The 57671-nt window shown below is 69.2% G+C and carries 54 protein-coding genes and 1 pseudogene (1 of these 55 running past the window's edge); 37 read left to right on the top strand and 18 right to left on the bottom strand.

Going from position 1 to position 57671, the window contains the following annotated elements; translation table 11 throughout:
* The 6 genes from AU194_RS08155 to AU194_RS08130 form a co-directional block, all read left to right on the top strand.
* A protein-coding gene (locus AU194_RS08155; RefSeq protein WP_059088728.1) for an aldehyde dehydrogenase family protein crosses the window boundary here: on the top strand, positions 1-1383 show its 3' portion. Its footprint begins 18 nt before the window's first position; only the last 1383 of its 1401 coding nucleotides appear in the window; its start codon lies beyond the left edge, outside the window; it ends in the stop codon at positions 1381-1383.
* A 72-nt stretch (positions 1384-1455) separates the two neighbouring features.
* A complete protein-coding gene (locus AU194_RS08150) occupies positions 1456-2322 on the top strand; it encodes an SDR family oxidoreductase (protein ID WP_059088727.1) in 867 nt (288 codons plus the stop codon).
* A gap of 6 nt (positions 2323-2328) precedes the next feature.
* A complete protein-coding gene (locus tag AU194_RS08145; RefSeq protein WP_059088726.1) occupies positions 2329-3294 on the top strand; it encodes an NADPH:quinone oxidoreductase family protein in 966 nt (321 codons plus the stop codon).
* Positions 3291-3989: a haloacid dehalogenase type II gene (locus AU194_RS08140; RefSeq protein ID WP_059088725.1), complete on the top strand. Its 699-nt coding sequence runs from the start codon at positions 3291-3293 to the stop codon at positions 3987-3989. The genes AU194_RS08145 and AU194_RS08140 overlap by 4 nt, the downstream gene beginning before the upstream one ends.
* Positions 3990-4023: 34 nt before the next feature.
* Positions 4024-4707: a methyltransferase domain-containing protein gene (locus AU194_RS08135; RefSeq protein ID WP_231743229.1), complete on the top strand. Its 684-nt coding sequence runs from the start codon at positions 4024-4026 to the stop codon at positions 4705-4707.
* Complete coding sequence (locus AU194_RS08130) at positions 4704-5189, top strand: DUF456 domain-containing protein (protein ID WP_059088723.1); 486 nt, start codon at positions 4704-4706, stop codon at positions 5187-5189. The genes AU194_RS08135 and AU194_RS08130 overlap by 4 nt, the downstream gene beginning before the upstream one ends.
* A gap of 54 nt (positions 5190-5243) precedes the next feature.
* Here AU194_RS08130 and AU194_RS08125 read toward each other — a convergent pair.
* The 10 genes and pseudogenes from AU194_RS08125 to AU194_RS08080 form a co-directional block, all read right to left on the bottom strand.
* A pseudogene (locus tag AU194_RS08125) lies at positions 5244-6078 on the bottom strand (hypothetical protein).
* A gap of 99 nt (positions 6079-6177) precedes the next feature.
* Positions 6178-6978, bottom strand: a complete 801-nt coding sequence (locus AU194_RS08120) for a tyrosine-protein phosphatase (RefSeq protein WP_059088722.1) — start codon at positions 6976-6978, stop codon at positions 6178-6180.
* Positions 6978-8192 carry an acyl-CoA dehydrogenase family protein gene (locus AU194_RS08115; RefSeq protein ID WP_197417553.1) on the bottom strand — a complete coding sequence of 405 codons (1215 nt, stop codon included), beginning with the start codon at positions 8190-8192 and terminating at the stop codon, positions 6978-6980. Before AU194_RS08115 ends, AU194_RS08120 begins: the two co-directional genes overlap by 1 nt.
* A 272-nt stretch (positions 8193-8464) precedes the next feature.
* Positions 8465-9610: an acyl-CoA dehydrogenase family protein gene (locus AU194_RS08110; RefSeq protein ID WP_059088720.1), complete on the bottom strand. Its 1146-nt coding sequence runs from the start codon at positions 9608-9610 to the stop codon at positions 8465-8467.
* 89 nt (positions 9611-9699) lie between these two features.
* Complete coding sequence (locus tag AU194_RS08105) at positions 9700-10566, bottom strand: DMT family transporter (protein WP_059088719.1); 867 nt, start codon at positions 10564-10566, stop codon at positions 9700-9702.
* Between the two features lie 3 nt (positions 10567-10569).
* Positions 10570-11991, bottom strand: a complete 1422-nt coding sequence (pntB, locus tag AU194_RS08100) for a Re/Si-specific NAD(P)(+) transhydrogenase subunit beta (RefSeq protein WP_059088718.1) — start codon at positions 11989-11991, stop codon at positions 10570-10572.
* Position 11992: 1 nt separating this feature from the next.
* Positions 11993-13522 carry a Re/Si-specific NAD(P)(+) transhydrogenase subunit alpha gene (locus AU194_RS08095; protein WP_059088717.1) on the bottom strand — a complete coding sequence of 510 codons (1530 nt, stop codon included), beginning with the start codon at positions 13520-13522 and terminating at the stop codon, positions 11993-11995.
* Positions 13523-13564: 42 nt separating this feature from the next.
* A complete protein-coding gene (locus AU194_RS08090; protein WP_059088716.1) occupies positions 13565-14890 on the bottom strand; it encodes a glycosyltransferase family 2 protein in 1326 nt (441 codons plus the stop codon).
* Positions 14887-15867 (bottom strand): glycosyltransferase family 4 protein, encoded by a 981-nt coding sequence (locus AU194_RS08085; RefSeq protein ID WP_059088715.1) that lies wholly within the window; start codon positions 15865-15867, stop codon positions 14887-14889. Before AU194_RS08085 ends, AU194_RS08090 begins: the two co-directional genes overlap by 4 nt.
* Entirely contained in the window at positions 15864-16805 is a 942-nt protein-coding gene (locus AU194_RS08080; protein WP_059088714.1) for a WcbI family polysaccharide biosynthesis putative acetyltransferase, read from the bottom strand. Before AU194_RS08080 ends, AU194_RS08085 begins: the two co-directional genes overlap by 4 nt.
* 103 nt (positions 16806-16908) lie before the next feature.
* Here AU194_RS08080 and AU194_RS08075 point away from each other — a divergent pair, with 103 nt between their 5' ends.
* The 4 genes from AU194_RS08075 to AU194_RS08060 are packed head-to-tail and all read left to right on the top strand — an operon-like array spanning position 16909 to position 20817.
* Complete coding sequence (locus tag AU194_RS08075; RefSeq protein WP_197417547.1) at positions 16909-17949, top strand: glycosyltransferase; 1041 nt, start codon at positions 16909-16911, stop codon at positions 17947-17949.
* A complete protein-coding gene (locus tag AU194_RS08070) occupies positions 17946-19028 on the top strand; it encodes a glycosyltransferase (RefSeq protein ID WP_059088712.1) in 1083 nt (360 codons plus the stop codon). Before AU194_RS08075 ends, AU194_RS08070 begins: the two co-directional genes overlap by 4 nt.
* Entirely contained in the window at positions 19025-20002 is a 978-nt protein-coding gene (locus tag AU194_RS08065; protein ID WP_059088711.1) for a glycosyltransferase, read from the top strand. The genes AU194_RS08070 and AU194_RS08065 overlap by 4 nt, the downstream gene beginning before the upstream one ends.
* Entirely contained in the window at positions 19999-20817 is an 819-nt protein-coding gene (locus AU194_RS08060; protein ID WP_059088710.1) for a glycosyltransferase family 2 protein, read from the top strand. Before AU194_RS08065 ends, AU194_RS08060 begins: the two co-directional genes overlap by 4 nt.
* Here AU194_RS08060 and AU194_RS08055 read toward each other — a convergent pair.
* A complete protein-coding gene (locus AU194_RS08055) occupies positions 20804-21481 on the bottom strand; it encodes an SDR family oxidoreductase (RefSeq protein ID WP_059088709.1) in 678 nt (225 codons plus the stop codon). The two genes, AU194_RS08060 and AU194_RS08055, sit on opposite strands and share 14 nt — an antisense overlap.
* A gap of 160 nt (positions 21482-21641) precedes the next feature.
* On the opposite strand from AU194_RS08055, the gene AU194_RS08050 reads away from it, so the two are divergent.
* The 4 genes from AU194_RS08050 to AU194_RS08035 all read left to right on the top strand — a co-directional run bounded on the left by AU194_RS08050 (position 21642) and on the right by AU194_RS08035 (position 25967).
* Positions 21642-23186, top strand: a complete 1545-nt coding sequence (locus AU194_RS08050) for a Na+/H+ antiporter (protein ID WP_197417546.1) — start codon at positions 21642-21644, stop codon at positions 23184-23186.
* A gap of 135 nt (positions 23187-23321) precedes the next feature.
* The gene (locus AU194_RS08045) at positions 23322-24182 is read left to right on the top strand and encodes an ABC transporter permease (protein WP_059088708.1); all 861 of its coding nucleotides are present in this window, start codon (positions 23322-23324) and stop codon (positions 24180-24182) included.
* Positions 24179-25204, top strand: coding sequence for a glycine betaine ABC transporter substrate-binding protein (locus AU194_RS08040; protein ID WP_059088707.1), 1026 nt, complete (start codon positions 24179-24181; stop codon positions 25202-25204). Before AU194_RS08045 ends, AU194_RS08040 begins: the two co-directional genes overlap by 4 nt.
* Positions 25188-25967 (top strand): ABC transporter ATP-binding protein, encoded by a 780-nt coding sequence (locus AU194_RS08035; RefSeq protein WP_059088706.1) that lies wholly within the window; start codon positions 25188-25190, stop codon positions 25965-25967. The genes AU194_RS08040 and AU194_RS08035 overlap by 17 nt, the downstream gene beginning before the upstream one ends.
* Positions 25968-25988: 21 nt before the next feature.
* On the opposite strand, the gene AU194_RS31690 is transcribed toward AU194_RS08035, so the two are convergent.
* Positions 25989-26117, bottom strand: a complete 129-nt coding sequence (locus tag AU194_RS31690; RefSeq protein WP_157575948.1) for a hypothetical protein — start codon at positions 26115-26117, stop codon at positions 25989-25991.
* Positions 26118-26272: 155 nt separating this feature from the next.
* Between AU194_RS31690 and AU194_RS08030 the strand changes: the two genes are divergently transcribed.
* The 3 genes from AU194_RS08030 to AU194_RS08020 are packed head-to-tail and all read left to right on the top strand — an operon-like array spanning position 26273 to position 29461.
* Positions 26273-26932 (top strand): TetR/AcrR family transcriptional regulator, encoded by a 660-nt coding sequence (locus AU194_RS08030; RefSeq protein WP_059088705.1) that lies wholly within the window; start codon positions 26273-26275, stop codon positions 26930-26932.
* Positions 26925-27698 carry an SDR family oxidoreductase gene (locus AU194_RS08025; protein ID WP_011854198.1) on the top strand — a complete coding sequence of 258 codons (774 nt, stop codon included), beginning with the start codon at positions 26925-26927 and terminating at the stop codon, positions 27696-27698. The genes AU194_RS08030 and AU194_RS08025 overlap by 8 nt, the downstream gene beginning before the upstream one ends.
* Complete coding sequence (locus tag AU194_RS08020; RefSeq protein WP_011854199.1) at positions 27695-29461, top strand: acyl-CoA dehydrogenase; 1767 nt, start codon at positions 27695-27697, stop codon at positions 29459-29461. Before AU194_RS08025 ends, AU194_RS08020 begins: the two co-directional genes overlap by 4 nt.
* Before the next feature lie 8 nt (positions 29462-29469).
* Here the strand turns inward: AU194_RS08020 and AU194_RS08015 are convergent, their stop codons facing one another.
* Positions 29470-30576 carry an alcohol dehydrogenase catalytic domain-containing protein gene (locus tag AU194_RS08015; RefSeq protein WP_085975440.1) on the bottom strand — a complete coding sequence of 369 codons (1107 nt, stop codon included), beginning with the start codon at positions 30574-30576 and terminating at the stop codon, positions 29470-29472.
* Positions 30577-30616: 40 nt separating this feature from the next.
* On the opposite strand from AU194_RS08015, the gene AU194_RS08010 reads away from it, so the two are divergent.
* A complete protein-coding gene (locus tag AU194_RS08010; RefSeq protein WP_011557539.1) occupies positions 30617-31060 on the top strand; it encodes a thioesterase family protein in 444 nt (147 codons plus the stop codon).
* Positions 31061-31076: 16 nt separating this feature from the next.
* Entirely contained in the window at positions 31077-31523 is a 447-nt protein-coding gene (locus AU194_RS08005; RefSeq protein ID WP_011557540.1) for an SRPBCC family protein, read from the top strand.
* Between the two features lie 21 nt (positions 31524-31544).
* Here AU194_RS08005 and AU194_RS08000 read toward each other — a convergent pair whose 3' ends face one another.
* On the bottom strand, positions 31545-32240 hold the full coding sequence (locus AU194_RS08000; RefSeq protein ID WP_011557541.1) for a GntR family transcriptional regulator: 696 nt from the start codon (positions 32238-32240) through the stop codon (positions 31545-31547).
* Positions 32241-32375: 135 nt separating this feature from the next.
* Here AU194_RS08000 and fadD5 point away from each other — a divergent pair, with 135 nt between their 5' ends.
* From fadD5 to AU194_RS07920, 16 genes are all read left to right on the top strand, one after another.
* Positions 32376-34046 (top strand): fatty-acid--CoA ligase FadD5, encoded by a 1671-nt coding sequence (gene fadD5, locus AU194_RS07995; RefSeq protein ID WP_011854200.1) that lies wholly within the window; start codon positions 32376-32378, stop codon positions 34044-34046.
* Positions 34047-34342: 296 nt separating this feature from the next.
* Positions 34343-35056, top strand: coding sequence for an ABC transporter permease (locus tag AU194_RS07990; protein WP_369804057.1), 714 nt, complete (start codon positions 34343-34345; stop codon positions 35054-35056).
* 1 nt (position 35057) lies between these two features.
* Positions 35058-35951: an ABC transporter permease gene (locus tag AU194_RS07985; RefSeq protein WP_011854201.1), complete on the top strand. Its 894-nt coding sequence runs from the start codon at positions 35058-35060 to the stop codon at positions 35949-35951.
* Between the two features lie 2 nt (positions 35952-35953).
* A complete protein-coding gene (locus AU194_RS07980; protein ID WP_011854202.1) occupies positions 35954-37174 on the top strand; it encodes an MCE family protein in 1221 nt (406 codons plus the stop codon).
* Positions 37171-38202, top strand: a complete 1032-nt coding sequence (locus AU194_RS07975) for a virulence factor Mce family protein (RefSeq protein ID WP_011557546.1) — start codon at positions 37171-37173, stop codon at positions 38200-38202. The genes AU194_RS07980 and AU194_RS07975 overlap by 4 nt, the downstream gene beginning before the upstream one ends.
* Positions 38199-39785, top strand: a complete 1587-nt coding sequence (locus AU194_RS07970; RefSeq protein WP_059088704.1) for a virulence factor Mce family protein — start codon at positions 38199-38201, stop codon at positions 39783-39785. The genes AU194_RS07975 and AU194_RS07970 overlap by 4 nt, the downstream gene beginning before the upstream one ends.
* A 14-nt stretch (positions 39786-39799) precedes the next feature.
* Positions 39800-41446, top strand: a complete 1647-nt coding sequence (locus AU194_RS07965; RefSeq protein ID WP_011557548.1) for a virulence factor Mce family protein — start codon at positions 39800-39802, stop codon at positions 41444-41446.
* Positions 41446-42594 (top strand): virulence factor Mce family protein, encoded by a 1149-nt coding sequence (locus AU194_RS07960; protein ID WP_011854204.1) that lies wholly within the window; start codon positions 41446-41448, stop codon positions 42592-42594. The genes AU194_RS07965 and AU194_RS07960 overlap by 1 nt, the downstream gene beginning before the upstream one ends.
* A gap of 3 nt (positions 42595-42597) precedes the next feature.
* On the top strand, positions 42598-44157 hold the full coding sequence (locus AU194_RS07955) for a virulence factor Mce family protein (protein WP_059088703.1): 1560 nt from the start codon (positions 42598-42600) through the stop codon (positions 44155-44157).
* Positions 44127-44792, top strand: a complete 666-nt coding sequence (locus AU194_RS07950) for a hypothetical protein (protein ID WP_059088702.1) — start codon at positions 44127-44129, stop codon at positions 44790-44792. Before AU194_RS07955 ends, AU194_RS07950 begins: the two co-directional genes overlap by 31 nt.
* Positions 44789-45760, top strand: a complete 972-nt coding sequence (locus tag AU194_RS07945) for an RDD family protein (protein WP_059088701.1) — start codon at positions 44789-44791, stop codon at positions 45758-45760. Before AU194_RS07950 ends, AU194_RS07945 begins: the two co-directional genes overlap by 4 nt.
* Positions 45757-46308 (top strand): mammalian cell entry protein, encoded by a 552-nt coding sequence (locus tag AU194_RS07940; RefSeq protein ID WP_059088700.1) that lies wholly within the window; start codon positions 45757-45759, stop codon positions 46306-46308. The genes AU194_RS07945 and AU194_RS07940 overlap by 4 nt, the downstream gene beginning before the upstream one ends.
* Entirely contained in the window at positions 46275-47126 is an 852-nt protein-coding gene (locus tag AU194_RS07935; protein ID WP_059088699.1) for a hypothetical protein, read from the top strand. The genes AU194_RS07940 and AU194_RS07935 overlap by 34 nt, the downstream gene beginning before the upstream one ends.
* 14 nt (positions 47127-47140) lie before the next feature.
* Positions 47141-47815 (top strand): YoaK family protein, encoded by a 675-nt coding sequence (locus tag AU194_RS07930; RefSeq protein ID WP_059088698.1) that lies wholly within the window; start codon positions 47141-47143, stop codon positions 47813-47815.
* Entirely contained in the window at positions 47812-48579 is a 768-nt protein-coding gene (locus AU194_RS07925; protein WP_059088697.1) for a fructosamine kinase family protein, read from the top strand. The genes AU194_RS07930 and AU194_RS07925 overlap by 4 nt, the downstream gene beginning before the upstream one ends.
* Positions 48580-48920: 341 nt before the next feature.
* The gene (locus AU194_RS07920; RefSeq protein WP_231743227.1) at positions 48921-51173 is read left to right on the top strand and encodes a PE-PPE domain-containing protein; all 2253 of its coding nucleotides are present in this window, start codon (positions 48921-48923) and stop codon (positions 51171-51173) included.
* A gap of 4 nt (positions 51174-51177) precedes the next feature.
* Here AU194_RS07920 and AU194_RS07915 read toward each other — a convergent pair whose 3' ends face one another.
* Both AU194_RS07915 and AU194_RS07910 read right to left on the bottom strand, forming a co-directional pair.
* Complete coding sequence (locus AU194_RS07915; RefSeq protein WP_231743226.1) at positions 51178-53316, bottom strand: acyltransferase family protein; 2139 nt, start codon at positions 53314-53316, stop codon at positions 51178-51180.
* Between the two features lie 59 nt (positions 53317-53375).
* Positions 53376-54455, bottom strand: a complete 1080-nt coding sequence (locus tag AU194_RS07910) for a phosphodiester glycosidase family protein (RefSeq protein WP_197417545.1) — start codon at positions 54453-54455, stop codon at positions 53376-53378.
* 200 nt (positions 54456-54655) lie between these two features.
* On the opposite strand from AU194_RS07910, the gene AU194_RS07905 reads away from it, so the two are divergent.
* Positions 54656-54946 carry a GlsB/YeaQ/YmgE family stress response membrane protein gene (locus AU194_RS07905; RefSeq protein ID WP_059088695.1) on the top strand — a complete coding sequence of 97 codons (291 nt, stop codon included), beginning with the start codon at positions 54656-54658 and terminating at the stop codon, positions 54944-54946.
* A 58-nt stretch (positions 54947-55004) separates the two neighbouring features.
* Here the strand turns inward: AU194_RS07905 and AU194_RS07900 are convergent, their stop codons facing one another.
* Together AU194_RS07900 and AU194_RS07895 are read right to left on the bottom strand one after the other, a co-directional pair.
* Positions 55005-56288 (bottom strand): sorbosone dehydrogenase family protein, encoded by a 1284-nt coding sequence (locus AU194_RS07900; protein WP_059088694.1) that lies wholly within the window; start codon positions 56286-56288, stop codon positions 55005-55007.
* On the bottom strand, positions 56266-57030 hold the full coding sequence (locus tag AU194_RS07895) for a pirin-like bicupin family protein (protein WP_059088693.1): 765 nt from the start codon (positions 57028-57030) through the stop codon (positions 56266-56268). The genes AU194_RS07900 and AU194_RS07895 overlap by 23 nt, the downstream gene beginning before the upstream one ends.
* A 70-nt stretch (positions 57031-57100) precedes the next feature.
* Between AU194_RS07895 and AU194_RS07890 the strand changes: the two genes are divergently transcribed.
* The gene (locus tag AU194_RS07890; RefSeq protein ID WP_059088692.1) at positions 57101-57559 is read left to right on the top strand and encodes a MarR family winged helix-turn-helix transcriptional regulator; all 459 of its coding nucleotides are present in this window, start codon (positions 57101-57103) and stop codon (positions 57557-57559) included.
* The last annotated feature ends 112 nt before the right edge of the window (positions 57560-57671 follow it).

Raw genomic sequence — 57671 nt, 5'->3', positions numbered from 1 at the left:
CCGTCCGCCCAGCTCACCAGCGACATCCCCGCGACCGTCGAGCGGCTGCGCCGCACCTTCGCCACGGGCCGCACCCGCGACATCGAATGGCGTCGCCGCCAACTCCGCGCCCTGGAGCGGTTGATGGTGGAGAACGAGGATGCGATCGCCGCCGCCCTCGAGCAGGATCTCGGCCGCAAACCGTTCGAGGCATGGCTGGCCGACATCGCCAGCGTCGCCGGTGAGGCCAAGGACGCCGCCAAGAACGTGCGCAAGTGGACGCGGCGGCGCTACCGGATGCTCGAGATGTCGCAGCTGCCCGGCCTCGGCTGGGTCGAGTACGAACCGTTCGGCACGGTGCTGATCATCGGCGCGTGGAACTTCCCGTTCGCGTTGACGCTCGGGCCCGCCGTCGGCGCGATCGCCGCGGGCAACACCGTCCTGCTCAAACCGTCGGAAGTGGCTCCCGCGTCGTCGGCGCTGATGGCCGAGCTGGTGCCGCGCTACCTCGACAACGAGGCCGTCGCCGTGATCGAGGGCGACGGCGCGGTCAGTCAGGAGCTGATCGCCCAGGGCTTCGACTACCTGCTCTACACCGGCGGCACGGAGATCGGCCGCAAGGTCTACGAGGGTGCGGCCCCGCACCTGACGCCGGTCACCCTCGAGCTCGGCGGCAAGAGTCCGGTGATCGTCACCGCCGACGCCGACATCGACGTCGCGGCCAAGCGCATCGCCTGGACCAAGCTGATCAACTCCGGTCAGATCTGCATCGCCCCGGATTACGTGCTGGCCGACGCGAAGATCAAGGACGCACTGGTCGACAAGATCAAGGCCGCGGTCACCACGTTCGAATCACAGAACCCCGACGGCAAGCGGATCGTCAACGAGCGGCACTTCGACCGCCTGACCACCGCGCTGGCCGCCACCAAGGGCGACGTGGTGATCGGCGGCGGGTCCGACGCGTCCAAGATCAGCATCCAGCCGACCGTCGTCGTGGACCCGGACCCGGCCGAACCGCTGATGACCGACGAGATCTTCGGCCCCATCCTGCCGATCGTCACCGTCAAATCCCTCGACGAGGCAATCACTTTCGTCAACTCCCGGCCGAAACCGTTGGCGGCCTACCTGTTCACGAAGACCAAGGCGATCCGCGAGCGGGTGGTCAAGGACGTGTCGGCCGGCGGCATGGTGGTCAACCACCTGCTGTTCCACTTCGCCACGCACAAGCTGCCGTTCGGCGGGGTCGGCCCGTCCGGGATGGGCGCCTACCACGGCCGCTTCGGTTTCGAGACGTTCAGCCACAAGAAGACCGTGATGACCAAGCCCACCCGACCCGACGTCGGCGCGTTCATCTACCCCCCGTATACAGAGAAGGCTTGGAAGCTCGCCCGTCGTCTCTTTTAGCGATTTCGGTGTAGTTCGTTGCGCTGGCCGCAACCAACTACACCGAAATCACAGGAACTAGAAAGGAATCCCATGCCAGGAGTGCAGGATCGCGTCATCGTCGTCACCGGCGCCGGTGGAGGTCTCGGCCGCGAGTACGCGCTGACGTTGGCCCGTGAGGGCGCGAGCGTGGTGGTCAACGACCTCGGTGGTGCGCGCGACGGCACCGGTGCGGGTTCGGCGATGGCCGATCAGGTGGTCGCCGAGATCAAGGAGGCCGGCGGCCGTGCCGTGGCCAACTACGACTCCGTCGCCGAACCCGAAGGCGCCGAGAACATCATCAAGACCGCGGTCGACGAGTTCGGCAAGGTCGACGGTGTGGTGAGCAACGCCGGCATCCTGCGCGACGGCACCTTCCACAAGATGACGTTCGAGAACTGGGACGCCGTGCTCAAGGTGCACCTGTACGGCGGCTACAACGTCATCCGCGCCGCATGGCCGCACTTCCGTGAGCAGAGCTTCGGCCGTGTCGTGGTCGCCACCTCGACCAGTGGGCTGTTCGGCAACTTCGGTCAGGCCAACTACGGCGCCGCGAAGCTCGGCCTCGTCGGGCTGATCAACACGCTGGCCCAGGAAGGCGCGAAGTACAACATCAAGACCAACGCGATCGCGCCGATCGCCGCGACCCGGATGACCCAGGACATCCTGCCGCCCGAGGTCTTCGAGAAGCTGACGCCCGAGTACGTCGCGCCGATCGTCGCGCACCTGATGACGGAGGAACTCACCGACACCGACTCGATCTTCATCGTCGGCGGCGGTAAGGTGCAGCGCACCGCGCTGTTCCAGAACGACGGCGTCACGTTCAGCGACGGTGTGCCGACGCTCGACGACGTCGCCGCGAAGTGGGGCGAGATCACCGACCTGTCGGCGGCGCAGCAGGCCAGCTTCAAGCTCGGCTGACGCCGGATGAAAGCGCTTCTGGCGCAGGAACTGTCCGGTCCGTCTGGCCTGGTCTACACCGACGTCGACGATCCCGCCCCCGGTGCGGCGGTGATCATCGACGTCGGTGCGGCCGGTGTCAACTTCCCGGACCTGCTGTTGCTGCGCGGCGAGTACCAGTTGCGGCTCGAGCCGCCGTTCATCCCGGGGATGGAGGTGGCCGGTGTCGTGCGATCGGCGCCCGACAGCTCCGGTTTCACTGCGGGGCAACGTGTTTCGGCGTTCACGCTGATGGGCGGGTTCGCCGAACGCGTCGCGGCGCTGCCCGACAGCGTGATCCCCACCCCCGACGGGGTCGATGACGCCTCGGCGGCGGCGCTGCTGGGCAACTACTACACGATGCAGTTCGCGCTGGCCCGCCGCGGCGGCCTGGTGGCGGGCGAGACCGTGCTGGTGCTCGGCGCGGCGGGTGGCATCGGCACGGCCTCGATCCAGCTCGCGAAGGCACAGGGCGCGAAAGTGATCGCGATGGTGCACCGCAGTGGTGCCGAGGATTTCGTCTCCGGTCTCGGCGCCGACGTGGTGCTGCCGCTGGCCGATGGCTGGAAACAGGCGGTGCTGGACGCCACCGAGGGCTGCGGCGTGGACATCGTCGTCGACCCGATCGGCGGCCCGGCCTTCGACGACGCCGTCCGTGTGCTGGCACCCGAGGGCCGACTGCTGGTGATCGGATTCGCTTCCGGCGGAGGCATTCCCACCGTGAAGGTGAACCGACTGCTGCTGCGCAACGTCAGCGTCGTCGGGGTGGGCTGGGGTGAGTTCGTCCGGCGGAACCCGCGCGCACAGACCGCCGTCGGTGCGGAACTGGCCGGTCTGGTCGAGGCGGGGCTTCGTCCGCCGCCGCCGGTGCGGTATCCGCTCGCCGACGGGCAGGCGGCGCTGCAGGCGTTGGCGGATCGGGAGATCAAGGGGAAGCTGGTCCTGGAACCGTGATTCGCGCGTTGGCGTTCGACGTCTTCGGGACCGTGGTGGACTGGCGCTCGAGTGTCATAGCGCAACTCGAGGACTTCGGGCGCACGCACGGGCTGTCCGCCGACTGGGCCGCGTTCGCCGACAACTGGCGCGCAGGTTACGTCCCGTCGATGGACCGGGTCCGCAACGGTGAGCTGCCGTGGACGAAACTCGACGACCTGCACCGGATGACACTGGTGAAATTGCTTGACGCCGAGGGTATCTCGGTACCCGACGACGCGGTCGACGAGCTCAACAGGGCGTGGCACCGGCTGGATCCGTGGCCGGACAGCGTCGCGGGGCTGACCCGCCTCAAACGCCGGTACGTCCTCACCCCGCTGTCGAACGGCAACGTCTCGCTGCTGACCAATATGGCGAAGCGGGCGGGGCTGCCGTGGGACGCGGTCATCTCGGCGGAGCTCTTCCGCCGCTACAAGCCCGACGCCGAGGTGTACCGCGGCTGCGCCGATCTGCTCGGTGTGGCGCCCGGCGATCTGATGCTGGTGGCGGCCCACCCGTCGGATCTGCGGGCCGCGCGCGATGCCGGGCTGCGGACCGGGTACGTGCCGCGGCCGCTGGAGCGCGGGCCCGGCCGTCCGCTGCCGGAGATCCGCGATGGGGAGTTCGACGTGGTCGCCGAGGACTTCGGCGACCTCGCCGACCGACTCGGTGCGTAGCGTTGACGGTGTGAACGATGCGTTGCAGCGGGCGATGCGCCTGCTCACCGACCCACCCGCGGACCCCGTCGTCAGCAAGGGCTACCTCGACCTGCTGACCGAGACGGGTGACCGCAACACCGGCACCATCCAGGCGATGTGGGCCTCGCGGCTCGGGTCGCTGGTCTACGACAACTCGCAGAACGTCATCCGGCGGGTGGCTGCGGCGTGGCAGTTGCCCCTGGAGTGGCTCAGCGTGCCGGTCGGCGGGGTGGCGCTCGACGTCGGCTGCGGGCCGGGCAACGTGACCGCGGCACTGGGCCGGGCCGCCGGGCCGGGTGGGCTGGCCCTCGGTGTGGACATCTCCGAGCCGATGCTGACCCGCGCCGTGCGGGCGGAGGCGGGCCCGAACGTCGGGTTCATCCGGGCCGACGCGCAACGGCTGCCACTGCAGGACGAATCCGTCGACGCCGTCGTCTCGGTGGCGATGCTGCAGCTGATCCCCGACCCGACGGTCGCGCTGGCCGAGATGGTGCGGGTGTTGCGGCCCGGTCGGCGGATGGCGGTCATGGTGCCGACCGCGGGGCCGCTCGCGCGGCTGATCAACGTGCTGCCCAACGCCGGTGCGCACGTGTTCGACGACGACGAGCTGGGCGACACGCTCGAGAAATTCGGCCTGGCGGGCGTGCGGACGAAGACCATGGGCACCGTCCAGTGGGTGCGTGGTCGGAAAGGATGAGCACCGGGGGTGTCCTGCTCGTCGCACTGGCGATCGCGGTCGGGATCGTCGGCATCCTGGTGCCGCTGCTGCCCGGCACGCTGCTGGTGTTCGGGGCGATCGCGGTGTGGGCGTTCGTCGAGCAGACCGTGACCGCCTGGGTGACGCTCGGTGTGGTCACCGCGATCCTCGGGGCGGCGCTGCTGGTCAAGTATCTGTGGCCGATGCGGCGAATGCGCGCGGCCGACGTCCGTACCGCCAGCCTGGTGGCCGGCGCGGTGCTGGGCGTGGTCGGGTTCTTCGTCATCCCGGTGCTGGGGTTGGTGATCGGGTTCGTCGGCGGGGTGTACGTGGCCGAACTCGGGGTGCGCCGCGATCAGCGGGTGGCGTGGGCGTCGACGGTGCACGCGGTCAAGGGGGTCGCGTTGTCGGTGGGGGTGGAGTTGGCCGGTGCGCTGCTCGCGACGGTGGCGTGGGGGATCGGGGTGTACCTGACGGCGTGACGGTCCGCGTTCGTGACGCTGTGGCGGGAATCCGGCCTGAAAATCGCCCTGGCGTCACGAACGCGCCGCGAACGCCGTCTGGAGTCGACGGATGATGCCGCCTTCGGTATCGGCGGACGTCACCCGCACGACGATCCAGCCCTCCGCGAGCAGGGCCTCGATACGCCGGATGTCCTTACGGAACACCACCGGGTTGGTGCGGTGGTGGCCGCCGTCGTACTCGGCGGCGATCTTGCGGTCCCGCCACCCGTGGTCGACCTCGCCGATGAGCACCCCGTACTGGTCGTAGACCGGTACCTGCGACTCAGGCCGTGGAAATCCTGCGCGGACGATCAGCAGCCGTAGCCACGTCTCCTTGGGGGACTCCGCTCCGGGATCCACCAGGTCGATGGCGCTGCGGGCTCGCTTGATCCCCTTCCATCCCGCGTAGCGGTGCAGTGCCGCGCAGGTCTTCCACCCTGAGCCGGGTCGCCCGGGCGAGGGCGTCGATCGCCGGAACGGATTCGTCGACGGGATGGTGGCGGGCCAGGTCGATCGCCGTACGGAGCGGTGTTGTGACCCGCATGCCGTCGATCAGGCAGATCTCGTCGGCCTCGACGACGTCTGCCCATACCGTCAGGCCCGGCTCCCGGCGGCGGTTGCCGTCGATCACCGTTGCCGGCCGCGAGCCGTCGACCCAGCGCGCGCCGTGTCGGGCCGATGCACTGAAGCCGGCGAGGACGCCATGACCCCGCGACCGGAGCCAACAGGCACGCGCGCGGAGCGCGGCCGTCATCTCGAGGTCTTTGGCGACGTAGACGTCCCGGTGTACCGCGACGAATCGCGTACGCAACGCGTGCCGGGTCATGCCTGCGGCGAGTGCGGTGCTGCCGCGGAACGGGCCGTTCATGCGGTGGAGTGTCTCGAAGGGCACCGACACCGCCGCGTTCGTGACGCTGTGGCGGAAAAGCGGCTCGAAAACCACCGTACGGTTAAGAACGCGAAAAGCTCAGCCGCGCAGGGTCGTCCGCAGCCGCGCCAGCTCGTCGGCGCTCACACCGGCCGCGGTCAGGTACCCGTCGACCGAGCCGTACCCGTCGGCGATCATCCGGAAGGCCGCGTCGAGGTAGTCCTCCCGCACTCCCAGCACCGACTCCGTCAACCGGGCTTCCGCCAACTCCATGATCTCCGGGTTATCGGCTGCCCGCGCCCGCATCGTCGCCAGGATGCTCTCCCGCAACTGCGGTACGGCGTGGTTGCTGCGCAGATAGTCCGCCATGACCGCGTCGCGCTCCACGCCCGCGGCCGTGAGCACCACCGCGACCGTGAACCCTGTCCGGTCCTTGCCCGCGAAGCAGTGCGCCAGCACCCGTCGGCCGGACCCCAGCAGGGTCACCACCTCGCGCACCGCGCGCTGCGCCAACGGAGCGGTCGCGATGCGGCCGTACTCCTCGGTCATGTACCGGGCGGCCGCCGCGCCGACGGACTCGTCGTCGGGCTTGTCGGTCATCATCCGCTGGAAGGCGTGCTCGTGCGGCGCCTCCCCGTCGGAGGCCGCGGTCTCGATGAACGGCAGGTGGTGGACGTCGACGCCGGCGGGTACCAGCCCGGGCCCGTGCCGCTCCAGTTCGCGCAGCGTCCGCAGGTCGGCGACGTCGGTGACCCCGTAACCGGTCAGCGCCGCCCGGCCGTCGTCGTCGAGCCGGGACAGCTCACTGGCTCGGAAGAACACCCCGGGGGCGACGCCGGTCTGTTCGGCGACGTCGCGGAAGTTCCAGGCCCCGGACAGCTCGCTGCCGGCAGACGGCACTAGCGGGTCACCGCCGCGGCGAAGGGCGACTTCTCCCGGCCCAGCTCCGCCCGCGCGATCGTGCGCATGTGCACCTCGTCCGGCCCGTCGAACAACCGCATCGCCCGGTGCCAGGCGTAGAGCCGCGCCAGCGGGAAGTCGTCGGACACCCCGGCGCCACCGTGCACCTGGATGGCCCGGTCGATGACGTCGCACGCCACCTGCGGTGCGACGGACTTGATCTGCGAGACCAGCACGTGGGCGGCCTTGTTGCCCTGCTGGTCGATGGTCCACGCCGCCTTGTGGCACAGCAGCCGCGCCTGGTCGATCTCGTTGCGGGACTTGGCAATCGATTCACGCACCACGCCCTGCTCGGCGAGCGGCTTGCCGAACGCGACGCGCTTCTGCACGCGGTCGACCATCAGCGCCAGCGCCCGCTCGGCCGCACCGAGCGCCCGCATGCAGTGGTGGATGCGCCCCGGCCCGAGGCGGGCTTGGGCGATCGCGAACCCGGAGCCCTCTTCGTGGAGCAGGTTCTCGACGGGCACCCGCACGTTGTCGAACACGATTTCGCAGTGGCCGTGCTGGTCCTGCCAGCCGAACACCGGCAGCGAGCGCTGGATGTCGACGCCCGGGGTGTCGGCGGGCACCAGGATCATCGACTGCTGCTGATGGCTCGCGGCGTCGGGATTGGTGCGGCCCATGACGATCAGGATCTTGCAGCGCGGATCGGCGGCGCCGGTGATCCACCACTTGCGGCCGTTGATCACGTAGTCGGATCCGTCGCGCAGCATCGTCGTCTCGATGTTGCGGGCATCGGAGGAGGCGACGGCCGGTTCGGTCATCGCGAACGCGCTGCGGATCTCACCGTTGAGCAGCGGGTCGAGCCACTGCTCGCGCTGCTCCTCGTTCGCGAAGAGATGCAGGGTCTCCATGTTGCCGGTGTCGGGGGCAGCGCAGTTGATCACCTCGGGGGCGATCTCCATGCTCCAGCCGGACAGCTCGGCGAGTTCGGCGTATTCGAGGTTCGACAGCCCCGACACCGACGGCAGGAACAGGTTCCACAACCCGCGTTCCTTGGCCAGCTTCTTGAGGTCCTCGACGACCGGCGGGACGGTGTGGTCCTTCGGCCCGGCCTCCTCGCGGTAGCGGTGGTAGTCCGCTTCGGCGGGGAAGACGTACTCGGTCATGAAATCGGTGAGCCGCTGGTGGTAGTCCTGCGCCTTTGCCGACATCGCGAAGTCCATGACCGTCACGATATGACACGTGTCGAGGCCCCCGGCGGGCATACCCTCATCGGCGATGACCCACCAAGACCTGCGCCGCGCGACCGACGCCGACGTCCCCGCGATCGAGCGCATCGTCGACGCCCCAACGCGCGCCGATGTCGCATGACTACCGGGCGCTCCCGGACAGCGCGCGGGTGTGCAGGGCGGCTACGACCGCGAAGTCCGGCCCGCGAACGTGAAGCTGTACGCGAGAAATCGCCGAGAACTCGCGAACGAGCTCACGTTCGGCCGCTGAGCGACCGCGAGATGACCAGGCGCTGAATCTGATTCGTGCCCTCGAAGATCTGGGTGATCTTCGCCTCGCGCATGTACCTCTCGACGCGGAAGTCGCGCGTGTAGCCGACGCCGCCGAGCACCTGCACCGCGTCGGTGGTCACCTTCATCGCCGCATCGGTCGCGACGAGTTTCGCGACGCTGGCCTGCGTCGAGTACGGCAGGCCCAGATCGCGGCGGCGTGCGGCGTCCAGGTAGGTGGCGCGGGCGCTGACGACGGCGGCCGCCATATCGGCGAGCAGGAACCCCAACCCCTGGTGGTCGACGATCTTGCGACCGAACGTCGTCCGCTCGTTGGCGTAGCGCGTGGCCTCGTCGAGCGCGGCCTGCGCCAGTCCGACGGCCACCGCCGCGATGCCCAGCCGTCCGGAATCCAAAGCGGAGAACGCGATCTGCAGACCCTGCCCCTCGGCGCCGATCCGCCGGTCGGCGGCCACCGGCGCGCTGTCGTAGTGCGCCGTCGTCGTCGGCACGGCGTGCAGGCCCATCTTCTCCTCCGGCTTCCCGAAGGAGAGCCCCTGCTGGTCACCGGGAATGAGGAAACACGAGATGCCGCGCGACCCTTCGCCGGTGCGCGCGAACAGCGTGTAGAAGTCGGCCCGCCCGCCGTGGGTGATCCACGACTTCTCGCCGGTGATCACGTAGCCGTCGTCGGAAGGCTTTGCCGCACAACGTAATGCGGCGGCATCCGAGCCGGCCTGCGGTTCGGACAGGCTGTACGCGCCGATCTGCGAACCGGACAGCATGCCGGGCAGCCAGCGCTGTTTCTGCTCGTCGGTGCCGAACACCAGCAGCGGATGCGACGACAGACTGTGCACGCTGACCGCCACCGCGACCGCCGCCCACCGGGCCGCGATCTCCTCGAGCACCTGCAGGTACACCTCGTACGGCTGACCGCCGCCGCCCCACTCCTCGGGCTGCGGCAGGCTCAGCAGACCGGCCGCGCCGAGCTGCGCGAAGACACCCTCGGGATAGGTCTCGGCCTTCTCGTGCGCGTCGACGATCGGGTCGAGCACATGAGCGGCGATGTCACGGGTCAGCGCGATGAGCTCGCGCGCTTCATCGGAGGGCAGCAGACGATCGACCGGCATACTTGGACATCCTAGTTTTTCCGCGACCAGACACAAAAGCGTGTACTCCAGCCCGAAATCGCACGCATCTGTGTCTGCTCGCGCACAAGCTAGGGTGGGGGCTCCCCGGTCGGCGCGCTGATCAGCAGCGCGGCCATCACCAGCGCGATCCCGACGACCTCGGCCACGGTGGGCGACTGGTGCAGCACGACCGCGCCGACGACGGCGGCCGTCGCAGGCAGCAGCGCCAGCAGCAGCGCGAAGCGGGCCCGGCTGATCGCGGTGAGCACGATCTGATCGAGCCCGTACGGCACTGCGGTGGACAGCACGCCCACCCCGAGCCCGAGCAGCCACGTTCGGGGTTCGCCGAATACCGATGCGTCGTCGAGCAGCTGACCGGTCAACAGGGGCAGCGCCAGCACCACTGCGGCCACCGCCATCCCGACGGCGAGCGAGTCCAGACCCGTGCCGGCGTCGGCGACGCGCTTGCTGAGCAGGATGTAGCCGGCCCACCATGCGGCGGCCACCAGCGCGAACACGATGCCCAGCGGGTCCACCCCTAGCTGGATCCCGGCCAACAGTGCGACGCCGCCGCCGACCATCACGACCGCGAGAATGTCCCGCGGCCGCCGGGACCCGAGCGTCGCGACCGCGATCGGCCCGAGGAATTCGATCGCGACGGCGGTGCCGAGTGGGATGCGGGCGATCGCCTCGAAGAACGAGACGTTCATCGCGACCGTCACGATGCCGAACCCGCCCGCGATCGCTGCACCCCGTCGCGTCCACGTCAGCCGCCACGGCCGTCGCCACGCGATGAGCACCAGCGCCGCCGCGGCCGCCCGCAGCCAGGCGACCGCGGCCGGGGTGGTCGTCTCGAACAGGAACACCCCGACCGCGGCCCCGAGGTACTGCGAGATCGCGCCGACGACGAAGAACATCGGCACCGACCACGCAGGCACCCGGGACCGGGTCGCCATGGACTACAGGGCGGCGAGGATGTCGTTGACGCGGTCGCGGGCGTCGCCGAAGAGCATCTGGGTGTTGTCGCGGAAGAACAGCGGGTTCTGCACGCCGGCGTATCCGGAGGCCATGGAGCGTTTGAACACCACGACGTTGTCGGCGTTCCACACCGTGAGCACGGGCATGCCGGCGATCGGGCTGCCGGGGTCTTCGGATGCGGCGGGGTTGACGGTGTCGTTGGCGCCGATGACCAGGACGACGGCGGTGTCGTCGAAGTCGTCGTTGATCTCGTCCATCTCCAGCACGATGTCGTAGGGGACCTTGGCCTCGGCCAGCAGCACGTTCATGTGCCCGGGCAACCGGCCGGCCACGGGGTGGATCCCGAAGCGCACGTTCACCCCGCGCTCGCGCAGTTTGCGGGTCAGATCGGCCACCCCGTACTGAGCCTGGGCCACGGCCATGCCGTATCCGGGGGTGATGACCACCGAATCGGCCCCGGCCAGCAGTTCGGCGACCCCTTCGGCGGTGATCTCGCGGTGTTCGCCGTAATCCTTGTCCTCGGCCGGGCCGGCCTCGATCCCGAACCCGCCGGCGATCACCGAGATGAACGACCGGTTCATCGCCTTGCACATGATGTAGGACAGGTAGGCACCCGAGGACCCGACCAGCGCGCCGGTGATGATCAGCAGGTCGTTGGACAGCAGGAAGCCGGATGCGGCGGCGGCCCAGCCGGAGTAGCTGTTGAGCATCGACACCACCACGGGCATGTCGCCGCCGCCGATGGAGGCCACCAGATGCCAGCCCAGCAGCAGCGCCAGCACCGTGACGACCACGAGCAGCCACAGTTGCGGGTCGATGACGAACCACACGGTGAACACCACGAACAGCACCAGCGCGCCGACGTTGAGGATGTTCTTGCCGGGCAGCATCAACGGCGCGGATTTGATCCGCGCGGACAGTTTCAGGTTGGCCACGATCGACCCGGTGAAGGTGACCGCGCCGATGAACACTCCGACGAACACCTCGGCCGAGTGGATCCCGAGCATCCCCTCAGAAGCGAGGTGGGCGGCCTCGGCACCGTCGGGTTGGGCCTCGACGTGCAGGTAGCCGTTCCAGCCGACCAGCACCGCGGCCAAGCCGACAAAGGAATGCAGCAGTGCGATCAGCTCGGGCATGCCGGTCATCTCGACCACCCGCGCGCGCCACAGCCCGATCGCCGCGCCGACGGCCATCGCCGCGACCAGCAGGCCCAGGCCCAGGGTTTCGATGTCGCGGTCCAAGGCCAGCGCGACGGTGGCGATCAGCGCGACCGCCATCCCGGCGATGCCGAAGGTGTTGCCCGCCCTGGAGGTTTCGTGTTTGGACAGCCCGGCCAACGCCAGGATGAACAACAGCGCGGCGACGACGTAGGCCGACGTGGCGACCGTTTCGATAGACAGCACGTCAGCTCCTCGAGAACATCGCGAGCATGCGGCGGGTGACCGCGAACCCGCCGAAGACATTGATGGAGGCCAGCAGGATCGCCACCGTGGCCAGGGCGGTGATCGCGGTGTCGTGGTGGCCGATCTGCAACAGCGCGCCGACGACGATGATCCCCGAGATCGCGTTCGTCACCGACATCAGCGGGGTGTGCAACGCGTGGTGCACATGCCCGATCACGTAGTAGCCGATCACGATCGCCAACGCGAACACCGTCAGATGCACCTGCAACGCCGCCGGCGAGATCGCGATCAACACGAACAACACCGCCGCCGCACCGAACGCCAACCCCAACCGGCGCCCGGCCGTCATCGGCTGTTTGGCCGGTTTGGCCTCGACCGGGGCGGCGGGCGTGGCAGCCGAGGCGGGCGCTGCGGAGACCTGTACCGGGGGTGGGGGCCAGGTGATCTCGCCGTCGCGGACCACGGTCACCGACCGCTGGACCACGTCGTCCCAGTCCAGGGTGAGCTGGCCGTCCTTCTCCGGGGTGAGCAGTTTGAGCAGGTTGACCAGGTTGGTGCCGTACAGCTGGGAGGCCTGCGCCGGCAGCCGCCCCGCCAGATCGGTGTAGCCGATGATCGTCACCCCGTTGTCGGTGACGACCGCCTGATCCTTGACCGTGCCCTCGACGTTGCCGCCGTTGGCCGCGGCCATGTCGACGATCACGCTGCCCGGCTTCATCGATGCCACCATGTCGGCGGTGATGATGCGCGGCGCGGGCCGCCCGGGGATCAGCGCCGTGGTGATGATGATGTCGACGTCCTTGCACTGCTCGGCGTACAGCGCCGCCTCACGGACCTTGTAGTCCTCGCCCATCTCCTTGGCGTAACCGGTCGCCGACACTTCGGCCGCCGCCGGATCCACCGCCAGGTACTCCCCGCCCAGCGATGCGACCTGATCGGCCACCTCCGGACGCGGATCGGTGGCCCGCACGATCGCGCCGAGGCTGCCCGCCGCCCCGATCGCCGCCAACCCCGCGACACCGGCGCCCACCACCAGCACCTTGGCCGGCGGCACCTTGCCCGCAGCGGTCACCTGACCGGTGAAGAACCGGCCGAACGTGTGTGCGGCCTCGACGACCGCGCGGTACCCGGCGATGTTGGCCATCGACGACAGCACGTCGAGGGACTGGGCGCGGGAGATGCGGGGGACCGCGTCCATCGCCAGGACGGTGATCCGGCGGGACGACAGCTTCTCGAGCAGTTCGGGGTTCAGCCCCGGGGAGATGAGGCTGATCAGGGTCGCCCCGTCGCGCAGCGAGGCGATCTCGAGGTCGGTCGGGGCGTTGACCTTGAGCACCACATCGGCCGACCAGGGGTTGCCGATCTCGGCGCCCGCCTCGACGTAGGCGGCGTCGGCGAAACTCGACGCGGCGCCCGCGCCGGATTCGACGACGACCGAGTAGCCGAGCTTGATGATCTGCCCGACCGTCTGCGGAGTGGCGGCGACGCGCGTCTCACCGGGCTGGGATTCGCGGGGGATCGCGATTTGCATCGCGATAGTTTGCCATCTGTCCGGAGCGGGGTCGTGGCCCCCCTACCAGGACAGGTCCGGCTCCTCCGGACCGCAGCGCAGTCCGATCGCGTCGGCGTCGAGGGTGACGGTTCGGCTCACCCGCTCCGCGTCGGCGGGATCGGAGAAGCGGACTGTGCCGGTGGTCCACCGGCGTACCCGGTTGACTGCCCAGGTCGCCCGGCACGTGACTGCGACACCCGGCGCGCTGGATGTAACGGCGCCGACCCCATCGCCGGAGCAGATGCGCAGCAGTGATGCGACGCCGGCCCGGGCCATGTCGACCCGTCCGCGAGTGGTGACGAGGAACCGGCTGCGCCGCAGGACGTCGGGCGGCACCGGTCCGGTGCGGAGGCGGCCGTCGTCGGCGCCGATGGTCCGCAACAGGGTGTCGGCGTCGTCGCCGTGCACCCAGATCCCGGCGTCCTCGCCGAGGAAGGCGCCGATCGTGGTGGCGAGGGAACTCGCGGTGTGATCGGCGCTGTCGACGGCGACCGCGACGTCGGGCAGTGCGTAGCGCAGCCCGAGACGGCGGGCGTCGGGGTCGGTGATGCGCCGCGACAGGGCCAGCGCCTCGGCGTTCTTGACCGTGGCCCGGTCGGCGACGTCGCGGCTTCCCCAGTCGGGTCCGTGGTGCCAGGCGACGGCGTCGCGGGCGTGGTGCAGCACGGCACCGCCTGCGACGGCGCGGTGGGCGAACTCCCAGTCCTCCCCGCCGTAGCCGACGAATGACTCGTCGAACCCGCCGAGGTCGGTGAACAGGTCCGCGCTGCAGCACATCACCGAGCTGATGACGTAACGGTAGGAGCGGTGGTCGAGGTGGAGCAGATCGGCGGTGGCGGCATAGGCGTCGGTGAGCCAGCGCGGGTCGGGCAGTGGTCGCGGCGGGTCGGCGTCCAGGTCGGCGTAGCGGCGCCGGCCCACCACGAGCGCGTCGGGCAGTTGGGCAGGGAGCCGGGTGACGGCGCGCAGGTATCCGGGTTCGGGGACGGTGTCGGCGTCGAGGAAACACAGCACCGCGGCGTCGGTGGCCGCGGCGCCGAGGTTGCGGACCGCCGCGGCGCGGAACCCGAGGTCGTCCTGGCGGACGGTGGTGACGTCGAGACCGGACCGGGGCAGCACCGGCGGGTGGGCGGACCCGTCGTCGGCGACGACCACCTGCACCAGGCCGGCGGGGTAGGTCTGGCCGGCGAGCGCGGCGAGCGTGCGGTCCAGTTCGCGCTGCTGGTTGTAGTACGGGATGACGACGCCGACGGTGACGTCGGGAGCGGTACGGCCCGCCAGCAGGTCCCACCGGTTGGCGGGTACGGTGACGCGGCCGTCGCTCAGCGGTATCGCCGATTCCGTCATGCGTGCCACCGGGCCAGCACCTCGGCGTACTCGCGCGCCGCGGCGGCGCGCGACGGGTGGCACACCGTGCCGGGCGGCAGCCAGGTGGAGGCCGGGTCCGCGAGCGCGCGCAGCAGCGCCTCGCGCAGACCGTCGGGGGTGTCCGGGTACAGCAGGACGGCGTCGGGGTTCCGGTGCTGCATCTCGCGGCTGTACCGGTTCGCCGGTGCGAGGGGACGGCGTCCGGCGGCGAGCCATGAGTTGAGCGAGCCCGACGCCGACACGTGGCGGTGCGGCGCCACCGGCACGGTGACGGCGCGCAGTGCGCCGCGGACCTCGGCGTCGGGGAGGTGCCCGGTGACGCGGAACCGCCTGCCCGTGCGGGCGCCCTCGCGGGTCAGGTCGTCGACGAGGTCGGCGTGCCCGGCCGCCGGCGCCCCGAGCGCGAGGACCTCGACATCCGGGGCGGCACCGGCCAGCGCCGCGATCACCTCGGCGTGCCCCTTGCCGGGATAGAGGAAGCCGAAGATACCCACGGTCGGCGGTCCCTGCGGGCGCGGTCGCGCACCGCAGGCGTCGACGTCGACCGGCAGCGGGATCACCGCGACGCGGCGAGCCCGCACCCCGGCCTCGTCGAGCAGCGCGAGCTCGTGCTCGCTGCTGACGACGACACCGTCGACGAGGGCCGCCACCTCGGCGTACGCGGCGCGGCGCCGGTCGTGGTTGCCGCCGTCGGACGGTTGCGGCAGATCGTGCAGGGTCACGGTGGCGCGTCCGCCGCGGGCCCGGACGTCGTGCACCAGGGTGCGCACCGCCGCGGTCGCCTGTTCGGGGCTGCTGCCGAAGAGACGGTCGGTGAACTGCACGTGTACACCGCCGTCGTGGGGCGGACCCTCACGAGAGACGTTGCCCTGCAGGGAATCTGCGAGTTCCAGCCCGAACCGGGTGACGCCGTGTTCACGGGGGCCGACGACCAGATGCGTGACGGGCCTGCTCATGCCGCCAGCCCCAGCAGGTCCAGCGTGGCGGCATGCCGCTCGACGGCGAGCCCGATGTAGTCGGGGTGGGCGTCGTACCAGCGACGCTGGATGGCGTGCACATCGTCCGGCGCCCAGGTTCTTTGTGGCTCTTCCCAATTCGTGCGCGGTTCGGCAGCGATGCCCAGCGCCGCGAGCACCCGGCCCTCGAGCGGTGCGCGGATGGAGCCGAGCAGTGTGCGCGCCGGTGGGTCGACGGAAAGTGTGACGTTTTCATGACGCAGGATCCGGTCTGCCAGCTCTGCCAGCACCCCGTTGCCGGGGTGGTTGATGGTGTGCGCGGCGTCCGCGCCGTACCGGGCGAACACGTCGGACACCCCGACGTCGGTGTGCGCGCGCTCCCGCCGGGCGAGCTCGGCACTGCTGGCCTCGGCGACCGCACGCAGCTGCGCCGCCGGCACCTCGACGTCCCACGCGGCGTCGATGGGCAGACCGTCGCGGGCGGCCACGATGGTGCGCAGATCGTGGTAGGGCACCGGGGGAGGGGTGACCGACCGATCGGCAGGGTGGCGGACGATGACCTGGAACGGGTACAGGCCCGCGTAGCGAATCACCGGCCACCGCAACACTTTTGCGCTCTTGGGGAGTCGTTCGGCCAACTGTGCGGTGCCCAGCGGCAGTCCGCGGTAGTCGTCGCGGATCGGTTGGCAGAGCAGTACCGCGGTCTCGCCGAGCAGCGCGTCGAGGTGGCGGAGATCCGCGCGCTCCAGCTCGTGCACCGGTGGAATGCGGGCGGTCCGGTACGGCCGCTGCGGTACCGCGTCGAGCAGCACGCGCAGCGCTTCGGCCTGACAGTTGCCGACCACCAGCCACAGCGGTTGCGCCGTCGCCGGCTCGCACCCGGGCGGGCGGTAGAAGGCGCGGTAGTGCCACACCCGTCCGGCGTCGTGCTCGCTCACCAGGTCGAGGGTAGGCCAGTGATCGTGATACAACTTCGGTGGCGCAATCGTCTAGCAAGCGGCGAGGGTGTGCCGCCCCCTGCTGCTCGACAGGTTTGGATGGTTGATCGCTGTTGCCTCGGTTCCGGCCGCGCACCCGTACGTGCGCGCCATCACCGACCCCGAACACATTGTCCTTCTGGATGATCCGCGACCACCCGGCGCGACATCGCCCGAACAGTGGTGGCCCCCACAGTTCCTCGATTCGTCATATCTTGCCGACGAATCGGGGTACTTCGATGTCATGCATGTCCATTTCGGGTTCGACGCGACACCGCCAGCGGAGTTGCGCGGCGTCATCGACGTCCTCACCACGCGCCGGAAACCGTTGGTGCTGACCGTCCACGATCTGCATAATCCGCACTTCGTCGACCCCCGTGACCATCTCGCGCGGTTGGACGTGCTGGTCCCGGCCGCCGACGCCGTCGTCACCCTCACCGACGGCGCCGCCCGCGCCATCCACGAGCGGTGGGGCCGCCGCGCGACGGTGCTCCCGCACCCCCGTGTGCTGCCGTTGACGGCGATCCGAGGAGCGCGCACCGCTACCGAGACGCCGGTGGTCGCGGTGCACGCAAAGTCGTTGCGCGCGAACATCGATCCGCTCCCCGTCGTCGACGCGTTGCTCGCGGTGGCCGAACCCGGCTGGCGCCTGCGCCTCGACCTCGACGCGAACTACCGGGACTCGCCCCGCGCGAATCTGCTGACCGCCGAACGCATCGACGCGCTGGCCGCGCGCGGTGTCGACGTGCGCGTGCACCCCCGCTTCACCGACGGCGAACTGGCGCAGTACCTCAGCGAGATCGATGCGCTCGTCCTGCCTTACCGCTTCGGCACCCACTCGGGTTGGGTGGAGGCGTGTTATGACGCGGGCGTCGCCGCGATCGTGCCCGACTGCGGGTTCTTCCACGAACAGCACGGCGATCCGACCTACCGCCACTCCGCCGATGCGGCGATGGCCGACAGCCTGCGCCGCGCGGTGGCCGAAGGGTTGGCACGTCGTTCGACAGAGGACCGCCGCGGTGAGCGGGCACGGCAGCGCGACGACGTACGCCGGCAGATGACGAGCATCTACCGGGCGGCGCTGGCGAAGGTGGACGCCGCGTGAGGGTGGCGCTGATCGCCTCGGCCCGCTACCCCGTGTGCCAACCCTTCGCCGGCGGACTCGAGGCCTTCGTCTACCAGTTCGCGAACGCGCTCGCCGCCGCAGGTCATTCGGTGACGATGTTCGCCGCACCGGGTTCCGCGGTCGACCTGCCGTGGGATGTGCTGCCGGTGCACACCCTGCAGATGACCGAGGCCTCCCGCGAGGACCCCTCGGTGGCCGACTGGGTGGTGCACGAGACCCACGCCTACCTGTCGGTGATGATGGATCTGGCTGGCCCGCTTGCCGATTCATTCGACGTCGTGCACAACAACAGCCTGCACTACCTGCCGCTGGCGATGGCACGCACACTGCCCATGCCGATGCTCACCACACTGCACACCCCACCGCTGAAGTGGCTGGAACAGGCCGTCGCCCTACCCGGTGGCGTGGCCGGCGCCTTCACCGCCGTCAGCGCCTTCACCGCACGGCAGTGGGAACCGGTCAACGGGCCGGTGCCCGTGATCGCCAACGGCATCGACCTCGACGACTGGAAGCCGGGACCCGGCGGCGACTACGCCGTGTGGAGCGGACGCCTGGTGCCGGAGAAGGGACTGCCCGACGCCATCGCCGCCGCGCGCCTGGCCGGTTACCCGCTGCGGATCGCGGGACCGGTCGGCGAGCAGACGTACTTCGACGAGGCGATCCGCCCGGAACTCGGCGACGGGGTGACCTACGAGGGCCACCTGCGCCGCCACGAGCTCAACGAACTGGTGGGCGGGGCGGCCGTCGCGCTCGTGACCCCGCGCTGGGAGGAGCCCTACGGGCTGGTCACCGCCGAGGCGCTGGCCAGCGGCACGCCGGTGGCGGCCGTCGCCCGCGGCGGGATCCCCGAGACCATCGACACCGCCAGCGGCCGGCTCGCCCCGCCCGGGGACATCCCCGCGCTGGCCCGGGCGCTGGAAGAGGCGGCGCACCTGCCGCGCGGACCGGTGCGGGCGCGCGCCGAATCGCACTGTTCGCAGACCGTGATGGTCGCGCGGTACCTCGCCCGTTACGCCGAACTCATCGGAGTCGACGAGGAAGAACGCGTGTCGGCGTGATCGGGTACTACGTGCACCACCACGGCCGCGGGCACACGTCGCGGTCGCTCGCGGTCAGCAGGCACCTCACCGAGGAGGTCGTGTTCTTCTCCTCGGCGCCGCGGCCCTGCGAACTCGACGCCGCCGTCGAGTGGGTGAGGCTGCCCCTCGACGTCCCGGAGGCCGGCGCCGAGGCCGCCGATCCCACCGCCAACGGCCGGCTGCACTGGGCCCCGTTGCACGTCGACGGTCTGGCCGACCGGGCGGCGGCGCTGGTCGATGCGATGAGCAGGCTGCGCCCGCGGCGCATGGTCGTCGACGTCTCGGTGGAGGTGGCGCTGCTGTGCCGGCTCACCGGTGTCCCGGTGACCGTGATGGCGATGCCGGGCGAGCGCGACGACCCCGTCCACGCGCTGGGCTACGACATCGCCGACACGATCGTCGCGCCGTGGGCCGACGAGGTGTACCGACCGCAGTGGCTGGCCCGCCACGCCCCCCGCACCCACTACGTCGGGGTGATCAGCCGTTTCGGGGGTACCGCCCCCGCCGCCGCGAAGGAGGCACCGACCGGACTGCTGCTCGCGGGGGCGGGCGGATCGGCGATACCCGACGATGCCCTGCACCAACTACGTTGCGCCGCACCGGAGTACCGCTGGATCGCCGCCGGCGGCGCCGCCGGCTGGGTGGACGAGCTGTGGCCGTTGCTCAGTGGCGCCGACGTCGTGGTGACCCACGCGGGCCAGAACGCGATCGCCGACGTGGCGGCCGCGGGAGTCGCGGCCGTCGTGATCCCCCAGTGCCGCCCCTTCGCCGAACAGCATGCGACCGCGACCGCCCTCGCCGACGCCGGCGTCGCGGTGACCGCACCGCGGTGGCCGCGCCCCGACGAGTGGCCGCACCTGATCGCCGCGGCCCGCGCGCTGGACACCGCACGGTGGCGACAGTTGCGCGGACAGGGCGCCGCAGCGCGCGCCGCAGCGGTGATCGCGGCGTGAGGACCGCGCTGGTGACGGTGGCGCACGGGCGCCACGACCACCTGCGTCGGCAGAGCGCCGGGATCGCGCGGTCCCGCACGCAGGCGGACCTGCGCATCGTGGTGGCGATGGCCGACCCCGGCATCGCGCAGATCATCGACGACGATGTCGAGGTCCTCGACTGTGCGTCGACCGACCGCGGGCTACCGCTGGCGCGGGCGCGCAACCTCGGCGCGGAGCACGCACTGCGGCGCGGCGCCGACGCGGTGATCTTCCTCGACGTCGACTGCATTCCCGGCGATACGCTCGTCGACCGGTATGTGCGGGCGTGCACCGAGCACACCGCACCCGCACTGTTCAGCGGTCCGGTCACCTATCTCCCGCCGCCGCCGCCTCCGGACGGCTACCCGATCGACGCCCTGGACACGATGACCGCACCGCATCCGGGCAGGCCCGATCCGGCCCCGGGCGACCTGGTGGGGGCCGACGGACACGACCTGTTCTGGTCGCTGTCGTTCGCGGTGACCGCCCAGACCTGGCGGCTGCTCGGCGGGTTCTGCGAGGAGTACGCCGGATACGGCGGCGAGGACACCGATTTCGGCGCGGTCGCCGCACTTCGCGGTGTCCCACTCGTCTGGGTGGGCGGGGCGCACGCCTACCACCAGCACCACCCGGTCTCGCGTCCGCCGGTCGAACACGTCGAGGCGATCGTGGCCAACGCCCGCATCTTTCATCAGCGGTGGGGCCGCTGGCCGATGCCGACGTGGCTGGACGCGTTCGAACGCGACGGGCTGATCACCCGGCAGGGCGGGGAGATCGCCGTCAGGCGGTCATGAGGTAGTCGGCCTTGCCGACGAACACGATGTTCGACGGATGCTCGGCGGTGGTTACCCCGACGACCGCCTCGGCGAGCCCGTCGACCCGCGGGCTGACGGACGGACCGTCGATCCGGTCGCCGGAGACCACGGTCAGATGGATACCGGCGTGGGCGAGATCGGTGCGCATCCCGTACAGCGCGGTCTCACCGGCGCGCTTGCTGGCCGCGATGCCCGCGTAACCCTTCGGCACCGCCTTGAGCGGGAAGAAGTGCGCCTGGTGGCTGGTGACGTACACGATGTGGCCGCCGGCAGGCAGCAGCGGCACGGCCAGTTCGGCCAGGCGTCGCTGCGCGTCGCGGTTCAGCCGCATCGCGGAGCCGGGATCGGCATCGGAGTCCATCCCGCTGGTGTTGAGGACCAGTACGTCGAGCCGGCCGAAGCGGGTGGCGACGATGTCCATCATCGCGGCGGCGTCACCGGCGTCGCAGATGTCGGCGGCCAGCGTCGACGCACTGCCCCCGGCGTCGCGAATGGCCGCCGCCACGGTGTCCGCGTTCGCAGCGTCGTAGCGGTGGCTGACGATGACGTGGGTGCCCGGTGCGGCGAGACGCAGCGCGACGTTGGCGCCGATCCCCCGGGAAGCGCCCGTGACCATGACGATCCGATCCGGTCCGTGGTGCATGTTGACTCCTTCCCTCGACGGCGATGCATGCCACCGTACACCCGAATTAAGGTTCTTAAGGAAAAGATAAGGTAACGGTAAGGCAGCTTATGGTCGCGTGCTTCCGGCGGCGGGATTGCGGGTACAAGGACGTGCCTGTCCGCCCGAAAGGATCGCCGCCGTGGCCGCTCTGACCCTGTGCTTGGCGCTGCTGACGGCGACGGTCGTCCTCGCGCCCGCGGCGCAGCGGCTGTCGATTCCCTATCCGGCGGTCATGCTCGCGTTCGGCCTGGCGTTGGCTTTCATCCCCGCCGTGCCGGTGCTGACCCCCAACCCGGAACTGATCCTGCCGTTGGTGCTGCCGCCGCTGCTGTTCGCCGCCGCACGCCGCACGTCGTGGCGCGAATTCCTCGACAACCGCAGGCCCATCGCCCTGCTGGCCGTCGCGCTGGTCGGCGTCACCGCCGTCGCGGTCGGCGCGGCGCTGCACGCGCTCGTGCCGACGGTGCCGCTGATCGCGGCGATCGCGCTGGGGGCGGCGGTCGCCCCGCCGGACGCCGTCGCGGCCACCGCCGTCGCGCAGAGACTCGGCATCCCGCGGCGGCTGCGCACCATCCTCGAAGGTGAGGGACTGTCCAACGACGCCACCTCGCTGGTGCTCTACGAGGTCGCGGTCGCGGGCACGATGACCGGCGCCTTCTCCGCGTGGGGCGCCGGGGAGGCGCTCGGGCTCGCCGTCGTCCTCGGCGTCGCGGTCGGTCTGGCCATCGCGGCCGCCACGCGCTGGCTGGTCACCAAGCTGCCGCCGCACCCGGCCGGCAGCGGACTGGTCCTGGTCGTCCCGTTCGCGGCGTACGCGGCCGCCGACGCCGTCCACGGCAGCGGCGTGCTCGCCGTCGTGACCGTCGCGCTGGCGATGAGCCGCTACGGCGACGTCGAATCCTCCCAGACCCGGCTGGCCACGAACACGACGTGGGAGATCGTCGAACTGCTGTTGACCGGTGCGGCGTTCGCGTTCGTCGGGCTGCAGATCCGCGCCGTGGCCGCCAGCGCGGACGTGCCGATCAAGGAACTGGTGATCCAGGGCCTCGTGCTGACGGCGGTGGTGATCGTCGTGCGCTTCGCGTGGATCTTCCCGGTCGCGGGTATCGATGAACGGCTGCACCGGCGTAAAGCGCATGTGGCCGAACCGATCGGGTGGCGGGAGATGACGATCTCGTCGTGGGCGGGGATGCGCGGCGTGGTCACGCTGGCCGCCGTGCTGGCGCTGCCGCCGGACTTCCCCGAGCGCGAACGGCTGGTGTTCTTCGCGTTCGTGGTCATCGTCGTCACGCTGCTGCTGCAGGGGCTGACCCTGCCGACCCTGGTGCGCCGGCTCGGCGTGCGCGCCTCCCCGCGCGAGGAGGACGACGCGGTCCAGGACCTCATCCGCCGCGCCCGTGAGGCCGGGATGCGACGGCTCGAGGAACTGCGCGACGAGGACGGCGCCGATGCCGAAGCCATCGACCATGCGCGCGACAACGCCGAACGGATGTGGCACTCGCTGGGGCTGACGCGCGACGAGGACGGTGCCAAGGACCCGATGACCGTGAACGCCCTCAAGGACGAGATGCTCTCGGCCGCCCGGGACGCCGTCGTCGAGGCGCGGTCCGAATCGGGCACCGACCCGACGGTCGTCGACCGAGTGCTGCGCCGGCTCGATGCCCGCGGCAGCCAACCCGAATAAATTCACGCGGATCGCAATTCTTTGTCGCATCTCGCCGTGGCGGTACCAATATGCCGGTGAACCGCGCGCTGTCTGACGCCTGCTGTTGTCGCTGACGCCCACCGTCCTCGCTTCAGCCACAGAAAGTCGTCACCCGTGTCGGTATTCGTCGATATCACCCCGGACGAGTCGCAACGCGACGTGCCCGCCCCCGCCCCGCGCGGTAACTGGCGCGGCCGGTTGACCCGAGCCGCGCTGCCCCTGCTGTCCCTGGCGGTGTTCTTCGGGCTGTGGCAGCTCGCCGCGGCCAGCGGTGTCTGGAACCAGACCTTCGTGCCGTATCCGGCCACGGTGTGGCGAGCGTTCATCGACGTGTCCACCACCCACGACGGGGTGCGCGGGTACGGCGGCTACCTGTTGGTCGAGCACCTGTACATGACGCTGCGTCGCGTGCTGGCCGGCGTCGTCATCGGCGTGGTGCTCGGCGTGCTGCTCGGCCTGGTCATGGGGTCGATCAGCTGGGTGCGCAGCGTGCTCGAACCGTGGCTGACGTTCCTGCGGGCACTGCCGCCGCTGGCGTACTTCTTCCTGCTGGTCATCTGGCTCGGCATCGACGAGGCACCCAAGATCACGCTGCTCGCGCTGGCGGCGCTGCCCCCGGCGGCCGTCGCGACGACGGCGGCGGTGATGGCCGCACCCGTCGGGCTGATCGAGGCGGCCCGCGCGCTGGGCGCCTCGCGCGCGGAGGTGATCCGAGACGTGGTGGTGCCCTCGGCGCTGCCGGAGACGTTCACCGGCATCCGGTTGGCGGTCGGCATGGCGTACTCGTCGGTGGTCGCCGCCGAACTGTTCAACGGGCTGCCCGGGGTCGGCGGCCTGGTCAAGGACGCCAGCAACTACAACAACACCCCGGTCGTGCTGGTCGGCATCTTCGCCATCGGCATCTCGGGTCTGGTCATCGACGGCTTGTTGCGCACGATCGAACGTCGCGCCGTCCCCTGGAGAGGAAGAATATGAGATTCAAAGCCCTTGCCGCAGCGGTCGTTGCGATGCTGGCGTTGGCCGGCTGCTCGGTGGACCGGTCCGAGCAGTCGGCGGACAAGCAGACCATTCGCATTGCCTACCAGACGTTTCCGAGTGGCGATCTGATCGTCAAGAACAACGGCTGGCTCGAAGAGGCGTTGCCGGACTACAACATCAAGTGGACGAAGTTCGACTCCGGGGCCGACGTGAACACCGCGTTCGTCGCCAAGGAAATCGACTTCGGCGCGCTGGGTTCCAGCCCGGTCGCCCGCGGGCTGTCGGCGCCGCTGAACATCCCCTACAAGGTGGCGTTCGTGCTCGACGTCGCCGGGGACAACGAGGCGCTGGTGGCGCGCAACGTCAGTGGCGTGAACACGATCGCCGATCTGCGCGGTAAGCGGGTCGGCACCCCGTTCGCGTCGACCGCGCATTACAGCCTGCTGGCCGCGCTGGACCAGAACGGGTTGTCGCCCAACGACGTTCAGCTGGTCGACCTGCAGCCGCAGGCCATCCTGGCGGCGTTCGAGCGCGGTGACATCGACGCTGGCTACTCGTGGCTGCCGACGCTGGACCAGCTGCGCCGCAACGGCAAGGACCTGATCACCAGCCGTCAGCTGGCCCGCGACGGGAAGCCCACGCTGGACCTGGCCGTGGTGGCCGACGAATTCGCCGAGGCCCACCCCGAGGTGGTCGACATCTGGCGTCAGCAGCAGGCCCGCGCGCTCACCGTCATCAAGGACGATCCCCAGGCGGCGGCCAAGGCGATCGCCGCGGAGATCGGACTGACGCCGGAAGAGGTTGCGGGACAGCTCAAGCAGGGCGTGTACCTGACCCCGGCCGAGGTCGCCTCACCGGAGTGGTTGGGATCCGACGGGGCGCCGGGCAACCTCGCGGTGAACCTGCAGAGCGCATCGCAGTTCCTCGCCGAGCAGAAGCAGATCCCGGCCGCCGCACCGCTGAAGACGTTCCAGGACGCGATCTACACCAAGGGTCTACCCGGTGCCATCACCCAGTGACGTCGGCATCGCGCTGCGGGGCGTCTCGCACCGGTACGGCCGCGGTGGCCAGGAGGTGACCGCGGTCGGGCCCGTCGACCTGACCGTCGAACCGGGCGCCTTCCTGGTGCTCGTCGGCGCCTCCGGGTGCGGGAAGAGCACACTGCTGCGGTTGCTTGCCGGTTTCGAGGCGCCCACCGAGGGGTCCGTCGCGGTCGCGGGCACTCCGCCGACCCCGGGGTTGACCGCGGGTGTGGTGTTCCAGCAGCCGCGGCTGTTCCCGTGGCGGACGGTCGGCGGCAACATCGACCTCGCGCTGAAGTACGCCCGGGTGCCGCGGGACCGCCGCGCCGAGCGCCGCGAGCAGCTGCTGACGCGCGTCGGGCTCGAGGGGACCGCGGACCGGCGGATCTGGGAGATCAGCGGCGGGCAGCAGCAGCGGGTCGCGATCGCGCGGGCGTTGGCGGCCGAGACCCCGCTGTTCCTGCTCGACGAACCGTTCGCCGCGCTCGACGCCCTCACCCGGGAACGGTTGCAGGAGGACGTGCGGCAGGTCAGCGCGGAATCGGGCCGCACGACGGTGTTCGTCACCCACAGCGCCGACGAGGCCGCGTTCCTCGGTTCGCGCATCGTTGTGCTCACCCGGCGGCCGGGTCAGGTGGCGCTGGACCTGCCGGTGGATCTGCCGCGCACCGGTGTCGACCCCGACGAGCTGCGGCGTTCACCGGAGTACACGGAATTGCGCGCGGAAGTGGGCCGCGCCGTCAAAGCAGCCGCTGCGTAGCAGCGATCAGGCAGGAGCGGCTTAGACCGGCGGGTAGGCCGGCGGCGGGTAGCCGCCGCCGGGGCCGGAGACCCCGCGCAGACCCCAGGTGAGGTAGCTGAAGAAGAATTCGATCTCGTCGGTCGCGTCGTAGTCGGGATTCGGGTCCATCGATACCTCCGGAAAGTGTGACGCGACCTGTGGGTGCAGGTGCAGTCTAGACCGAGCGCACCGGACTTAAACAGGGCTCGGCGGCATTGCCATAGACTGGCCGACCAGCCAGTTGATAGACGCCCGTTTCTCGGGCCCGCCGATAGTGAGGTGTCATGTCCCCGGAAGCCTCGCCGAACGGGTCGACTCGGCGTGACGAACTGCTGCGGGTCGCGACGAAACTGTTCGCCGCCCGCGGCTACCACGGCACCCGGATGGACGACGTCGCCGACGCCGTCGGCCTGAACAAGGCCACGGTGTACCACTACTACGCGAGCAAGTCGCTCATCCTCTACGACATCTACAAAGGCGCCGCCGACTTCACCGTCGACGCACTGCACGACGATCCGACGGCGTCGGCCCGCGAGACGATCTACCACTTCACCCGCCGGTTGCTCGTCGGCATCGCCAACGACATCGAGCGCGCCGCCGTGTACTTCCAGGAGGGCCCCTACATCGGCGAGTGGTTCACCGAGGAGCAGGTCGAGTACATCCGCGAGAAGGAGACCCAGGTCTACGAGCACGTGCGTGACGTGATCGACCGGGGCATCGCCAGCGGCGAGTTCTACGACTGCGATTCGCACGTGCTGGCGCTCGGCTACATCGGGATGACGCTGGGCGCCTACCGCTGGCTGCGGCCCCAGGGCCGGCGCACCGCACAGGAGATCGCCGAGGAGTTCAGCACCGCACTGCTGCGCGGGCTGATCCGCGACGAGGCGGTGCGCACCGAGTCACCGCTGGGCGTGGACGTCCGGACGGGAGTAGGCAGTGACTGACCTGTTCTCACTCGACGGCAAGGTCGCCGTGGTCACCGGGGGCGGCCGCGGGATCGGCGTGATGATCGCCCGCGGGCTGTTGCAGGCGGGGGCGTCGGTCTACCTGTCCAGCCGCAAGGAGGCCGAACTCGCCGCGGCGGTGGACGAACTGTCGCCGCTGGGCCGGGTCGAGGCCGTACCCGCCGATCTCGGGACCGCCGAGGGTGTGCAGACGCTGTCCGATGCGCTCGCCGCCCGCGAGGACCGGGTGCACGCGCTGTTCAACAACGCCGGCGCGAACTGGGGTGCGCCCTTCGCGGAGTTCCCCGAGTCCGGGTTCGACCGCGTCTTCGACGTCAACGTCAAGGGTGTCTTCCTACTCACCCGCGCCCTGGTGCCGTTGCTCGAAGCCGCTGCGACGGAACAGGATCCGGCCCGGGTGGTCAACACCGGCAGCGTCGACGGCTTCCACACGCCGGAGAAGGGCCGCAACAACTTCTCCTACTCGGCGAGCAAGGCCGCCGTGCACATGCTGACCAAACACCTGGCGACCGAACTGGCGCCGAAGATCCTCGTCAACGCGATCGCGCCCGGCCTGTTTCCGTCGCGGATGACCAAGGTGCTGCTCGCCGCCGGTGAGGAGGCCGTCGGCGCGGCGCTGCCGCTCGGCCGCGTCGGTGCGCCCGACAACATGGCCGGGATCGCGGTGTTCCTGGCCAGCCATGCCAGCGCCTACATCACCGGCGCGATCATCCCCGTCGACGGCGGCGTCAGCACGATCCGATGAAATCGACGCTGCTGTCGCGCCGCGACCTGGACTTCCTGCTCTTCGAGTGGCTCCGGGTCGACGAGCTGACACAGCGGCCACGATTCGCCGACCATTCGCACGACACGTTCACCGGCGTGCTCGACCTGTGTGAACAGCTCGCCGAACGGTACTTCGCCCCCCACAACAAGAAGAGCGACGCCCACGAACCGACCTTCGACGGCGAGAAGGTGACAGTGATCCCCGAGGTCAAAGAGGCCTGGGAGGCGTTCGCCGCGGCGGACCTGCTGGCGATGGGGATGGACGCCGAACTCGGCGGCGCGCAGCTGCCCGCGACGGTCGCCCAGGCCGCGTTCGCGTGGATCTCGGCGGCGAACCTCGCCACGTCGGGCTACCTGATGCTCACGATCGCGAACGCGAATCTGCTGGCCGAGTTCGGAACGGCCGAGCAGATCGACAGGTTCGTCAGGCCGATGCTGGCCGGGCGGTTCTCCGGCACGATGGCGCTGTCCGAGACGCAGGCCGGATCGTCTCTGGCGGATATCACCACCCGCGCCGAACCGCGGGACGACGGCACCTACCGGCTGTTCGGGTCGAAGATGTGGATCTCCGGCGCCGAGCACGAGATCACCGAGAACATCGTCAACCTGGTGCTGGCGAAGATTCCCGGCGGCCCGCCGGGCACCAAGGGCATCTCGCTGTTCGTCGTGCCGAAATACCTTGTCGCCGAGGATGGTTCGGTGGGTGAGCGCAACGACGTGGTGCTGGCCGGGCTGAACCACAAGATGGGCCAGCGCGGCATCACCAACACCGTCCTCAACTTCGGCGAGGGGGTCTTCAACCCGGGCGGCGAGCCCGGCGCGGTCGGCTATCTGGTCGGCGAACCGCACCGCGGCATCACCTACATGTTCCGGATGATGAACGAGGCACGCCTGGGTGTCGGCATGGGCGCGGTCGCGCTCGGCTACACCGGCTACCTGAAGTCGGTGAAATACGCCCGCGAACGCCCGCAGGGCAGGCCGGTCACCGCCAAGGACCCGGCCACACCGCAGGTGCCGATCATCGAACACGCCGACGTGAAGCGAATGTTGTTGGCGCAGAAGTCCTATGTCGAGGGCGCGCTGGCACTCGCGCTGTACTGTGCGCGGCTGGTCGACCTCGGCGACAACCAGGATCTGCTCGACATCCTCACGCCCGTCGCCAAGAGTTGGCCGTCGCAGTGGTGTCTGGAGGCCAACAGCCTGGCGATCCAGGTCCACGGCGGCTACGGCTACACCCGCGAATACGACGTCGAACAGCACTACCGCGACAACCGCCTCAACCCGATCCACGAGGGGACCCACGGCATCCAGAGCGTGGATCTGCTCGGCCGCAAGGTCACCCAGCGCGGTGGCGCAAGCCTGCGCGCGGTGGGCGGGGCGCTGGCGGCGACGGTGGCCGCCGCGGGTGAATGCGGTGGTGAGGCAGCGTCATTGGCGGAGGAACTCGACGCGCGGTGGCAGCGGCTGGTCGCCGTCACCACCGCGATGTTCGGCTCCGGCGACATCGAGGCGGCGATGGCCAACAGCGTCGTCTACCTCGAGGCGTTCGGGCACGTGGTGATCGCCTGGATGTGGCTCGAGCAGTTCCTCGCCGCCGAGGGCCGGACCGGTGACTTCTACGACGGCAAACGGCAGGCGGCGCGGTTCTTCTACCGGTACGAGCTGCCGAAGGTCGGACCCCAGCTCGACCTGCTCGACAGCCTGGACCGGACCACGCTGGAGATGCGTCCCACCTGGTTCTGAGCCTGGTCCTAGTCGAACTCGATGACCTGGCGGACGGCCTTGCCCTCGGCCAGGCGGTCCATACCGGCATTGATCTCGTCGAGTGAGATCGTCGAGGACACCAGGGTTTCCACCGGGAGACGACCAGAGCGCCACAGCTCGACGAACCGGGGGATGTCGCGGGCCGGCACCGCCGACCCGAGGTAACTGCCGATCAGGGACCGGCCTTCGGCGACGAAACCCAACGGCGACACCGAGATCCGCGCATCGGGGCGGGGGAGGCCGACGGTGATCGTGCGGCCACCAGGAGCGGTGTGCGCGATCGCGGTCTCGAGTGCGGAGGGGTGGCCGACCGCTTCGATGACCACCGCTGCCTTGAGGCCCCGTTCAGCGGCCTCCTCCGGGGTGTAGGCGGCGTTGATGCCCATCGCGCGGGCTCGGTCGAGTTTGTCCTCCAGCTGGTCGATCCCGACGACGTCCACGCCGTCGTGCGCCATGGCGGTGATCATCGCGGCCATCCCGACGCCGCCGAGGCCGACCACGACGACGGTCTGGCCGGGTTGCGGTTTGCCGACGTTGAGCACCGCGCCCCCGCCGGTGAGGACCGCGCAACCGAGCAGCGACGCGACGACCGGTGGGACGTCGGCGTCGACGGCGACCACCGAATGCCGGTCCACCACGGCGTAAGTGGCGAAACCGGACACCCCGAGGTGATGGTGCACCGGTTGGCCGTCGCGGTGCAGCCGGATGTCGCCGTGCATGAGGGTGCCGGCGCTGTTGGCCGCGGTGCCCGGTTCGCACGGGGTGAGACCGCCGGTGGCACAGGCGGTGCAGTGGCCGCAGCGCGGCAGGAACGTCATCACAACCCGCTGACCCACCTCGAGGTCGGAGCCGCCCGGACCGATCTGCTCGACGATGCCGGCGGCTTCGTGGCCGAGCAGCATCGGAACCGGCCGCACGCGGTTGCCGTCGACGACCGAGAGATCCGAGTGGCACAGACCCGCGGCCTCGATCCGGATCAGCAGTTCGTCGGGGCCGGGCGGATCGAGCTGGAGTTCGGACACGGACAGCGGCGCGGACTCGGTGAAAGGGCGGGGCCGGCCGATCTCTTCGAGGACGGCGCCGCGGATCGTCATGGTCATGCTCACAGACTGCCCTGACTGAGAGACTGCAACCATGCCCCCCGAATCCGCGGACCGGCCCACCAGCCGTGACTTCCCGGTGCACTGGCCGGTGTCGACCCGATGGACCGACAACGACATGTTCGGCCATCTCAACAACGCCGTGTACTACGCGCTGTTCGACACCGCGATCAACGGGTGGATCAACACCACGGTGGACGTCGACCCGGTCAGTGCGCCGTGGTTGGGAGTGGTCGCCGAGTCGGGTTGTCAGTACTTCGCGGAGCTGAGGTTCCCGGACCCGCTGACTGTCGGGTTGTCGGTGGCGCGGTTGGGCAACAGCAGCGTGACCTATCGCCTGGCGCTGTTCGAACGCGACGCGGTGCAGGTCGCGGCGATCGGGCATTGGGTGCACGTGTACGTCGACCGTTCGACACGGCGCCCGGTCCCGATCCCGGAGGCGATCAGGTCGCTGCTGGAGACGGCGCGCGTCGAGTAGTCGATATGCTCCCCTGATGCCGCTCGTGAGCAAGACCGTCGAGGTCGAGGCGCCCGCCGAGGCCATCATGGCGATCGTCGCCGACTTCGAGAGGTTCCCGGAGTGGAACCCCGAGATCAAAGGATGCTGGATCCTCGCCCGGTATGACGACGGCCGGCCCAGTCAGCTGCGACTCGACGTCGAGGTGCAGGGGCAGGCCGGCACGTTCATCAACGCGGTCTACTACCCGGGCGAGAACCAGATCTTCACGCTGCTGCAGCAGGGCGACCATTTCGACAAGCACGAGCAGCGGTTCTCGGTGGTGTCGATCGGGGCGTCGTCGCTGCTGACGGTCGACATGGATGTCGAGACCAAGTTGCCCATCCCGAAGCCGATGGTCAAGAAGGCGATCGGCGAGACGCTGGACTATCTGGCCGACAACCTCAAGGCCCGGGCCGAACATTTGGGCGCCGGCAGCGCATAGACGCGCGCGAAGCCGGGTTGCCTAGTCCCAGAGCCCGATCTTCTCCAGCCGGACGATCAACCTCTGCGCCCCGTCGGTGAACTGCCCCGTCGTCAACCGCACCACCGTCTCCGCGTCCCGCCGCCGTAGCGCCGCGATCAACTCCCGGTGACTGGCCACCGCGTCCGTGCCCCAGCTCGGATCCGTCGCATACAGCAGTGGCGGCAGGTACCGCGCCACGTGCAACAGGAACCACGCGAGCTTGATCCGCCCCGATGCGTGGTTGAACGCCCGGTGGAAGGCGAACTCCGCGAACGCCACCTCCTCCGGATCCTGATGCTCGACCGCCTCGGCGAGCGCGGAGTTGAGCTGCTCGAGCTCCTCGATCTGCGTCTCGCTGATCCGTTCGGTGGCGGCCTCGGCCAATTTCTCCGCGATCGTCGCCTGCAGCCAGAAGATGTCCTCGATGTCCCCGCGCGTCATCGGCACCACGACGTGCCCGCGGTGCGGCTCGAGCCGCACCATCCCCTCGCCGCGCAATGTCCGAAGCGCCTCCCGGACCGGGGTGATGCTCACGCCCAGCTCCGCGGCCGTCTCGTCGAGCCGGATGAACGTCCCTGGCCGCAGTGCTCCGGTCATGATCGCCGCACGCAGATGCCCCGCCACCTCGTCGGAGAGCTGTTCGCGGCGAGTGGCGCGCCGCCTCGCCGGACGTCGTGCGACGGGGGCGGCGTTCACGGGTGCTCTCCGGTTCTTCGGCGTGATCGGACGGGGTTGTCCACGAAGCGCCTTGGCCATAGTGTGACCGGGGCCATCCAATGTTTGATCAAATATCAACCACACGCAACCCCGAGACGATGGAGCCGACCCACGTTGACCTCCGAGCCCGACGCCTCTGAGCCTTCACACACCGAGCAGCCGTATCTCGCCCGCAGGCAGAACTGGACCAATCAGCTCGCCCGGCACGCCCTCATGCAGCCGGGCGACACCGCACTGCGTTTCATGGGCCGCACCACCACCTGGGGTGAACTCGACGACCGCGTCACCAAGCTGGCCGGAGCCCTGAGCCGCCGCGGCGTCGGTTTCGGCGACCGTGTCCTCATCCTCATGCTCAACCGCACCGAGTTCATCGAGTCGTTCCTGGCCGTCAACAAGCTCGGCGCCATCGCCGTCCCCGTCAACTTCCGCATGACCCCGCCGGAGATCGCCTTCCTCGTCAGCGACTGCGCCGCCCGCGTGGTCGTCACCGAAGCGGTGCTGGCCCCCGTCGCCACCGCGGTACGCGACCTCGATCCGACGCTCGAGACGGTGATCGTCGCCGGTGGCGCCACCGACGACGGGATCCTGGGCTACGACGACCTGATCGCCGAACCCGGTGAGGCGCCGGCGCCCGTCGACATCCCCAACGACGCACCCGCGCTGATCATGTACACCTCGGGGACCACCGGCCGCCCGAAGGGTGCGGTGCTCACCCACGTCAACATCGCCGGCCAGGCGATGACGTTCCTGTTCACCAACGGCGTCGACCTCAACCACGACGTCGGTTTCATCGGGGTGCCGCTGTTCCACATCGCCGGTATCGGCAACACGATCGTCGGCCTGCTGCTCGGCCGCCCGACCGTCCTCTACCCGCTCGGCGCGTTCGACCCGGGGGCGCTGCTCGACGTGCTCGCCGAAGAAAAGGTCACCGGCATCTTCCTGGTGCCCGCGCAGTGGCAGGCGGTGTGCGCAGCGCAGCGGGCCAAACCGCGCGACCTCAAACTGCGGGTGCTGTCCTGGGGCGCCGCGCCCGCTTCGGACACCCTGCTGCGCGATATGGCGGAGACCTTCCCCGGCGCGCAGATCCTCGCCGCCTTCGGCCAGACCGAGATGTCGCCGGTCACCTGCATGCTGTTGGGCGAGGACGCGCTGCGAAAGCTCGGCTCGGTGGGCAAGGTCATCCCGACGGTGGCCGCGCGCATCGTCGACGAGGACATGAACGACGTCCCGATCGGACAGGTCGGGGAGATCGTCTACCGGGCCCCGACGCTGATGGCCGGCTACTGGAACAACCCCAAGGCCACCGCCGAAGCATTCGAGGGCGGCTGGTTCCACTCCGGCGACCTGGTCCGCCAGGACGAGGAGGGCTACATCTGGGTCGTCGACCGCAAGAAGGACATGATCATCTCGGGTGGCGAGAACATCTACTGCGCCGAGGTCGAGAACGTGCTCGCCGCCCACCCCGCGATCGCCGAGGTGGCGGTCATCGGGCGCGCCCACGAGAAGTGGGGTGAGGTGCCGGTGGCCGTCGCGGCGGTGCGTGGCGCCGAGGACGCTGCCAAGCCGCCGGCGCTGTCATTGGCGGATCTCGACGAATTCCTGACCGAACGGCTGGCCCGGTACAAGCACCCGAAGGCGCTCGAGATCGTCGACGCGCTGCCCCGCAACCCCGCCGGCAAGGTCCTCAAGACGGAGCTACGCCAGCGGTACGCAGGCCCGAAGCCGATTGACGCTGGCGAAAGTTCCACTGCGCCAACGGGTTCGGCAGCAGGTCCGGGAAGCTAGCGAATGGACGCGGGTTTGCTAACGGTTGAGTGCCCAATCCTGCCGATGCGGTGCACGGCCGGGAAACGATCGGGTACAGTCCTGTGGTCTCACTTACTACTTATGAGTAGGGAGACAGTCGTCACTAGGGTCGGAATGGGGCAAGGAGGCGGCGTGCGACAGGTTCTGCCGTTGCGCCACGAGGTTGACGGTTCCGGCATGGGAGCGCGCTCGTGACCGCCTCCAGTGGCGGGTTGACGGGATACGTACGTGATCAGGTCAGGCCGGGGCTCGAAGCCGTCGGCGGGTTCGTCCGGATGTGCGTGCTGACCGGTAAGGCGCTGTTCCGTCCGTTCCAGTGGCGCGAGTTCATCCTGCAGGCCTGGTTCCTGTTCCGGGTGTCCTTCCTGCCCACCGTCGCAGTCTCCGTGCCGCTGACGGTCCTCATCATCTTCACGCTCAACATCCTGCTCGCCGAATTCGGCGCCGCCGACGTCTCCGGCGCCGGTGCGGCGCTCGGCGCCGTCACCCAGCTCGGACCGCTGGTCACCGTGCTCGTGGTCGCCGGCGCCGGATCGACCGCCATCTGCGCCGACCTCGGCGCCCGCACCATCCGCGAGGAGATCGACGCCCTCGAGGTGCTCGGCATCGACCCGATCCACCGTCTGGTGGTTCCGCGTGTCGTCGCCTCCACCTTCGTCGCGCTCCTGCTCAACGGCGCGGTCATCACCATCGGCCTGGTCGGCGGCTTCATCTTCGGCGTCTACATCCAGAACGTTTCGGCGGGCGCCTACGTCTCCACGCTCACGCTGGTGACCGGCCTGCCCGAGGTGCTCATCTCCGTCGTCAAGGCCACCACGTTCGGCCTCATCGCCGGGCTGGTCGGCTGCTACCGGGGGCTCACCGTGGGCGGCGGCGCCAAGGGCGTCGGCACCGGCGTGAACGAGACCCTGGTGCTCTGCGTCGTCGCGCTGTTCGCGGTCAACGTGGTGCTCACGACCATCGGCGTGCGGTTCGGAACGGGGCGCTGACATGGCAACCACATCGGAGTCGAACGCCAAGACCGGGACAGTCCTGCGACAGCGCTTCCCCCGCGGTTATGCCCGCGCGGAGAAGCTCGTCGCGGCGCCGTCACGAGGTCTGGACAGCGTCGGCCACGTCGCGTGGTTCGTCGTCACCGCCGTCGGCTCGATCGGCCACGCCCTGCGGTACTACCGCAAGGAGGTGCTGCGGCTGATCGCCGAGATCGGGATGGGCACAGGCGCGATGGCCGTCATCGGCGGCACCGTCGCGATCGTCGGGTTCGTCACCCTCTCGGGCGGTTCGCTGATCGCGATCCAGGGGTTCGCCTCGCTCGGCAACATCGGCGTCGAGGCGTTCACCGGATTCTTCGCCGCACTGGTCAACGTGCGCATCGCCGCCCCGGTGGTGTCCGGTCAGGCCCTGGCCGCGACCGTGGGCGCCGGCGCCACCGCCGAACTCGGCGCCATGCGCATCAGCGAGGAGATCGACGCCCTCGAGGTGATGGGCATCAAGTCGATCTCCTACCTGGTGTCGACGCGCATCATGGCCGGCTTCATCGTCATCATCCCGCTCTACGCAATGGCGATCATCATGAGCTTCCTATCGGCGCAGGTGACCACGACGCTGTTCTACGGGCAGTCGACCGGCACCTATGAGCACTACTTCCGTACGTTCCTGCGACCCGACGACGTCGCATGGTCGTTCGTGCAGGCGATCATCATCTCGATCATCGTCATGCTCAACCACTGCTACTACGGCTACTACGCCAGTGGTGGTCCGGTGGGCGTCGGTGAGGCGGTCGGCCGCTCGATGCGGGCCTCGCTCATCGCGATCGTGCTGGTTGTCCTGTTGGCCTCGTTGGCGCTGTACGGCACCGACCCGAACTTCAACCTCACGGTGTAGCCATGGCCGAGCCGAACTCACCCGTCAACAAGCCGCGTACGCCGCCGTACAAGATCGCGGGCCTCGTCCTGCTGGTGATCTTCGCGGTGGTCGCCACGCTGGTCGCGTTTCAGTTCCGCGGCGACTTCGCTTCGCGCGAGAAGCTGACCATGATGGCCGCCCGCGCCGGCCTGAACCTCGACCCCGGCACCAAGGTCACCTACAACGGTGTGGAGATCGGCCGCGTCGCCGAGGTCAACGCGGTCAGCGTCGGCAACGATCCCCGGGCCAGGATCACGCTCGAGGTCGACACGAAGTACATGCAGCTGATCCCGGCGAACGTGCTTGCGGACATCTCGGCGACCACGGTGTTCGGCAACAAGTACGTCTCGTTCACCACGCCGCCCGACCCGGTCCCGCAGCGGATCAAGTCCACCGACGTCATCGACGTGACCAGCGTGACGACGGAGTTCAACACGCTGTTCGAGACCGTCGTGTCGGTGGCGGAGAAGGTGGACCCGGTCAAGCTGAACCAGACCCTGACCGCGACCGCGCAGGCCCTGGACGGCCTCGGCGACCGCTTCGGCGAGTCGATCGTCAACGGCAACGCGATCCTGGCCGACCTCAACCCGCAGATGCCGCAGATCCGACGGGACGTCCGCGGGCTGGCCGACCTCGGCGAGGTGTACGCCAACGCCGCCCCCGATCTGTTCGACGGGCTGGAGAATGCGGTGACCACGGCCCGCACGCTCAACGAACAGCGCGGCAACCTCGATCAGGCGCTCATCGCGGCGGTCGGCTTCGGCAACACCGGCGGTGAGGTGTTCGAACGTGGTGGTCCCTACCTGGTCCGCGGTGCGGAGGACCTCATCCCGACGAGTGCGCTGCTCGACGAGTACAGCCCCGCGCTGTTCTGCACGATCCGCAACTTCCACGACGTGGAGCCGAAGATCTCGTCGTCGCTGGGCGGGAACGGCTATTCGCTCAACACCCACTCCGAGGCCCTCGGCGCGGGCAACCCGTACGTGTACCCGGACAACCTGCCGCGCGTGAACGCCAAGGGTGGTCCGGAGGGGCGGCCCGGCTGCTGGCAGCCCATCACCCGGGATCTGTGGCCCGCGCCGTACCTGGTCCTCGACACAGGCGCCTCCCTTGCGCCGTACAACCATCTCGAACTCGGTCAACCGATCGCCATCGAATACGTCTGGGGACGCCAGATCGGGGAGAACACGATCAACCCATGAAAATCACCGGTACCGCACTCAAACTCGGCGCCTTCTCGCTGGTGCTGCTGCTGTTCACCGCGATCATCATCGTGGTGTTCGGTCAGATGCGTTTCGATCGCACCACCGGCTACTCGGCGATCTTCACCAATGTCAGCGGCCTGCGGCCCGGCCAGTTCGTCCGCGCCTCCGGCGTCGAGGTCGGCAAGGTCTCCAAGATCGAGCTGATCGAAGGGGGCAGCCGGGTCAAGGTCGACTTCAAGGTCGACCGGTCCCTGCCCCTGTTCGACGAGTCCACCGCGTCGGTGCGCTACCTGAACCTGATCGGCGACCGCTACCTCGAACTCAAGCGCGGCGACAGCGATCGGAAGATGCCCTCCGGCGGCACCATCCCGGTCGAGCGCACCGAACCCGCGCTGGACCTCGACGCGCTCATCGGCGGTTTCCGCCCGCTGTTCCGGGCGCTCGACCCGGAGAAGGTCAACAACATCGCCAGGTCGATCATCACGGTATTCCAGGGGCAGGGCGGCACCATCAACGACATCCTCGACCAGACCGCGTCGCTGACGTCGGCGCTGGCCGATCGAGACCAGGCGATCGGTGAGGTGATCCGCAACCTCAACACCGTGCTCGACACCACCGTCAGGCACCAGGAGCAGTTCGACGAAACGCTGGTGAACTTCGAGCGGCTCATCACCGGTTTGAAGAACCGCGCCGACCCGATCGCGTCGTCGGTCGCCGACATCAGCGACGCCGCGGGCACCGTGGCCGACCTGCTCGCCGAGAACCGGTCGCTGCTGCAGGACACGGTCGGCTACCTGGAGGCCACCCAGCAGCCGCTGGTCGAGCAGAAGGGTCAGCTCAATGACATCCTCGTCCGGTTGCCGAACGCGTTGAAGATCATCGGCCGCGCCGGCGGCGTGTACGGCGACTTCTTCAACTTCTACGCCTGCGACGTGACGCTCAAGCTCAATGGCCTGCAGCCGGGCGGGCCGGTGCGCACCGTCAAGGTGTGGGGTCAGCCCACGGGTAGGTGCACTCCGCAATGAGAACGCTCGAGGGATCGAACCGCCTCCGCGGCGGGTTGATGGGCATCATCATCCTGGTGCTCGTCGTCGGGGTCGGACAGAGCTTCGCCAGCGTGCCTATGCTGTTCGCCAAGCCGAGGTACTTCGCGCAGTTCGGCGACACCGGCGGCATCAACCCCGGCGACAAGGTCCGCATCGCCGGCGTCGACGTCGGCGAGGTGCTCAAGACCGAGATCGAGGGCGACAAGGTCGTCGTCGGCTTCACGCTGGGCGGTACGCAGATCGGCAGTGACAGCCGCGCGGCGATTCGCACGGATACGATTCTGGGCCGCAAGAACATCGAGATCGAGCCGCGTGGGTCGACTGCGCTGGAGGCGAACGGAATTCTGCCGCTGGGGCAGACGACCACGCCGTACCAGATCTACGACGCGTTCTTCGACCTCACCAAGTCGGCATCCGGCTGGGACACCACATCGGTGCGCGAGTCGCTCAATGTGCTGTCGGAGACGATCGACCAGACCTATCCGCACCTGAGCGCGGCGCTCGACGGGGTGGCCCGCTTCTCCGACACCATCGGTAAGCGCGACGAGCAGCTCAAACAGCTGCTGGCCAATGCCAACAAGATCGCCGGGGTGCTGGGTGAGCGCAGCGGTCAGGTGAATGCGCTGCTGGTCAACGCGCAGACCCTGCTGGCCGCGATCAACGAGCGCAGCTACGCCGTCGGCCAGCTGCTGGAGCGGGTGTCGGCGTTCTCGGAGCAGGTCGAGGGCTTCATCGACGACAACCCGAACCTCAACAGGGTGCTCGAGCAGCTGCGCGTGATCAGCGACATCCTCGTCGAGCGCAAATTCGACCTGGTCGACGTGCTGACCACGCTGAGCAAGTTCACCGCATCGCTGGCCGAGGCCTTCGCGTCCGGCCCGTACTTCAAGGTCATGCTGGTCAACCTGGCGCCCTACTGGATCCTGCAGCCGTACGTCGACGCGGCGTTCAAGAAGCGCGGCATCGACCCGCAGAAGTTCTGGCGTGACGCCGGTCTGCCGGCCTACCAGTTCCCGGATCCGAACGGGGTGCGTCAGCCCAACGGTGCGCCGCCGCCTGCGCCGGCGACCCTGCAGGGCACTCCGGAGTACCCGAATCCCGCGGTGCCGAGGGGCGACCCATGTTCCTACACCCCGCCGGCCGACGGCCTGCCCACACCGGGCAATCCGCTGCCGTGTGCGGACCTGAGCGTCGGCCCGTTCGGCGACAATCCCTACGGTCCGAACTACCACGGCCGGCCCAACGTGGCGACGTCGGAGCCGAACCCGAACGGCATGTTGCCCACTCCCGGCGTCGCCAGTTCCGGGGTGCCGGGTCAGCAGGCGCCCGTGGTGCCGGGTACGCCCGTGCCGCTGCCGCCGGCCCCGCCGGGTGCGCGCAACGAGCCGCCGGGACCGTTCCCCGGTCCGACGGCCGTAGGCGGTCAGGTGAACAACGTGCCGCCGCCGCCGGCGCTGCCGGGTCCGCCGCCGCCGCCGGGGCCGGGCCAGCAGCTGTCGCCCGCCCAGACGGGTCCGCTGCCGGGCAATCCACCGTTCCTCCCGCCGGGATCTCAACAATGACGGGGGCCTGATCAATGTCAACGATCTTCAACGTGCGGAACATGAAGATGCCGACGTTGTCACGCGCTTCGGTGATCATCGGCACGCTTGTCGTGGTGCTGGCGCTGGTGGCCGCGTTCGCGGGCTGGCAGCTGTACAAGAGGCTGTCCACGAACACCGTCGTGGCGTACTTCTCCGACACCCTGGCGCTGTACCCCGGCGACAAGGTGCAGATCATGGGTGTGCGGGTCGGCACGATCGACAAGATCGAACCGGCGGGCGACAAGATGAAGGTGACCTTCAGCTACGAGTCGAAGTACAAGGTGCCCGCGAACGCCACCGCGTCGATCCTCAACCCGAGCCTGGTGGCCTCGCGCACCATTCAGCTGGCCCCGCCGTACACCGGCGGCCCGGTCATGGAGGATGACGCGGTCATCCCGATCGACCGCACCCAGGTGCCCGTCGAGTACGACGAGCTGCGTGACTCGCTCGACCGCATCCTCACCGACCTCGGCCCCACGCCGGACCAGCCCAAGGGTCCGTTCGGTGACGTGATCGAGTCCTTCGCCGACGGTCTGTCCGGCAAGGGAAAGCAGATCAACACGACGTTGAACAGCCTCTCGGAGGCGCTGACCACCCTCAACGAGGGCCGCGGTGACTTCTTCAGCGTGGTCAAGAGCCTCGCGTTGTTCGTCAACGCGCTCTACCGCAGCGATCAGCAGTTCGTCGCCCTCAATGACGACCTGGCGCAGTTCACCAACTCGTTCACCAACACCGACCGCGAGCTGGCGACCGCGCTGCAGGACCTCAACGAGCTGCTCACCACCACGCGCGGGTTCCTCGACGAGAACAGTGAGGTCCTGACCAAGGACATCAACAACCTCGCCGACGTGACCAACGCGATCCTGCAGCCCGAACCGCTCGACGGTCTGGAAACGGGTCTGCACGTGTTACCGAACCTGGGCGGCAACATCCTCAACATCAGCTCACCGGTCAACGGCGGCATCGTCGGTGTGCCGGTCATCAACGGCATGGCCAACCCGATGCAGTTCATCTGCAGTTCGATCCAGGCGGGCAGCCGGCTGGGCTACCAGGAGTCGGCGGAACTGTGCGCGCAGTACCTGGCGCCGATCCTCGATGCGCTGAAGTTCAACTTCCCGCCGTTCGGGTTGAACCAGATCAGCACGGCCATGACGTTGCCGAAGATGATCGCCTACTCCGAGGACCGGCTGCGCCCGCCGCCGGGATACAAGGACACCACGGTGCCCGGCATCTTCTCCCGCGACACGTTGTTCTCCCACGGCAACCACGAGCCCGGCTGGGTCGTCGCCCCGGGGATGCAGGGCGTCGACGTGCAGCCGTTCACCGCGAACATGCTGACGCCGCAGTCGCTGGCCGCGCTGCTCGGCGGACCCGACGCGCCGATCCCGGGTGCACCGCCCGCGTTCGGCACCACGCGCGACGGCAACCTGCCCGGCCCGCCGAACGCCTTCGACGAACGCAATCCGTTGCCGCCGCCGTGGTACCCGCAACCCGGCCCGCCGCCCGCACCCGCCCCGGGTGTCATCCCGGGCGACCCCGGGGGCTCCCCGCTGTCGGGTCCGGCGCCAGGACCCGCGCCCGCCGCGCAGGCACCCGCACCGGCAGGCCCGCCGTTGCCCGCTGAAGCAGGAGCGCCGTGATGAAGCACAGGATCCGTCGTCTCGCCACCCGCACGGTCGCGCTCGCCGTGGCCGCGGTGGTGCTGACGTCGTGCGGTTCGTGGAAGGGCATCGCGAACGTGCCGTTGCCCGGCGGTCCGGGCACCGGCGGCGATGCCATGACGGTGTACGTCCAGATGCCGGACACGTTGGCGCTCAACGTCAACAGCCGGGTCCGGGTGGCCGACGTCTTCGTCGGGACCGTCCGCGCGATCGAGCTGAAGAACTGGGTCGCAACCCTCAAGCTGGGCATCCAGCCGGGTGTCGAACTGCCGTCCAACGCGCTGGCCAAGATCGGTCAGACCAGCCTCCTGGGGTCCCAGCACGTCGAGCTGGAGGCACCACCGGATCCGTCGTCGGAGCCGCTTCGCGACGGGGACACCATCCCGCTGAAGAACGCCTCGGCGTTCCCCACCACCGAGCGGGTGCTCGCCAGCATCGCGACGATCCTGCGCGGCGGAGGCATCCCCAACCTCGAGGTGATCCAGACCGAGGTGAACAACCTGCTGACCGGGCGGGCGGAGCAGATCCGCGAGTTCCTCGGCCGGCTCGACGTGTTCACCGACGAGCTCAACCAGCAGCGTGAAGACCTCACCCGCGCCATCGACTCGACGAACCGGTTGCTCAACATCGTGGCGAGCCGCAACGACACCCTCGACCGTGTGCTCACCGAGTTCCCGCCGCTGATCGAGCACTTCGCCGAGACGCGGGATCTGTTCGCCGACGCCGTGATCGCGGTGGGCCGCATCAGCCGCGCGGCCGACACCTACCTCGGCCAGGCCCAGGATCCGCTGCACACCAACCTGCAGAACCTGCAGCGTCCGCTCAAGCAGTTGGCCAGGTCGTCGCCGTACCTGATCGGTGCGCTCAAGCTGATGCTGACCGCCCCGTTCAGCATCGAGAACATCCCGAAGGTGGTGCGCGGTGACTACATCAACGTGTCGCTGAACGTGGACCTGACGTTGTCGGCCCTCGATAACGCTTTCCTGTCCGGCACCGGTGTGTCGGGTATGGCCCGCGCGCTCGAACAGTCGTGGGGCCGCGACCCGGCGACAATGATCCCGGACGTGCGCTTCACGCCGAACGCGCACAGCGCACCGAACGGACCGCTGGTCGAAAGGGGTGAGTGAGCGGTGCTGACTCGCTTCATCAAGATCCAGCTGATCATCTTCACGGTGCTGACGGTGATCGCGCTCGCGGTGCTCGGCTGGTATTACCTGCGGGTGCCCAGCCTGGTCGGGATCGGGCAGTACACGCTGCACGCCGAACTGCCGAGGTCGGGCGGCCTCTACTCAACCGCCAACGTCACCTACCGCGGCACGACGATCGGCAAGGTCACCGCGGTCGAGCCCACCGAGCGCGGCGCCAAGGCGACCATGAGCATCGACAACCGGTACAGGATCCCGGTCGATGCGAGCGCCAACGTGCACTCGGTCTCGGCCATCGGTGAGCAGTACCTCGACCTGGTGTCGACCGGCAACCCGGGCCAGTACTTCAGCGACGGGCAGACCATCACCAAGAGCACGGTGCCCAGTGAGGTGGGGCCCGCGCTCGATGCGGCCAACGAGGGGTTGGCGGTGCTGCCGAAGGAGAAGATCGACGCACTGCTGACCGAGACGTCCGAGGCGGTCGGCGGCCTCGGCCCGTCGCTGCAGCGGCTGGTGGATTCGACCACCAACCTCGCGCAGGATTTCCGGGACAACCTGGGGCCGGTCGACGACATCATCGAGAACTCCGCGCCGATCCTGCAGAGCCAGGTCGACTCGGGGGACAACATCGCCCAGTGGTCGCGCAACCTGAACATCCTGGCCGCCCAGTCGGCCGAACAGGACGCCGCGCTGCGCAGCGGGTTGCAGCAGGCCGCGCCGACCGCCGATCAGCTCAACGCGGTGTTCAGCGGGGTGCGCGACTCGCTGCCGCAGACGCTGGCGAACCTGTCGGTCGTCATCGACATGCTCAAGCGGTACAACAAGGGCCTCGAGCAGGCGCTGGTGGTGCTGCCGCAGGGCGCCTCGGTCGCGCAGGCAGGCACGATCTTCGAGGGTGAGGGTCTGCTGCACTTCGGTCTGTCGATCAACCAGCCGCCGCCGTGTCTGACCGGGTTCCTGCCCGCGTCCGAGTGGCGTGCGCCCGCCGACACCAGCATGAAGGAACTTCCGTCGGGCACGTACTGCAAGATCCCGAAGGACTTCCAGGCCAACGTCGTCCGCGGTGCGCGTAACTACCCGTGTGCGGACGTGCCGGGTAAGCGTGCGGCCACCCCGAAGGAGTGTCGCAGCGACGAGCCGTACGTGCCGATGGGCACCAACCCCTGGTACGGCGACCCGAACCAGATCCGGGACTGCCCGGCGGCGGGCGCCCGATGCAACCAGCCGGTGCACCCGGGACGCAACGGCCTGATCCCGGCGCCGACGATCAACAACGGTATGAACCCGCTGCCGGCCGATCAGCTGCCGCCGCCGCCGTCGCCGGTCAGCGATCCGCTCAGCCCGCCCGGGCAGGGCCGCGTCCAGTGCAGTGGACAACAACCCAACCCGTGCGTTTACACTCCGGCACCAGGACCACCGGGCACTGCTGTGTACAACCCATCCAGCGGTGAGGTGGTCGGACCTGACGGCGTCAAGTACAACGTCAGCAACTCGAGCAACCCAGGAGACGACGGATGGAAGGAGATGCTGGCACCCGCCAGCTGAACCCCACCGATGCTGATGAAACGCCGGACCCCTCGGTAGCAGTATCTGAAGACCACAACGACACAACAGAAACCGACGAGACAACCGAAACGCCCGTCGAGGGCAGCCCCGAGGACGGAGACGACGGGCGACGGCCGCCGCGACTGGGCCGAGGGTGGCTGATCGCGATCTGCCTCGTACTCGTGTTGCTCAGCGCGGGCGCAGGCGTCGGCGGGTACCTCGCCTTGAGGTCGAACCAGCAGAGCACCCAGCTCGCGGACAGCGAGGCCCAAGCGGTGGCCGCGGCCCGCGACTGTGTGGCCGCCACCCACGCCCCCGACGCGGCGGCGATGACGGCCAGCCAGGCGAAGATCCTCGAATGCTCGACCGGGGACTTCGGCGTCCAGGCCGGTCTGTACGGCGGATTGCTCGTTGACGCGTACCGCGCCGCGAACGTGCAGGTGCAGGTCTCGGACATGCGGGCGGCCGTCGAGAAGCACAACGACGACGGCTCCATCGACGTGCTGGTCGCGGTCCGGGTGAAGGTGACGAACTCCGAGGCCGCCGACCAAGAGCAGGGCTACCGGCTGCGCGTGCAGATGGCTCCGGCCGACGGGACCTACAAGGTCGCCCGCCTCGACCAGGTCACGTCGTGACGATGGTGGTCGACGCGCCGCCGGAGGCGCCGGACACCGAAACCGCACCGGCAGAACCGCTGGCCCGCTGGCATGTGCGCGCCGGTGCGTTCGCCATCGACGTGCTGCCGGGACTCGCGATCGTCGCGACGACGGCGCCATGGTTCCTGACCGGTCCGCGGATCGGCGGGGTCTGGTGGCTGCTGACGGGGGTGGCCATCGTCGCGCTGCTGGCCGTGATCGTCAACCGGGTGCTGCTGCCCTCGCTGATCGGATGGACGCTGGGCCGTGCACTGTGCGGGATCCGGGTCGTGGGACGCGACGGTGGCGACGCCGGGCTGGGCCGGCTGCTGCTGCGCGAGCTCGCGCACCTGCTGGACACCGCCGCGCTGTTCGTCGGGTGGCTGTGGCCGCTCTGGGACGGGCGGCACCGCACGTTCGCCGATTTACTGGTACGCACCGAGGCGCGGCAGGTGCCGCAGCCCCGGCGGGACATGCGGCGGATCGCCGCGAAGGTGCTGGTCGGCGCCGTGGTAGTGGCGCTGGTGACGGTGGGGATCACCTACCTGGCGGTGTACCGCCAGGAGCAGCAGCTACAGCAGGCCCGCGCGCAGATCGCCGAGCAGGGACCCCGGATCGTCGAGCAGATGCTGAGCTATGGGGTGGACACCATCGATGACGACTTCCGGCGTGCGCAGGATCTGACGACGGACGCCTACCGGCCGCAGTTGCAGGCCCAGCAGGACGTCGCGCGGCAGGCCGAGCCGAGCACCAACGAGTACTGGGCGGTGAGCAGCGCGGTGCTCTCTGCGACGGCCGACGAGGCCGCGATGCTGTTGGCGATGCAGGGGCAGCGCGGCGCCAAGGCCGAGGACCTCAAGTTCATCACCGCGACGGTGCGGGTCGACTTCCGGAAACTCGGCGACAACTGGCGGGTCGACAGCCTGACGGTGCTCAAGGCGCCGGCGATGCAGGGACCGGGTCAATGAGCCCGCGCCGCAGGATCGACGCCGACGAGCGCGACTACTTCGCGGTGACGCCGCGGCCGCCGCGCCGCTGGGGCCTGCCGCTCGTCGCGACGCTGGCGGCGCTGCTGCTGGCCGCGGCGGTGGGCGCGAGCATGTTCATGTTGGTTTCACATGAAACCGACAGGCGCACCGAACTGCGGGAAGCCGCCGCGCTCGACTACGTGCGCAGCTTCATGACGACGTACACCTCGCTGGATCCGTTCCACGCCAACGACTACGCCGATCGCGTACTGGCCCAGGGCACAGGCGAATTCGCGAAGACGTTCAAAGAGAAGATGAACGAGATCGTGATCCAGGTGGCGCGAGCCGAACCGACCCAGGGCGAGGTCGTCGAGGCGGGCGTGGAGCACCGGAACGACAACGGCAGCATCAGCGTGCTGGTGGCCACCACGACCACATCCAAGACACCGGACGGGAAGCAGACGATCGAGAGTGGCAACCGTTGGGTGGCGACCACGACGCAGGAGGGACAGCAGTGGAAGATCAGCCAGCTGATTCAGGTGATCTGACCACGGAGTCCGCCGGGCCGTCGCGGCAGCGGCGCCGGTTCCCGTGGCGTCGGGCGAAGAAGGACGAGCCGCAGCTGGATTCGACGCCGGATACGACGACCGACGAGGTGTCCGAGGTCGAGGAGTCGGCGCCCCGGGTGCCGACGGGTAAGAAGCGCCGCACGACGAAATCCGAGCCGGAGGTCGAAGCCGAGTCCGGCGACTCGGCCGACGCCGAACCGGACGCGGACGCCGACGCTGACGCCGAGCCCGTCGAGACGGAGACCGAACCTGAACCCGAGCCCGTCCTCGTCCCGCACCGTCCGGCGGGCAAGCGGCTGCTGACGGCGGCCGCGGTGGCGTCGGTGGTGTTCGTCGGGGCCAGCGCGTTCGCCGCAGCCATGCTGCAGCCGTATCTCGCCGACCGGGCCGCGGTCGCGACGAAGGTGAACATCGCCCGCACGGCGACCGAGGCGATCACCACGCTGTGGAGCTACACCCCCGAGGACATGGCCACCCTGCCAGACCGGTCATCCCGTTATCTGTCAGGCGAATTCGCCAGCGAGTACCGCCGGTACATCGACGCCATCGTCTCGACCAACGAACAGGCCAAGGTCACCAACACGACGCAGGTGATGGGGACCGCCGTCGAGAACCTCACCCCGACCGAGGCGACCGCGCTGGTCTACACCAACTCCGTGTCGACGAGCCCGGTGAGCAAGAACGTACCCTCGCTGCGGTACCTGTCCTACCGGTTGACGATGGAGCGCGACGGCTCCGACTGGTTGATCACGGGGATGAACGCGGTCACCAAACTGGACCTCACCCCGCAGCTGTAGCGGACGTCCGCGTCATGCCCGTCAGTTCGCCGGTCTCCCACCGGTTGACCGTGACCGCTCTGCTGCTGCTGACGTTCGCAACGGGTCTGGTCGACGCGATCAGTGTCCTGGTGCTCGGGCACGTGTTCGTCGCCAACATGACCGGCAACGTCATCTTCCTGGGGTTCTGGTTCGTTCCCCACTCCGGCGTCGATGTGACCGCGGCGCTGGTCGCATTCGTCAGCTTCGTGCTGGGCGCGGTCGTCGGCGGCCGGCTGGTGCGACATCTCGGCGACCGCCCGAGGCGCTGGCTGACCGTCACGCTGAGCGCCGAAGTGGTGACGCTGAGCGTGTTGGCGGTGTTGGCGGGGACCGGCGTCCTCGACTATCACGATGACCGCAAGCTCGTGCTGATCGCTGGTCTGGCAATCGTTTTCGGCATCCAGAACGCCACCGCGCGGCAGTTCGGCATCCAGGAGCTCAGCACCACGGTGCTCACGCAGACCATCGTCGGGCTCGGTCTCGACAGCAGGCTGGCCGGCGGCGCCGGTGAGCGGGAGAGGTTGCGCTACGGCGTGGTGCTCACCATGTGTGCGGGTGCTGTGGTGGGGGCGACGCTGACTTTGGTGACGGTCGCGCCGGTGATCGGGCTGGCGGCGGCCGTCGTGGCGGCCGCCGGGGCGATCTTCGCGTTCGGCACCGCTCCATGAGCACGTTCGTCAAACGCCATGCGGACGCACCGCCGGGGTTCTTCGCATGCGAGGCGGCGGGACTGCGGTGGCTCGCGGCCGCGGGCGGGGCGGCGTGTGTGCCGGTGATCGGGTGGGACGACACGTCGTTGACCCTCGAACGGCTTGAATCCACACCACCGCAACGGCATTCGGCGTACGACTTCGGCGCAGCGCTCGCCCGAACCCACGAAGCGGGGGCGGAGGCGTTCGGGGCGGGGCCCGACGGCTGGGACGGGCCGGGGTTCTTCGGCCCGCTCGACAACCCGCTGCCGATGTCGCTGCGGGGACACGCCGGCTGGGGTGTGTTCTACGCCGACGAACGGCTCGGACCGATGGGGCAGCGCGCGGAGTCGCGACTGAGTGCACAGGGCCGGGTGGATCTCGCAGAGGTCCGGAACCGTTGCCGCAACGGGCGTTTCGACGACGGCGATGTGCCCGCTCGCCTGCACGGCGACCTGTGGAGCGGCAACCTGATGTGGACCAGAGGCGGCGTCGTCCTCATCGATCCGGCCGCCCACGGCGGGCACCGGGAGACCGACATCGCGATGCTCGCGCTCTTCGGATGCCCGTACTTCGACGAGGTGATTGCCGGCTACGAGTCGGTGCGGCCGTTGCGCGCCGGGTGGCGGGACCGGTTGCCTCTGCACCAGCTCTATCCGCTGCTCGCCCACGTCGTGCTGTTCGGCGGCGGGTACGCCCGCCAGACGGAGTCGGCGTTGCGGGCGGTGCTGAGCAGCGATTAGTGCTTGCGTACGCAATGGCAGCGAACGGCGGCAATGGGCACGGCCGGGATAGCTCAGCGCAGCTGAACTGCATGAATAGACAAAAAGCTCCGGTCGCCGGCGAGCGCGGCGTACCCGCTGGCTAACAATGCGGTACCAGCAAGGCCAGCAACGTGGCGACGCCGGCAGCAGTCCCGCGCGCGCACCGGCGATACCGGCCACCAACAGCGGCAACAATCGAATTTGACGCCGGCGACGCCGAATTCCAGCAATCGCCCATTGAACCTGGTAAGCGATGTTACGGTGCCTGAGACAACGCTGAGAAAGCGGGAGGGCCGGGGTCAATGGGCAAGCATCGCGACGTGTCGCGACGTTCGAAGAAGATTGCTGTGATCGGGGCGGCCACCGTCACCGCGACGGCGCTCACCGCCGGAGTCGGGCCTGCGCCCACGGCGTCGGCGGCCGCGACGAAGGCGAGCGATGCCGTCGACCTGACCGCGGACTTCCGCCTGTTCCCGCCCCTGCACGCCATCCCGGACCTCACCGGCGGGGCCGGTCAGGCGCTCTACGACCTGCGCAACGAGTTCGCCGACGCGCTGTTCCGCTCGGTCTTCGAGAATCTCAACCTCGCGGCGTTCGCGCAGGCGGCCGGAATCGATCCGCAGAGCATCCTCGAGCGGGTGCTGGAGAACCTGCCGCTGGCACTGCTGACCGATCCGATTTTCGTCGACCTGCTCGGGGGCATCACGCTGCCCCTTGCTGCGGCGCTCGGACTGGAGCCCGTCATCAACCAGATCCCGCTGTTGAAGGATCTGCTGACCCAGGGTCTCAACGCGGCCGGTCTCAACACGATCGGGGGTCTGCTCGACATCGTCGGCCTCGACCTCAGCAATCTGGCCAACCTCAGCGCGCTCGGCGAGAGAGTCGGTGTGAACGTCGTGACCTCTGGCGATGTGTTCACACTGCTCAAGGTGCTCGGCACGGACCTCGGCTGGGTGCCGACACTCCCCAATTCGGTGGCCGACGACGTCGACGGGACCGAGTACCTCGGTATCGGGGTGGATGGACTGCTGGACCTGCTCGACACCGGCGTCATCAACGTCCCGGGTCTCCTGACCGAACTCCTCGAACTGCTCAGCCCCCTCAACCTGGACCAGATTCCGGACCTGCTCAAGGTCCGGGTTCCCGTGGTCATCGGTGAGGGCACCGGGGCGTTCGCGGCCGGTATGGCGTACAAGGACATCGTGGCTCAGCTGCCCTACCAGCCCGGAGGAACGGAGTACCAAGGGCCGGAAGCTCCGCCGCTGCTCGGGAGCGTCACCCTCATGCCGATGCTGTTGTTGCAGAATCCGGGTCGCGCCAACGGTGGTTTGTTCGCCCGGTTCTACCCACTGGCAGGCCTGTTCGGTATCGACACCGTGACCCCGGAGACCGAGGTCAGTAACAGCGGGGGGCTCGGGCCGGTCGGCGGTCTGTACCTCGGTGGCGCCACGCTGATCCCCATCAAGGTCGACGTCACCGTTCAGCACGATTGGCTTTCCGATTTCCCGGCGTGGCCGAACCCGGTCTCGCTGCTCAATTCCCTTGCCGCGGCAGCCTTCCCGACGTATACGCTGCGCGGGTTGGACACCGGACTGACCGTCGGGGCGGTGGCGGAGCAGCTGACTCCGCAGATCACCGGTGCGCTCGGCGGGACACTCGGCGGTGATCCACTCGCACTGAACTTCTACGTGACCGTTCCGATCGATGCGCTGCCGCTCCTCGAGCCGACTTACCTCGTCGTGGATGCGATCAACCTGTTCACCGGTTTGAACCTCAACAATCCGATCGGCACCGCGCTCGGGCCGGCGTTGACCAGCCTGGTGAACCTCGGCTACACCGACGTGGTGCGCCAGTGGAACGACGACGGCTACTGGGAGTACGTGCGGACGTTCGACGACACCGATGTCCCGACGGCGTTCGGGTCTTTCCCGGACGTGAACTGGATGAACGTTCCCGGTGACGTTTTCGGCGCATTGGCGGCCGGTGTGCGGCAGGCCGTCGAGGACGGGCTGTTCAGCCGCGACCCCGTGAAGAACGCACTGGCATCACTGTTGAACCTGCTGGGGCTCGACAACGGGCTGCCCGGGGGTATCGGCGATCTCGGGCTCAACGGGGTTGTCGATCAGATTCGCGACACCCTCGACGGCGCGTTGAGCGGGCTGAACCTGACGCGGGTCTCGACGCCTGCGGCCAACTCCGTGCCCGACGAGAGCTCGCGTCGCGTGGCGCTCACGGTGGTCGGTGACGAAACGGCCGACGACGACACCGACGCGGCCGACGCCAAGGAGCTCGAGACCGTCGGGGACGACGACACCGTCGATACCGTGGACGTGCCGGCCGAACAGTCCGGCGACGAGGACGCGACCGACGAGGACGCCACCGACGAGGACGCCACCGATGAGGAGGTGGCAGACGAAGACGCGGCTGCGGAGGCGCCCGAGGACGACCCGTCCGAAGACGAGAAGGCCTCCGAGGAAACGGATTCCGACGACGAGGCGTCTGACGACACGGCAACCGACGATAAGGACGCCGAGAAGTCGGAAGACAGCGGCAAACCCGCCGAGGCGGCCTGACCCGTCAGCCCAGTGCGCTCGCGGTGATCTCACCGATCACCGGGGCGAGCCACCGCGCGTACTCGCCGGTGATGTGGTTGTCGTCGCGGTACACCAGCGTGTTCCCCACAATGACCGGGCAGCGCTGCGCGGTGCAGAACAGGTCGGAGAGGTCGGCGTAGTGGCCGCCTGCGGCCTCCACGGCCGCCGATTCCGCCGCGATACCACCGGCGTTGAGCGCCTCGGGCCGCGCCGGGGAGCACGCCACCACGTCGTCCATATGCCCTGACACGCACGAGGGTACCGTCGTCAACGGATCCGGTGCCGGACCCAGGACGAGGACCGCCGCACCCGTCGACCGCAGTCGCGTCACCAGCCGCCCGAGTCCGTCGACCCAGCTCGGATCGTAGGAGACGAAGCCGAAATCGCCGCCGTAGCGGCGGGACATGTCGACGACGATCAGTTGCGGCCGTTCGCTTTCCAACCGCGCCAGGACATCGCCGCGCCACTGTTCGCATTCGCTGTAGCTGCGGCCGAGGTACGGGCTGGTGATCGCCAGGTCCATCAGAGGGCAGGTCACCTTGCTCATGGTCTCCAGCCGCCAGCCACGCTGCCCGGCAACTTCTTCCAGTGCCGGATGCCACATCGCGGCATGGGAGTCCCCGACCAGCGCCACCCGCACTGCCGACGCCGGATCGCCCGAGACACAGTCGGGTTGCTCGACGTCGCGCCACGACAGCACGCATCCGTTGACGAACACCTCCGGTTTGGCCACCTCGCCCAGCGGCGGCGACAGGTCGACCGGCACTTGCCGCATGTCGGCGGACGCCGCGACCGCGGCCTGCACCTGTTGGCGCGGGGTGGGCACGGCGGCCGGGGCTGAAGGGGTGGCCGCCTCATGCGGCACGGGCGCCGACAGCGCCGCAGGCGTCGCCGCGGCGGGTCCCGCCCCGGTCGGCACCGGCCGCATGAGCAGCAACACCAGCGCCGCGCACACCGCGGCCGCCGTGGCGACGCCGCCGAGCGCGAGGCTGCGCACCGCGGACCCGCGCAGGACCGCGGCGAACCGCGCCGGGTTCTCCACCAGGTGCAACGTGAGGATCGCCAGGCCGAGAGAGATCACCACCATCGCGAGCCGACCGGCCACACCGAGCTCAGCGCCGAAGGCGGCAGGCGCGAGGATCAGCACCGGCCAGTGCCACAGATACCAGGAGTACGACACCCGCCCGATAGCGCGAGGCGCCGGCTTCGACAACAGGCGTCCCACACCGAGATTCGGGATCGCGCAGCCGGCGGCGATCACCAGCGCGGTGCCGGCGACGGGCAGCAGCGCCGCGGTCCCGGGGTACGGGGTGGCCGCGGTCAGCCATGTGCACGCCGCGATGATCAGCGCCAGCCCAGCCCAGCCGACCGCCGCCGCGACGACCGGCGGCAACCGTCGCCACCACCCGGCGCTGAGCGCGAGCAACCCGCCCACCGCCAACTCCCACCCGCGGGCCGGCAGGGAGAAGAACGCCCACGCCGGCCACTGATCCGTCCACGCCGCCGACACGGCATACGATCCCGCGGCCACCGCGGCGAGCACCGCCGCGTACGGCAGCACCGAACGGCCCCTGCCGCCACGGCGGCGGAGCATCCAGGCGGTGCCGACGATCAGTACCGGCCACACCAGGTAGAACTGCTCCTCCACGCCGAGCGACCAATAGTGTTGCAGCGGCGAAGGATCGGTGGTCGCCAGGTAGTCGGTGCCCTCGACGGCGAAGCGGTAGTTCCCGACGTAGAGGGCGCTGGCGATCGCGTCGGCGAGGACCCCGCGCGCCTGCAACGGCGGCAGCAACGACACGGCGGCGATTGCGGTGGCGACGAGTACGACCGCCGCGGCGGGCAGCAGCCGCCGCGCCCTGGCGGCGTAGAACGCACCGAGGCGCAGGCGGCCGCCCGAAGCGACCTCGCGCCACAACAACCCGGTGATGAGGAATCCCGATACGACGAAGAAGACGTCGACGCCGACGAAACCGCCACCAAGGCCAGGAACTCCCGCGTGGTAGAGCACGACGGCCAGCACCGCCACCGCCCGCAATCCCTCGATGTCGGTGCGGAAGGTCCGCGACGGCGCGTCGGAGCGGCCGCCGGCGCTGCGGCGGGGTTTCGAAGATTTGGTCACATCAGTCACTGGAACCCCGATGGTCCCACGTGTCGGGTCGGGAACCCGGTATTGACGTGCTAGTTGAACGCGAGCCAGCTGGGCAGCGCACGCTCGCGGGAGTCGCACAGGACCGCGCGGGTGTCACAGCTGCCGCGCGGCGACCCAGCCCCGCTCCACATGCCCCCGGTGTCGCGGCGCAACACGATCGCCGACGAGCCGCCGCCGTCGAGCAGGATCGCCCGGTCGGCCCCGAGGCCGCGGAACAGATCCTGCATGTTGTCGGGGGTGTAGTTACCGCCCTGGAACACGTACAGCTGATCGTTGGCGGCGTTGTAGCCGATCGCGGTGCGGGCCGCGCTCGGGCCGGGATCGTTGAGCTGTCCGGTCTGCCCCGGGCCCAACAACCCGAGCCCGGCGACCGCGACGAATGCGGCGTTGCGGTCCATCAACGTCTGGATCTCCGTCGAGGCGGCGTCGAAATCCTGTTTGGTCTTCGGCATCACGACATACGGTGCGCCGCCGACCGGCAGGATCATCGTCGCCAGCGCCGTCCAGGTCTCATCGCCGCCGGACAGCCCCTGCTTACCGGCGTAGGCGATGGTGCCGGTGACGGCGGCGTTGGCGCGCCCCTGCCCGCGGGTGTTGTCGACGTAGGCGCCCAGCGGGGAGCTGCATCCGGTTTCGCGCCAGGAGCCGCCCTTCTGGCCGCGCACGTCGAAGAAGTTGGCGTTGATCGCGATGGCCGGCTGGCCCAGTGCCTGCCAGGCCTGCAGCGGGGTGAACGTCTCCGAGGCCTGCCACAGACCCTCGGCGGTGCGGGCTCGCGGATCCCGCTCACAACGCGCCTGGAAGCCCTGATGGGTGTCGACGAGCAACCGCGGATGCAACCGGGAGGCCGCGTTCTTGATCGTCATCAGGTGGCCGCCGTTGTTGAGCGTGTACTCCCGGCCGTCGGCGGCGAGGAACGGCGCGGCGAACTCACCGCCGAAGTTGTAGACGAGGTAGGCGCCCTTGGTGTTGGCGATCGCGCCGAGGAGCAGCGCCTTGGGGTCGGCGGCACGCGCATGTGGTTGGCCCAGGGTGCCCAGCGCGGAACACAGCGCGAACACGGCGACGAGCGCGGTCAGTCGCCGGACTGTGTTTGCTGAGATGGGCACGGTCGCCTTTCGACGGAGGTCACCTGGCCATAACGATATTCACAGTCGTCACTCTGTCAACTTTCGTAACAGCTAGATCGCGGTCTGGCAACGGCACGGTCGCCGTTCGGGAGTCATTGCGGCCGAGAGGCGTGAAGCGCGGGGGAGTGGGTAACCGGGGCTCGGGCGTAAGCGCCCCCTGGAGATCTGAAGGAGCAGAAATGATCGGAACCATCCTCGGCGCACTGATCGTCGGCCTGATCGTCGGCGCGCTGGCGCGGTTGATCATGCCCGGTAAGCAGAACATCGGCGTGATCATGACGATCGTGCTCGGCGCACTCGGTTCGTTCCTCGGCAGCTGGTTGACTTACCAGCTCGGCTACAGCAACTCCAACGGCGGGTTCGAGTTCATCCCGTTCCTCGTCGGCATCATCGTCGCGATCGTGCTGATCGCGATCTACGTCGGCGTCACCGGCAAGCGCGGCTCGCGCCCCGGAACCACCGTCCGCTAAGAAGAACCGCCGCCGAAGGTGGGCCCGCAGCGTTTCGCCGCGGGCCCACTTCGGCGTGTCAGCGGCCGGGCGGGGCCAACCGGTACACCGCGCCGGCGTCGTCGTCGGTGATGTACACCGCCCCATCGGGCCCGGGTACGGCGTCGACGGGGCGGCCCCAGCGGGAGCCGTCGTCGGCCTGGAAGCCGCCGACCAACGTCTGCTGGTTGCCCAGATCCCCGTCGCGCCAGGGATAGAACGACACCTCCGGAGCGCGCGGTGGCTGCGCGTTCCACGATCCGTGGATTCCGACCAGCGCTCCGCGCGCATACGGGTCGGGCAACTGCCCGTCGACGAAATTCAACCCCAGCGGCGCCGAATGCGCACCGAAGCTCTGTTCGACCGGGGGTAGCGCCGCGCAGTCGAGCTCGTCGCCGTCGGGATTGGTTTGCACATCCCGGATGAACGGCAGATCGGCGGGTCCGCCGTCGATGTTGCAGTAGGGCCAACCCAGTTCGCGGCCGGGAGTGAGCTTCGCGAGTTGCTCGGGCGGATGGTCGGCGACGTAGGCGGGGTCGACCTCGCCGGTCGCGGGATCCGCGACGTTGTCGCGGCCGTTGACCGCGGTCCACACCGAACCGTCGGGCGCGACCGCCAGGCCGGTGCCGTTGCGGACGCCCGTCGCGAACGGCTCCGCGGGACCCCCGCCGGGCGGCACGCGCATGATGGTCGCTCGCGGCGGCGTCGCGTCGCGGTCCTCGGCCGAGATGTTGCCCGTCGAACCGATCGAGAAGTACACCGCGCCATCGGGTCCCACCGCGACACTCTTCAATGCGTGCGCGTAGGCGCCGCGCAGGTCGGGGCTCTTGCCGTCGGGTAGCCCGGCGACGACGGTGCGGCGGTTGGTCGCGCGGCCGTCGACGTAGTCGTAGGCGGAGATCTCGTCGCTCTCGGCGACATAGAGCGTGCCCCCGGCGAACGCCATTCCGTGCGGCTGGGTGAGGCCGTCGAGCAGGGGTGTGGATTGTGGGCCGTCGACGGTCACGATCTCGCCGCGGCTGGGCAGCGACACCAGCAGCGCGCCGTCAGGTGCCCACCGCGCAAACCGGGCCTTGGGTACGCGCGCCCACACCGACAGCGTCCAGCCCGCCGGGACCGTCGCCTGGCGCGGCTCGTCGAACGGCGCCGAATCCATGCCCGCAGGCACCTCGACGGTCACCGACTGCAGACCGGCAGGGGACTCTTCGGCTGAAGACCGTGCCGGCGGAGGAGCGGGCGCCTCCTGTGCTGTCGACGAACATCCGGCCAACAGCGTCACTGCGGCGAGCATGCCGAAAACGTTATACGGCAGACAGATTCGCATGCATCTCCCACACGAGGATCTCGGCAGGCGTGACCGCGGTGACCCGTTGCCCGCCGGATGCGGTGAACCGCACGGCGTCGCCTTCGCCCAGCGGCCCCGCGCCTTCGAGCGACACCTCACCGCGCGGGACGAACAGGTGCAGGTACGGCGCGCTCGGCAGCTCCACGGTGTCGCCGGCGTCGAGACGCGCCCCGTGCAGCGCCGCGTACTTGTTGCGGATCGTGATCGCGGTGTCGTCGCGGTGTTCGGGCATCCCCGAGGCGATCGTGACGAACTGACCGCGTAACCGGTCGTCGTCGATCTCGAGTTGCTGGTAGCCGGGGTCGATCCCGGATTCGTCGGGCACGACCCACATCTGGACGAAGTGCACGGGCTCGCGGTGGCTGGCCTGACCGGTCAGCGTCCACGAGTCGTTCTTCTCCGAGTGCAGGATGCCTCGGCCGGCTGACATCCGTTGTGCCAGACCGGGATAGATGACGCCGGAGTTGCCGGTCGAATCCTGGTGCACGAGCGACCCGCGCAGCACCCAGGTGACGATCTCCATGTCACGGTGCGGGTGGGTGTCGAAACCCGATCCTGGCGTGACGGTGTCGTCGTTGTTGACCAGCAGCAGGCCGTGATGGGTGTTGGCGGGGTCGTAGTGGTCGGCGAAGGAGAACGAGTGTTTGGAGTCCAGCCAGGAGATCTGCGTCCTGGGGCGCTCGCCGGAACGCCGGATGTCGATCCGCTCGGCAGTGGTCATGTCATCTCCTCGGGGAACCGTGCGCCAGCGTAGGTGGCACGTCTGGACACGACAACTCGCATGATGTGTCATGTATTCCGTGTGGTTGTCGGCCGATGAGCAACGGGTGTGGCGCGGGTACCTCGCGATGGTGGCCGAGCTGCAGGCGGCGATGAACCGTCAGCTGCAGCGGGACTGCGGCCTGTCGCTCGCCGACTACGAGGTGCTGGTGGCGCTGTCGGAACGGGGTGCGCAGCGGATGTACGAGCTCGGCGAGGCGCTGTCCTGGGAGCAGAGCCGGCTGTCTCACCAACTGCGGCGGATGCGCGACCGCGGGCTGGTGTCCCGCGCGGGCGCGACCGAGGACCGGCGTGGTGCGACCGTCGCGCTCACCGACGCGGGGCGGACGGCGCTGCGGACGGCCGCGCCCGGCCACGCGGCGTTGGTGCGGCAGGTGCTGTTCGACGGGATGTCGGCCGACCAGCGCGCGGCGTTCGGCGAGGTGATCGACGGGGTGCGGGCCCGCCTGGGGGATTTTTCGCCGGAGTAACTCGCCGAGTGTCGGGTCGTGTCACGCCTGTGGATCTTGGGTTCAAGGCGTCTATGCAACAGCGGGTGGATTGAGTGGGTCGCACAGTAGTGCGTCGAGTGTTTCGGCGGGT

The organism is Mycobacterium sp. GA-2829 (assembly GCF_001499965.1).
In the GTDB taxonomy this organism is placed as follows: domain Bacteria; phylum Actinomycetota; class Actinomycetes; order Mycobacteriales; family Mycobacteriaceae; genus Mycobacterium.
Note: the sequence above shows the minus strand (reverse complement) of the source record. Positions and strands in the feature narration are given on the sequence as shown.

What these genes read in the sequence shown, in the direction of transcription:
- AU194_RS08150 (WP_059088727.1), top strand. Translation starts at nt 1,456, where the DNA reads ATGCCAGGAGTGCAGGATCGCGTCATCGTCGTCACCGGCGCCGGTGGA.
- AU194_RS08145 (WP_059088726.1), top strand. Translation starts at nt 2,329, where the DNA reads ATGAAAGCGCTTCTGGCGCAGGAACTGTCCGGTCCGTCTGGCCTGGTC.
- AU194_RS08135 (WP_231743229.1), top strand. Translation starts at nt 4,024, where the DNA reads ATGCGCCTGCTCACCGACCCACCCGCGGACCCCGTCGTCAGCAAGGGC.
- AU194_RS08130 (WP_059088723.1), top strand. Translation starts at nt 4,704, where the DNA reads ATGAGCACCGGGGGTGTCCTGCTCGTCGCACTGGCGATCGCGGTCGGG.
- AU194_RS08115 (WP_197417553.1), bottom strand. Translation starts at nt 8,192, where the DNA reads ATGTCGGCAAAGGCGCAGGACTACCACCAGCGGCTCACCGATTTCATG.
- AU194_RS08110 (WP_059088720.1), bottom strand. Translation starts at nt 9,610, where the DNA reads ATGCCGGTCGATCGTCTGCTGCCCTCCGATGAAGCGCGCGAGCTCATC.
- AU194_RS08105 (WP_059088719.1), bottom strand. Translation starts at nt 10,566, where the DNA reads ATGGCGACCCGGTCCCGGGTGCCTGCGTGGTCGGTGCCGATGTTCTTC.
- AU194_RS08095 (WP_059088717.1), bottom strand. Translation starts at nt 13,522, where the DNA reads ATGCAAATCGCGATCCCCCGCGAATCCCAGCCCGGTGAGACGCGCGTC.
- AU194_RS08090 (WP_059088716.1), bottom strand. Translation starts at nt 14,890, where the DNA reads ATGACGGAATCGGCGATACCGCTGAGCGACGGCCGCGTCACCGTACCC.
- AU194_RS08085 (WP_059088715.1), bottom strand. Translation starts at nt 15,867, where the DNA reads ATGAGCAGGCCCGTCACGCATCTGGTCGTCGGCCCCCGTGAACACGGC.
- AU194_RS08055 (WP_059088709.1), bottom strand. Translation starts at nt 21,481, where the DNA reads ATGCACCACGGACCGGATCGGATCGTCATGGTCACGGGCGCTTCCCGG.
- AU194_RS08040 (WP_059088707.1), top strand. Translation starts at nt 24,179, where the DNA reads ATGAGATTCAAAGCCCTTGCCGCAGCGGTCGTTGCGATGCTGGCGTTG.
- AU194_RS31690 (WP_157575948.1), bottom strand. Translation starts at nt 26,117, where the DNA reads ATGGACCCGAATCCCGACTACGACGCGACCGACGAGATCGAATTCTTC.
- AU194_RS08030 (WP_059088705.1), top strand. Translation starts at nt 26,273, where the DNA reads ATGTCCCCGGAAGCCTCGCCGAACGGGTCGACTCGGCGTGACGAACTG.
- AU194_RS08020 (WP_011854199.1), top strand. Translation starts at nt 27,695, where the DNA reads ATGAAATCGACGCTGCTGTCGCGCCGCGACCTGGACTTCCTGCTCTTC.
- AU194_RS08015 (WP_085975440.1), bottom strand. Translation starts at nt 30,576, where the DNA reads ATGACGATCCGCGGCGCCGTCCTCGAAGAGATCGGCCGGCCCCGCCCT.
- AU194_RS08010 (WP_011557539.1), top strand. Translation starts at nt 30,617, where the DNA reads ATGCCCCCCGAATCCGCGGACCGGCCCACCAGCCGTGACTTCCCGGTG.
- AU194_RS08005 (WP_011557540.1), top strand. Translation starts at nt 31,077, where the DNA reads ATGCCGCTCGTGAGCAAGACCGTCGAGGTCGAGGCGCCCGCCGAGGCC.
- AU194_RS07990 (WP_369804057.1), top strand. Translation starts at nt 34,343, where the DNA reads ATGTGCGTGCTGACCGGTAAGGCGCTGTTCCGTCCGTTCCAGTGGCGC.
- AU194_RS07985 (WP_011854201.1), top strand. Translation starts at nt 35,058, where the DNA reads ATGGCAACCACATCGGAGTCGAACGCCAAGACCGGGACAGTCCTGCGA.
- AU194_RS07980 (WP_011854202.1), top strand. Translation starts at nt 35,954, where the DNA reads ATGGCCGAGCCGAACTCACCCGTCAACAAGCCGCGTACGCCGCCGTAC.
- AU194_RS07975 (WP_011557546.1), top strand. Translation starts at nt 37,171, where the DNA reads ATGAAAATCACCGGTACCGCACTCAAACTCGGCGCCTTCTCGCTGGTG.
- AU194_RS07970 (WP_059088704.1), top strand. Translation starts at nt 38,199, where the DNA reads ATGAGAACGCTCGAGGGATCGAACCGCCTCCGCGGCGGGTTGATGGGC.
- AU194_RS07965 (WP_011557548.1), top strand. Translation starts at nt 39,800, where the DNA reads ATGTCAACGATCTTCAACGTGCGGAACATGAAGATGCCGACGTTGTCA.
- AU194_RS07960 (WP_011854204.1), top strand. Translation starts at nt 41,446, where the DNA reads ATGAAGCACAGGATCCGTCGTCTCGCCACCCGCACGGTCGCGCTCGCC.
- AU194_RS07950 (WP_059088702.1), top strand. Translation starts at nt 44,127, where the DNA reads ATGGAAGGAGATGCTGGCACCCGCCAGCTGAACCCCACCGATGCTGAT.
- AU194_RS07940 (WP_059088700.1), top strand. Translation starts at nt 45,757, where the DNA reads ATGAGCCCGCGCCGCAGGATCGACGCCGACGAGCGCGACTACTTCGCG.
- AU194_RS07930 (WP_059088698.1), top strand. Translation starts at nt 47,141, where the DNA reads ATGCCCGTCAGTTCGCCGGTCTCCCACCGGTTGACCGTGACCGCTCTG.
- AU194_RS07925 (WP_059088697.1), top strand. Translation starts at nt 47,812, where the DNA reads ATGAGCACGTTCGTCAAACGCCATGCGGACGCACCGCCGGGGTTCTTC.
- AU194_RS07905 (WP_059088695.1), top strand. Translation starts at nt 54,656, where the DNA reads ATGATCGGAACCATCCTCGGCGCACTGATCGTCGGCCTGATCGTCGGC.
- AU194_RS07900 (WP_059088694.1), bottom strand. Translation starts at nt 56,288, where the DNA reads ATGCGAATCTGTCTGCCGTATAACGTTTTCGGCATGCTCGCCGCAGTG.
- AU194_RS07895 (WP_059088693.1), bottom strand. Translation starts at nt 57,030, where the DNA reads ATGACCACTGCCGAGCGGATCGACATCCGGCGTTCCGGCGAGCGCCCC.
- AU194_RS07890 (WP_059088692.1), top strand. Translation starts at nt 57,101, where the DNA reads ATGTATTCCGTGTGGTTGTCGGCCGATGAGCAACGGGTGTGGCGCGGG.